The 56893-nt window shown below is 69.3% G+C and carries 53 protein-coding genes, 1 tRNA gene and 2 pseudogenes (1 of these 56 only partly in view); 15 read left to right on the top strand and 41 right to left on the bottom strand.

Annotated elements, in window-relative coordinates:
- The 3 genes from LNW72_RS22005 to nth all read right to left on the bottom strand — a co-directional run.
- On the bottom strand, positions 1–1171 hold the 5' portion of the coding sequence (locus tag LNW72_RS22005) for a MarP family serine protease (RefSeq protein ID WP_250976978.1). Its footprint begins 29 nt before the window's first position; the window shows 1171 of its 1200 coding nt (coding positions 1–1171); it begins with the start codon at positions 1169–1171; the stop codon falls past the left edge of the window.
- A 106-nt stretch (positions 1172–1277) separates the two neighbouring features.
- The gene (locus LNW72_RS22000) at positions 1278–1955 is read right to left on the bottom strand and encodes a CoA pyrophosphatase (protein ID WP_250976977.1); all 678 of its coding nucleotides are present in this window, start codon (positions 1953–1955) and stop codon (positions 1278–1280) included.
- Positions 1952–2785 (bottom strand): endonuclease III, encoded by an 834-nt coding sequence (gene nth, locus LNW72_RS21995; protein WP_250976976.1) that lies wholly within the window; start codon positions 2783–2785, stop codon positions 1952–1954. Before nth ends, LNW72_RS22000 begins: the two co-directional genes overlap by 4 nt.
- Positions 2786–3038: 253 nt before the next feature.
- Between nth and LNW72_RS21990 the strand changes: the two genes are divergently transcribed.
- Entirely contained in the window at positions 3039–3713 is a 675-nt protein-coding gene (locus tag LNW72_RS21990; RefSeq protein ID WP_138357072.1) for a Crp/Fnr family transcriptional regulator, read from the top strand.
- 116 nt (positions 3714–3829) lie between these two features.
- Here LNW72_RS21990 and LNW72_RS21985 read toward each other — a convergent pair whose 3' ends face one another.
- From LNW72_RS21985 to LNW72_RS21910, 16 genes are all read right to left on the bottom strand, one after another.
- A complete protein-coding gene (locus LNW72_RS21985; RefSeq protein WP_138357071.1) occupies positions 3830–4489 on the bottom strand; it encodes a response regulator transcription factor in 660 nt (219 codons plus the stop codon).
- The gene (locus LNW72_RS21980) at positions 4486–5898 is read right to left on the bottom strand and encodes a histidine kinase (protein WP_250976975.1); all 1413 of its coding nucleotides are present in this window, start codon (positions 5896–5898) and stop codon (positions 4486–4488) included. The genes LNW72_RS21985 and LNW72_RS21980 overlap by 4 nt, the downstream gene beginning before the upstream one ends.
- A gap of 121 nt (positions 5899–6019) precedes the next feature.
- Positions 6020–6994 carry an alpha/beta hydrolase gene (locus LNW72_RS21975; RefSeq protein WP_250976974.1) on the bottom strand — a complete coding sequence of 325 codons (975 nt, stop codon included), beginning with the start codon at positions 6992–6994 and terminating at the stop codon, positions 6020–6022.
- Between the two features lie 3 nt (positions 6995–6997).
- Positions 6998–8290 (bottom strand): kynureninase, encoded by a 1293-nt coding sequence (gene kynU / locus LNW72_RS21970; RefSeq protein ID WP_250976973.1) that lies wholly within the window; start codon positions 8288–8290, stop codon positions 6998–7000.
- The gene (locus LNW72_RS21965) at positions 8283–9161 is read right to left on the bottom strand and encodes a tryptophan 2,3-dioxygenase family protein (protein WP_250976972.1); all 879 of its coding nucleotides are present in this window, start codon (positions 9159–9161) and stop codon (positions 8283–8285) included. The genes kynU and LNW72_RS21965 overlap by 8 nt, the downstream gene beginning before the upstream one ends.
- An 82-nt stretch (positions 9162–9243) precedes the next feature.
- On the bottom strand, positions 9244–10050 hold the full coding sequence (locus LNW72_RS21960) for a DUF3152 domain-containing protein (protein WP_250976971.1): 807 nt from the start codon (positions 10048–10050) through the stop codon (positions 9244–9246).
- 405 nt (positions 10051–10455) lie between these two features.
- The gene (locus tag LNW72_RS21955; protein ID WP_250976970.1) at positions 10456–10869 is read right to left on the bottom strand and encodes a DUF3151 domain-containing protein; all 414 of its coding nucleotides are present in this window, start codon (positions 10867–10869) and stop codon (positions 10456–10458) included.
- A 129-nt stretch (positions 10870–10998) separates the two neighbouring features.
- On the bottom strand, positions 10999–12021 hold the full coding sequence (fbaA, locus tag LNW72_RS21950) for a class II fructose-bisphosphate aldolase (RefSeq protein WP_164294589.1): 1023 nt from the start codon (positions 12019–12021) through the stop codon (positions 10999–11001).
- Between the two features lie 205 nt (positions 12022–12226).
- Positions 12227–12766, bottom strand: a complete 540-nt coding sequence (gene pyrE, locus LNW72_RS21945) for an orotate phosphoribosyltransferase (RefSeq protein WP_138357064.1) — start codon at positions 12764–12766, stop codon at positions 12227–12229.
- A 38-nt stretch (positions 12767–12804) separates the two neighbouring features.
- Positions 12805–13602 (bottom strand): aldose 1-epimerase, encoded by a 798-nt coding sequence (locus LNW72_RS21940; RefSeq protein ID WP_250976969.1) that lies wholly within the window; start codon positions 13600–13602, stop codon positions 12805–12807.
- 55 nt (positions 13603–13657) lie between these two features.
- Positions 13658–14458 (bottom strand): carbon monoxide dehydrogenase subunit G, encoded by an 801-nt coding sequence (locus tag LNW72_RS21935; protein ID WP_250976968.1) that lies wholly within the window; start codon positions 14456–14458, stop codon positions 13658–13660.
- Between the two features lie 135 nt (positions 14459–14593).
- Positions 14594–16183, bottom strand: a complete 1590-nt coding sequence (locus LNW72_RS21930; RefSeq protein ID WP_250976967.1) for a polyamine aminopropyltransferase — start codon at positions 16181–16183, stop codon at positions 14594–14596.
- 168 nt (positions 16184–16351) lie between these two features.
- Positions 16352–16873 carry a DUF2617 family protein gene (locus tag LNW72_RS21925; RefSeq protein ID WP_250976966.1) on the bottom strand — a complete coding sequence of 174 codons (522 nt, stop codon included), beginning with the start codon at positions 16871–16873 and terminating at the stop codon, positions 16352–16354.
- 702 nt (positions 16874–17575) lie between these two features.
- The gene (locus LNW72_RS21920) at positions 17576–18742 is read right to left on the bottom strand and encodes an aminotransferase class I/II-fold pyridoxal phosphate-dependent enzyme (RefSeq protein WP_250976965.1); all 1167 of its coding nucleotides are present in this window, start codon (positions 18740–18742) and stop codon (positions 17576–17578) included.
- A 100-nt stretch (positions 18743–18842) separates the two neighbouring features.
- Positions 18843–19559 (bottom strand): GAF and ANTAR domain-containing protein, encoded by a 717-nt coding sequence (locus LNW72_RS21915; RefSeq protein ID WP_250976964.1) that lies wholly within the window; start codon positions 19557–19559, stop codon positions 18843–18845.
- A 150-nt stretch (positions 19560–19709) separates the two neighbouring features.
- A complete protein-coding gene (locus LNW72_RS21910) occupies positions 19710–20483 on the bottom strand; it encodes an ANTAR domain-containing protein (RefSeq protein ID WP_250976963.1) in 774 nt (257 codons plus the stop codon).
- Positions 20484–20753: 270 nt separating this feature from the next.
- Here LNW72_RS21910 and LNW72_RS21905 point away from each other — a divergent pair, with 270 nt between their 5' ends.
- On the top strand, positions 20754–21968 hold the full coding sequence (locus LNW72_RS21905) for a hypothetical protein (RefSeq protein ID WP_250976962.1): 1215 nt from the start codon (positions 20754–20756) through the stop codon (positions 21966–21968).
- 68 nt (positions 21969–22036) lie between these two features.
- Here the strand turns inward: LNW72_RS21905 and LNW72_RS21900 are convergent, their stop codons facing one another.
- Positions 22037–22588, bottom strand: coding sequence for a YbjN domain-containing protein (locus LNW72_RS21900; protein ID WP_138358838.1), 552 nt, complete (start codon positions 22586–22588; stop codon positions 22037–22039).
- Between the two features lie 92 nt (positions 22589–22680).
- Entirely contained in the window at positions 22681–25284 is a 2604-nt protein-coding gene (clpB, locus tag LNW72_RS21895) for an ATP-dependent chaperone ClpB (protein ID WP_250980253.1), read from the bottom strand.
- 81 nt (positions 25285–25365) lie between these two features.
- On the opposite strand from clpB, the gene LNW72_RS21890 reads away from it, so the two are divergent.
- The 4 genes from LNW72_RS21890 (at position 25366) to grpE (LNW72_RS21875) (ending at position 29275) form a co-directional block, all read left to right on the top strand.
- Entirely contained in the window at positions 25366–25770 is a 405-nt protein-coding gene (locus LNW72_RS21890) for a TIGR03618 family F420-dependent PPOX class oxidoreductase (protein ID WP_250976961.1), read from the top strand.
- Between the two features lie 150 nt (positions 25771–25920).
- Entirely contained in the window at positions 25921–27516 is a 1596-nt protein-coding gene (locus LNW72_RS21885) for an Hsp70 family protein (RefSeq protein WP_250976960.1), read from the top strand.
- A gap of 53 nt (positions 27517–27569) precedes the next feature.
- Positions 27570–28745, top strand: coding sequence for a tetratricopeptide repeat protein (locus LNW72_RS21880; protein ID WP_250976959.1), 1176 nt, complete (start codon positions 27570–27572; stop codon positions 28743–28745).
- Complete coding sequence (grpE, locus tag LNW72_RS21875; protein ID WP_250976958.1) at positions 28742–29275, top strand: nucleotide exchange factor GrpE; 534 nt, start codon at positions 28742–28744, stop codon at positions 29273–29275. Before LNW72_RS21880 ends, grpE (LNW72_RS21875) begins: the two co-directional genes overlap by 4 nt.
- A 15-nt stretch (positions 29276–29290) precedes the next feature.
- On the opposite strand, the gene LNW72_RS21870 is transcribed toward grpE (LNW72_RS21875), so the two are convergent.
- Together LNW72_RS21870 and LNW72_RS21865 are read right to left on the bottom strand one after the other, a co-directional pair.
- The gene (locus LNW72_RS21870) at positions 29291–29491 is read right to left on the bottom strand and encodes a DUF397 domain-containing protein (protein WP_250976957.1); all 201 of its coding nucleotides are present in this window, start codon (positions 29489–29491) and stop codon (positions 29291–29293) included.
- An 11-nt stretch (positions 29492–29502) separates the two neighbouring features.
- Entirely contained in the window at positions 29503–30384 is an 882-nt protein-coding gene (locus tag LNW72_RS21865) for a helix-turn-helix transcriptional regulator (RefSeq protein WP_250976956.1), read from the bottom strand.
- A 240-nt stretch (positions 30385–30624) separates the two neighbouring features.
- On the opposite strand from LNW72_RS21865, the gene LNW72_RS21860 reads away from it, so the two are divergent.
- The gene (locus tag LNW72_RS21860; protein ID WP_250976955.1) at positions 30625–31026 is read left to right on the top strand and encodes an ATP-binding protein; all 402 of its coding nucleotides are present in this window, start codon (positions 30625–30627) and stop codon (positions 31024–31026) included.
- Positions 31027–31080: 54 nt separating this feature from the next.
- On the top strand, positions 31081–31929 hold the full coding sequence (locus tag LNW72_RS21855; protein WP_250976954.1) for a hypothetical protein: 849 nt from the start codon (positions 31081–31083) through the stop codon (positions 31927–31929).
- A gap of 42 nt (positions 31930–31971) precedes the next feature.
- On the opposite strand, the gene LNW72_RS21850 is transcribed toward LNW72_RS21855, so the two are convergent.
- The 6 genes from LNW72_RS21850 to LNW72_RS21825 all read right to left on the bottom strand — a co-directional run bounded on the left by LNW72_RS21850 (position 31972) and on the right by LNW72_RS21825 (position 37629).
- Positions 31972–32493, bottom strand: a complete 522-nt coding sequence (locus tag LNW72_RS21850; RefSeq protein WP_250976953.1) for an FBP domain-containing protein — start codon at positions 32491–32493, stop codon at positions 31972–31974.
- Positions 32494–32621: 128 nt separating this feature from the next.
- A complete protein-coding gene (locus LNW72_RS21845; protein ID WP_164294602.1) occupies positions 32622–33074 on the bottom strand; it encodes a heat shock protein transcriptional repressor HspR in 453 nt (150 codons plus the stop codon).
- Between the two features lies 1 nt (position 33075).
- Positions 33076–34275, bottom strand: a complete 1200-nt coding sequence (dnaJ, locus tag LNW72_RS21840; RefSeq protein WP_138358858.1) for a molecular chaperone DnaJ — start codon at positions 34273–34275, stop codon at positions 33076–33078.
- A gap of 30 nt (positions 34276–34305) precedes the next feature.
- Positions 34306–34968, bottom strand: a complete 663-nt coding sequence (gene grpE / locus LNW72_RS21835) for a nucleotide exchange factor GrpE (protein ID WP_138358860.1) — start codon at positions 34966–34968, stop codon at positions 34306–34308.
- Positions 34965–36821 (bottom strand): molecular chaperone DnaK, encoded by a 1857-nt coding sequence (gene dnaK / locus LNW72_RS21830; RefSeq protein ID WP_138358862.1) that lies wholly within the window; start codon positions 36819–36821, stop codon positions 34965–34967. Before dnaK ends, grpE (LNW72_RS21835) begins: the two co-directional genes overlap by 4 nt.
- A 166-nt stretch (positions 36822–36987) precedes the next feature.
- On the bottom strand, positions 36988–37629 hold the full coding sequence (locus LNW72_RS21825; protein WP_250976952.1) for an LCP family protein: 642 nt from the start codon (positions 37627–37629) through the stop codon (positions 36988–36990).
- Between the two features lie 269 nt (positions 37630–37898).
- On the opposite strand from LNW72_RS21825, the gene LNW72_RS21820 reads away from it, so the two are divergent.
- Positions 37899–40163, top strand: coding sequence for a (Fe-S)-binding protein (locus tag LNW72_RS21820; RefSeq protein ID WP_250976951.1), 2265 nt, complete (start codon positions 37899–37901; stop codon positions 40161–40163).
- Positions 40164–40226: 63 nt separating this feature from the next.
- Here the strand turns inward: LNW72_RS21820 and LNW72_RS21815 are convergent, their stop codons facing one another.
- The gene (locus LNW72_RS21815; RefSeq protein WP_250976950.1) at positions 40227–41027 is read right to left on the bottom strand and encodes a thioredoxin domain-containing protein; all 801 of its coding nucleotides are present in this window, start codon (positions 41025–41027) and stop codon (positions 40227–40229) included.
- Positions 41028–41257: 230 nt separating this feature from the next.
- Here LNW72_RS21815 and LNW72_RS21810 point away from each other — a divergent pair, with 230 nt between their 5' ends.
- Entirely contained in the window at positions 41258–42145 is an 888-nt protein-coding gene (locus LNW72_RS21810) for a Yip1 family protein (RefSeq protein ID WP_374117307.1), read from the top strand.
- 56 nt (positions 42146–42201) lie between these two features.
- On the opposite strand, the pseudogene LNW72_RS21805 reads toward LNW72_RS21810, so the two are convergent.
- The 8 genes and pseudogenes from LNW72_RS21805 to LNW72_RS21770 all read right to left on the bottom strand — a co-directional run.
- A pseudogene (locus LNW72_RS21805) lies at positions 42202–42519 on the bottom strand (phosphoribosyltransferase); the annotation flags it as partial.
- Between the two features lie 86 nt (positions 42520–42605).
- Positions 42606–43838 (bottom strand): tyrosine-type recombinase/integrase, encoded by a 1233-nt coding sequence (locus LNW72_RS21800; RefSeq protein ID WP_250976948.1) that lies wholly within the window; start codon positions 43836–43838, stop codon positions 42606–42608.
- 47 nt (positions 43839–43885) lie between these two features.
- The gene (locus LNW72_RS21795; RefSeq protein ID WP_250976947.1) at positions 43886–44041 is read right to left on the bottom strand and encodes a helix-turn-helix domain-containing protein; all 156 of its coding nucleotides are present in this window, start codon (positions 44039–44041) and stop codon (positions 43886–43888) included.
- Between the two features lie 20 nt (positions 44042–44061).
- Positions 44062–45504 carry a replication initiator gene (locus LNW72_RS21790; RefSeq protein WP_250980252.1) on the bottom strand — a complete coding sequence of 481 codons (1443 nt, stop codon included), beginning with the start codon at positions 45502–45504 and terminating at the stop codon, positions 44062–44064.
- Between the two features lie 267 nt (positions 45505–45771).
- A complete protein-coding gene (locus tag LNW72_RS21785; protein ID WP_250976946.1) occupies positions 45772–46464 on the bottom strand; it encodes a DUF2637 domain-containing protein in 693 nt (230 codons plus the stop codon).
- 40 nt (positions 46465–46504) lie between these two features.
- Positions 46505–47905: an FtsK/SpoIIIE domain-containing protein gene (locus LNW72_RS21780; RefSeq protein ID WP_250976945.1), complete on the bottom strand. Its 1401-nt coding sequence runs from the start codon at positions 47903–47905 to the stop codon at positions 46505–46507.
- Positions 47902–48132 (bottom strand): hypothetical protein, encoded by a 231-nt coding sequence (locus LNW72_RS21775; protein ID WP_250976944.1) that lies wholly within the window; start codon positions 48130–48132, stop codon positions 47902–47904. Before LNW72_RS21775 ends, LNW72_RS21780 begins: the two co-directional genes overlap by 4 nt.
- Complete coding sequence (locus tag LNW72_RS21770) at positions 48129–48476, bottom strand: hypothetical protein (protein ID WP_250976943.1); 348 nt, start codon at positions 48474–48476, stop codon at positions 48129–48131. The genes LNW72_RS21775 and LNW72_RS21770 overlap by 4 nt, the downstream gene beginning before the upstream one ends.
- 191 nt (positions 48477–48667) lie before the next feature.
- On the opposite strand from LNW72_RS21770, the gene LNW72_RS21765 reads away from it, so the two are divergent.
- Both LNW72_RS21765 and LNW72_RS21760 read left to right on the top strand, forming a co-directional pair.
- The gene (locus tag LNW72_RS21765; RefSeq protein ID WP_250976942.1) at positions 48668–49198 is read left to right on the top strand and encodes an SCO5717 family growth-regulating ATPase; all 531 of its coding nucleotides are present in this window, start codon (positions 48668–48670) and stop codon (positions 49196–49198) included.
- A 1720-nt stretch (positions 49199–50918) separates the two neighbouring features.
- Positions 50919–51956: a hypothetical protein gene (locus LNW72_RS21760; protein ID WP_250976941.1), complete on the top strand. Its 1038-nt coding sequence runs from the start codon at positions 50919–50921 to the stop codon at positions 51954–51956.
- Between the two features lie 852 nt (positions 51957–52808).
- On the opposite strand, the gene LNW72_RS21755 is transcribed toward LNW72_RS21760, so the two are convergent.
- Positions 52809–53054, bottom strand: a complete 246-nt coding sequence (locus LNW72_RS21755) for a hypothetical protein (RefSeq protein ID WP_250976940.1) — start codon at positions 53052–53054, stop codon at positions 52809–52811.
- 850 nt (positions 53055–53904) lie between these two features.
- Here LNW72_RS21755 and LNW72_RS21750 point away from each other — a divergent pair.
- Both LNW72_RS21750 and LNW72_RS21745 read left to right on the top strand, forming a co-directional pair.
- The gene (locus LNW72_RS21750) at positions 53905–54732 is read left to right on the top strand and encodes a helix-turn-helix transcriptional regulator (RefSeq protein WP_250976939.1); all 828 of its coding nucleotides are present in this window, start codon (positions 53905–53907) and stop codon (positions 54730–54732) included.
- Entirely contained in the window at positions 54729–54938 is a 210-nt protein-coding gene (locus LNW72_RS21745; protein WP_250976938.1) for a DUF397 domain-containing protein, read from the top strand. The genes LNW72_RS21750 and LNW72_RS21745 overlap by 4 nt, the downstream gene beginning before the upstream one ends.
- Before the next feature lie 280 nt (positions 54939–55218).
- Here the strand turns inward: LNW72_RS21745 and LNW72_RS21740 are convergent.
- Together LNW72_RS21740 and dcd are read right to left on the bottom strand one after the other, a co-directional pair.
- A pseudogene (locus LNW72_RS21740) lies at positions 55219–55410 on the bottom strand (phosphoribosyltransferase); the annotation flags it as partial.
- Position 55411: 1 nt separating this feature from the next.
- Positions 55412–55987, bottom strand: a complete 576-nt coding sequence (gene dcd / locus LNW72_RS21735) for a dCTP deaminase (protein ID WP_138351324.1) — start codon at positions 55985–55987, stop codon at positions 55412–55414.
- Between the two features lie 465 nt (positions 55988–56452).
- On the opposite strand from dcd, the gene LNW72_RS21730 reads away from it, so the two are divergent.
- Positions 56453–56526 (top strand) — tRNA-Gly (locus LNW72_RS21730).
- Positions 56527–56893: the final 367 nt, after the last annotated feature.

Genomic DNA, 56893 nt, shown 5'->3' with positions numbered 1-56893 from the left:
GGCGGTCCGCCGTGCGGCCCGCGGTGATGTCGTCGCGGATCTCGTCCGCGGTCAGTGCGTAGCCGGTGTCGGCGTCGTCGAGGGACTTGGCGAAGATGACGCCTGCCACCCTGCCGTCCGGGGTCAGCAGCGGGCCGCCGGAGTTGCCCTGGCGCACCTTCGTGAACAGCGAGTAGACGTCGCGGTGCACGGTGCCCCGGTGGTAGATGTCCGGGCCGTTCGCCTGGATGCGGCCGCGTACCCGGGCCGCACGGACGTCGAAGCCGCCGTTCTCCGGGAAGCCCGCCACGATCGCGTCGTCGCGGCTGTGCGCGTCGCCCGCGGTGAAGTTCAGCACGGGTGCGTTCAGCGACGGCACCTCCAGGACGGCGATGTCGCGCTGCCAGTCGTAGAGGACGACGCGGGCGTCGTAGAGCCGGCCCTCGCCGCCGATCTGCACGGTGGGCTCGCTGACCCCGCCGACGACGTGGGCGTTGGTCATCACCCGGTCCCTGGCGAAGACGAAGCCGGTGCCCTCCAGCACCTTGCCGCAGCTGGGCGCGGTCCCGACGACCTTCACGATGCTCCGGCGGGCGTCGTTGACGACCGCGCTGCTCGCGAGCCTGGGGTCGGGCGCGGGCACTGAGGTGATCGGTTCGCTGCCGAACGGGCTGAAGACCTGCGGGAGGCCGTTCTGCGCGAGTGTGGAGCTGAAGTCGGTGAACCAGTTGTCGGCCTGCTGCGGGACGACCCGGGAGACGCCGAGCAGGACCTTCGAGGAGCGCACCTCGCGGCCTATCGTCGGCAGCGCCGTGGTGGCCAGCGCGGAGCCGATCAGCCAGGCGACGAGCAGCATCGCGGCGACGTTGACCAGCGCGCCGCCGCCCGCGTCCAGCGCACGGGCCGGGGACCACGTGATCTGGGTGCGCAGCTTGTTGCCCAGGTGGGTGGTGAAGGCCTGGCCGACCGAGGCGCAGACGATCACCACGACCACGGCGATCACCACCGCCACGGACCCGGGCGAGGAGTCGTCGGTGACCTTGTCCCAGATCATGGGCAGCAGGTAGACCGCTGCGAGGCCGCCGCCCAGGAACCCGATCACCGACATGACGCCGACGACGAATCCCTGTCGGTAACCGACGACCGCGAACCACGCGGCCGCGAGCAACAGCAACAAGTCCAGCACGTTCATCTAGGTTGACCTCGCGAGGACGGTCCAGCTCGACCGGGGCATCGGCCGGGGTTCCCGGGGCTGCCCCCCAGGAAGACACAGCACGAGCACACGGTCTCATGCCGTTCTATGAGAGCGGCACCGTCCTGCCCCGGTCCCAGGGCTGCTCCCAGCCCGCGAAGTGCAGAATCTTGTCGATCAGACCGGCTGTGAAACCCCAGACCACCGCGCCCTCGACCAGGAACGCCGGGCCGCGGAAGCCACTGGGATGGGTCATCGTCGCCCGATTGGCGGGGTCGGCGAGATCCGCGACGGGGACCCGGAAGACCCGGGCGGTCTCGGCCTGGTCCACCGCGCCGACCGGGCTGGGGGTGCGCCACCAGCCGAGCACCGGTGTGACGACGAACTCACTGACCGGGATGTAGAGCCGCGGCAGCACTCCGAAGATCTGCACGCCCGACGGGTCCAGGCCGGTCTCCTCCTCCGCCTCGCGCAGGGCCGCCCGCAGCGGGCCGTCGCCCTCGGGGTCGCCGTCCTCGGGATCGAGGGCGCCGCCGGGGAACGACGGCTGGCCCGCGTGCGACCGCAGCGATGTCGCGCGCTCCATCAGCAGCAGGTCACGGCCGTGCTCGCCCTCACCGAAGAGGATCAGCACGGCCGACTGCCGGCCCCGGCCGGACGCGGGCGGCAGAAAGCGGCTGAGCTGCTCGGGGAGCACATCGCCGGCCGCGCGGGCGACCGGCTGCAGCCACTGGGGCAGCCCCTGGGTCGAAACGGCCGCCTCGCCGCCACGTGTCGTCGTCATTCGCTCCCCTGCGTCATGGCCGCGGTGGCCGCCGGGGCGCCCAGCGCCGGAGCCGGGTCGCCCGGGTAGTCGGACGGTGGCTGCAGGCGCTGGCCGGGGGCACCGCCCAGCTCGTACTTCAGCAGCTTCTTCGCCTTCTCCGGGTCGGTCTCGCCCTCACCGTACGACGGGCAGAGCGGGGCGATCGGGCAGGCGCCGCAGGCCGGCTTGCGGGAGTGGCAGGTACGGCGGCCGTGGAAGACCACGCGGTGCGAGAGCATCGTCCACTCGCTCTTCGGGAAGAGCGCGCCGACCTCCTGCTCGACCTTCTCCGGGTCCTCGGAGGTGGTCCAGCCGAAGCGGCGGGAGAGCCGGCCGAAGTGGGTGTCGACAGTGATTCCAGGGACGTTGAATGCATTGCCCAGGACGACATTTGCCGTTTTCCGCCCCACGCCCGGCAGCGTGACGAGGTCCTCCAGCCGGCCCGGCACCTCGCCGTCGTACCGGTCGCGCAGTGCCGCCGACAGGCCCAGCAGCGACTTCGCCTTGGCGCGGAAGAAGCCGGTCGGCCGGATCAGCTCCTCCAGCCGCTCCGGCTCGGCCGCCGCCAGGTCCTCCGGGGTCGGATAGGCGGCGAAGAGCGCGGGGGTCGTCTGGTTCACGCGCAGGTCGGTGGTCTGCGCGGACAGGACGGTGGCGACGAGGAGCTGGAACGGGTTCTCGAAGTCGAGTTCCGGATGGGCGTACGGGTAGAGCTCGGCGAGCTCACGGTTGATCCGCCGCGCCCGGCGGACCAGAGCGATGCGGGATTCCGGTTTTCTGGCGGGCTTGAGCGAAGCTTGTTCGCTCACAGCGGAATCAGGGGTCCGGGTCACCCGCTTGGCCGTCCCACCCTGCCGTTTCTTCTGCGAACTCGGCGTATCAGACACCCGGCCAGCCTAAGGCTCGGCACTGACATCCGCCCTTGACCACAAGGAACCGACCCCCAATCGGACCCCCGGGGCACGTGCACGGCGATACATAAGACAGACTTGTGATTGATCGCACTGTTTTGCCTGCGGGCATCACGGGGATCATCCGGCGATGTCGACAAGGAGAGAGCTCGTGGACGACGTTCTGCGGCGCGCGGCGCTTTTTGCGGCGCTCGACGATGAGCAGGCCGCTGAACTGCGCGCCTCGATGACCGAGGTCACGCTCGCGCGTGGCGACGCGCTGTTCCACGAGGGGGACCCCGGGGACCGGCTCTACGTCGTCACCGAGGGCAAGGTGAAGCTGCACCGCACCTCCCCCGACGGCCGCGAGAACATGCTCGCCGTCATCGGCCCCGGCGAGCTGATCGGCGAGCTGTCGCTCTTCGACCCCGGCCCCCGGACCGCCACGGCCACGGCGCTGACGGAGCTCAAGCTCCTGGCCCTGGGCCACGGCGACCTGCAGCCCTGGCTGAACGCCCGGCCCGAGGTCGCGACCGCGCTGCTGCGCGCCGTCGCGCGACGGCTGCGGCGTACCAACGACGTCATGTCGGACCTGGTCTTCTCGGACGTGCCCGGCCGGGTGGCCAAGGCGCTCCTCGACCTGTCGCGCCGGTTCGGCGTGCAGTCCGAAGAGGGCATCCACGTGGTGCACGACCTCACGCAGGAGGAGCTGGCACAGCTCGTCGGCGCCTCGCGCGAGACCGTCAACAAGGCGCTCGCCGACTTCGCCGGCCGTGGCTGGCTCCGCCTGGAGGCGCGCGCGGTGATCCTGCTCGACGTCGAGCGGCTCGCCAAGCGCAGCCGCTGACCGAACCACCTGCCGAAGGCCCCGCCCCGCACCGGGCGGGGCCTTCGGTGTGTCCAGAGGGCGCCTGGAACGCCTTCTGCGGGCCTGTGGCCCCCGGAGGCGTCCGTTCCGGCCGGTCAGCCTCCCGGGGTCACCAGGCGGGCCTCGTAGGCGAAGACCGCCGCCTGGGTGCGGTCCCGGAGCCCGAGCTTGACCAGGACCCGGCTGACGTGGGTCTTGACGGTGGACTCGGCGACGACGAGGTGCGAGGCGATCTCGGCGTTCGACAGGCCCTGGGCGACCAGGACCAGGACCTCCGTCTCGCGGTCGGTCAGATCGCCGACCCGGTCCTGGGCCGGGGGCCTGGGCGTACCGAGCCGGGAGAACTCGGCGATCAGCCGCTTGGTGACGGCCGGGGCGAGCAGCGCCTCACCGGCCGCCACGATCCGTACGGCGTCGCCCAGCTGCCGCGCCGAGGCGTCCTTGAGCAGGAAGCCGCTGGCTCCGGCGCGGAGCGCCTGGTAGACGTACTCGTCCAGGTCGAACGTGGTCAGGACGAGGACCTTGGCGTCGGCGTCGGCCGCGACGATCTCGCGGGTCGCCTCCAGACCGTTGACCTCGGGCATCCGGATGTCCATCAGGACGACGTCGGGACGGAGCGCGGCCACCTGGGCGATGGCCTCCCGGCCGTCCACCGCCTCCCCCACGACCTCGATGTCCTGCTGCGCGTTGAGCAGGACCGAGAAGCCCTCCCGGACCATCATCTGGTCGTCGACGATCAGCACCCGGATCGTCATACGGGGTCCCCGGTGGACTTGACCATGGGCCAGGGCTTCCGTTCCGGCTCCGGCTCCGGTCCGGGTTTCGGAATCGTTCCGGGCTTCGGGTCCGGCTTCGGTTCCGGCTTCGGTTCGGCGGCCACCGGGATGAAGGCCGTCACCTCGTAGCCGCCTTCGGCGGTGGGTTCCGCCGTCATCTCGCCGCCCAGCATCGACACCCGCTCCCGCATGCCCAGCACCCCGTGACCTGCGCCGTGGGACGGCCTGACCTCCCCGGTGGCCGGGCCGTTGACCACGCGCAGGCCGAGGCCGCCGAGGACGTAGCCGATCTCGACACGGGTGGCGGCGCCCGGAGCGTGCCGCAGCGCGTTGCTGAGCCCCTCCTGGACGATCCGGTACGCGGAGAGCTCCACACCCTGCGGCAGCGTCCGGACGGCGCCGGTCACCACCTTGTCGACGTCCGCGCCCGTGTCCCTGACGTTGGCCAGCAGCGAGTCGAGGTTGGCGAGGGTGGGCTGCGGGGCCTCGGGGGCGCCGTCGGCGAACGCCGCATCTCGACCGGGCTCGTCGGCCCGTACGACGCCCAGGACGCGGCGCAGCTCGGTGAGGGCGGCCACCGCGTTCTCCCGGATGATCGCGAAGCTGCGGGTCAGCTCGGCCGGCGGGTCGTCGACGCGGTAGGGCGCGGCCTCGGCCTGGATCGCGATGACGGACATGTGGTGCGCGACGACATCGTGCAGCTCGCGGGCAATCGTCGTGCGCTCCTCCAGGACGGTGCGGCGCGAGCGCTCCACCTCGGTGACCGCGACCTGCTCGACGACCTTCGCCTGCGTCTCCCGCCAGCCCTTGACCAGCACCACGGTGAGCAGGACGAGGAACGACACGAACCCCATGGCGAAGCTGTCCGACATCCGGCCGGGCGTCGTGAACGCGAAGGCCGCGCCGAGCATCACCGTCAGCAGCCACATCTCCGCCGCCACCCGGGGCCGGGTCCGGCCGGCGACGAACGCCATCACCACCAGGTGCGAGACGAATCCGGTGGCCGACCACGGCCATTCCGAGAACAGGCCCGCGGCGCCGCTGAGAAAGCCGGCCCCGAACGACAGCCACCAGCCGCCGACCGGGCGGAACAGCACGGTGACGAGGGGAATCCCGGTGAGGAGCGCGGCGGCCAGTGGCGCTCCGCCCCGCTCACTCTCGAACTCGAAGCCCATCAGCATGAGCAGGCAGGCGAAGACCGCCAGGGAGGCGTGCGGCAGCCAGCGGGCGGAGTCGGGGAGCCGGCGCACGACCGGGCCGGCGGTGGAGCGGGGCGGCAGCGGGCGGAAGGCGAAGGCGTCGGTGACCAGGTCGTCACGCAGCCCCTTCAGGGCGCTCCGGGCTATCCGGAGCTCGGTCCGCAGAGTGGTCTGGTCGGTGTCGGTCACGCTCACACACTAGGCAGCTCACGCGGGCGCGTCGTCCACACCGAAGCCGATCTCCCGGCATCCGTCTCAGGGACTACACGGGTCCGCCGGAAGGCGGCTCGGACGGTCGCCGGTCCGCCCGCTACCAGGCGAGTTGCGCTATCTCCTCGGCGACGACGGCGCAGGCGCCGGCGGCCGGATCGATCAGCGGGAAGTGCCCGATGCCGTCCAGCACGGCCTCGGTGACCTCCTCGCCCGCCAGTGCCGCGGCGGCCGCGAAAGCCCTCGCGACCTGCGGCGGAACCACATTGTCAGTGGTCCCCTGCACGATGGTGGTGGCGATACCGGTGGGCAGCAGCGCGGCGGGATCGGCGTGGGGCAGCCGCGCCGTGACGTGCTCGGGGCCGCCGAGGAACTGCACGACGGCGTCGGAGCAGACCCGCAGCCGGATCGCGGACGCGAAGTCCGCGATCGGCGCGAGGGCGACGACACCGCGCAACGGGGGAGGCGAGGGGCGATGCCAGGGGGAATCGAGCGGAAGGGCGTTGCGGGCGGCGGCCCACAGCGCCAGGTGACCGCCGGCGCTGTGCCCGGTGAGCACGACCCGCCGGGGGTCCACGGTGTCCGCGCCCAGCGCCCGCACCGCGAGCGCGGGCAGGGTGTCGACGGCGGCGGCGATGTCGTCGAGCGTGTCCGGCCAACGGCCCGCGGGCGGGGCGTCCTCGCGCGGGTAGGCGCAGCCGTCGCCGCCGGACGGCGGCTCCTCGCCGCCGCGCCGGTACTCCACCGACGCCACGGCGAAGCCGCGGCCGGCGAGGTAGGCGGCGAACGGCGAGATGTGCCGGCGGTCGTAGGGTGCGCGCCAGGCACCGCCGTGCACCACCACGACCAGCGGCGCGGGCCGTACGGCGGTGCCGGGCGCACTGCGCGGCCGGTAGAAGTCGGCGATCTGGTCGGGCAGTTCACCGTAGGGCGCGGTCACGTCCGGGGGGACGGCCGCGTGCGCGAAGGCCGATGCCTCCTCCGCCTCCGCACGCTTCGCGGCGGCGTCCGCCGGGCCGGGGCCGGCCGGAGCCGGTGCGCGGTGGGCGGCGTGCTCGGGCGTGGAGGCCGGCATCGGTTATCGGTTCCCTTCAACGGCGTCGTGACCGGACGGCGCACCGGCTTCGCGGCCGGCTTCCACGACCTCTGGGCCGGGCTTCGCACCGGTCTCCTCGTCGACCTCGCGAAGCACGTCGGCGAGCACCTGCGCGGCGCGTTCCGCGTCGGCGAACCGCGTGTAGAGCGGGGTGAAGCCGAAGCGCAGGACGTCGGGGCGCCGGTAGTCGCCCACCACGCCGCGTTCGGTCAGCCGGCGCATGACCTCGCCGGCGTCGTCGCAGCGCAGCGCGACCTGGCTCCCGCGGTGTTCGTGCGGGGCCGGGGTGATCGACGTGACCCGGCCGGCCGGCACGTACCGCTCGACGCAGGCGAGGAAGAAGTCGGTCAGGGCCAGGCTCTTGGCCCGTACGTCCGCGATGTCGACGCCGTCCCAGACGTCGAGCGCGGCGTCGAGGGCCAGCAGCGACAGGATGTCGGGCGTGCCGACGCGGCCGCGGACGGCGCCGTCGGCGGGGCGGTAGTCGGAGCTCATGCCGAAGGGATCGGCGTGCGAGTTCCAGCCCGGCAGCGGCGAGTCGAAGCGGGACTGCAGATCACGGCGGACGTACAGGTACGCGGGCGCGCCGGGGCCGCCGTTGAGGTACTTGTACGAGCAGCCGACGGCGAGGTCCACGCCGTGCGCGTCGAGGCCGACCGGCAGCGCGCCCGCGCTGTGGCACAGGTCCCAGACGACCAGGGCGCCCGCCGCGTGGGCGGCGGCCGTCGTACCGGGCAGGTCGTGCAGCCGCCCGGTGCGGTAGTCGACGTGGTTGACGAGCGCGACGGCGGTGCGGTCGCCCATGGCGTCCGCCATCGCCCCGGCAGCGACGGGCCGGACGGTACGGCCGGTCATCCGGGCCGCGGACTCGGCGAGGTAGCCGTCGGTCGGGAAGGTCGCCGCGTCCACGAGGATCTCGGTGCGGTCCTCCCCCGCCATCCGGACGGCCGCCACGACCGCCTTGAAGACGTTGACGCTGGTGGAGTCGCCGGCCACGACCTGGCCGGGGGCCGCGCCGATCAGCGCGCCGATGCGGTCCCCGATCCGCTCGGGTGCGGTCCACCAGCCGCTCTCGTCCCAGGAGCGGATGCGCAGACTGCCCCATTCGCGCTCGATGACGTCCCGCAGCCGGGGCGCGACCGTGGTGGGGAGGGCGCCCAGGGAGTTGCCGTCCAGGTAGACGGTCTCGTCGAGGGTGAACCGGTCGCGGATCTCGGCGAGCCCGTCGGCGGCGTCGAGCCGTCCGGCCTCCTCCCGCGGCGAGGCGTCAGACATGGCTGCGCGCCGTCCACAGCTCGGGGAAGACGTTCTTGGTGGCACGTTTCTCCAGCCAGGCCACGCCCGCTGAGCCGCCGGTGCCCGTCTTGGAGCCCATCGCGCGGCGGGTCGCCACCAGATGGTCGTTGCGCCAGCGCCAGACCAGCTCGGCGACCTCGGTCAGCGCCTCGCCCAGCCGCAGCAGGTCGGCGTCACCGGCGGTGGCCCCCGGAGTGGCCTCGGCGGCTTCCGGAGTGGCCTCGGCGGCGGAGTAGATCCGCTGCCAGGCGCGCTCGACGGCCGGGTCGGGCTCGTAGCGCAGCGAGAGATCGCGTTCGAGGAGTTCGGCGGGGATGTCGTGGCCGCGCCGCTGCAGCAGGCCGAGCACCTCGTCGTACAGGCTCGGCTCGTGCAGGGCCTTCTCCAGCTCGGCGTACACCCGCGGCGAACCGCGGTGCGGGACGAGCATGGACGCCGACTTCTCGCCGAGCAGGAACTCCATCCGCCGGTACATCGCGGACTGGAATCCGGAGCCCTCGCCGAGCGCGCTGCGGTACGCGTTGAACTGCCCAGGGGTGAGGTGCGCGAGCGGCTTCCAGGAGGCGTTGAGCGATTCGAGCTCGTAGGTGCTGCGCTTGAGCGCCGCCATCGCCGTCGGGATGTCGTTCTCGCGGAGCGCCTGCCCCGCGGTGTGCCACTCATGGACGAGGACGGTGAACCACAGCTCCATGACCTGGGTGGTGACCAGGAAGACCATCTCTCCGGGATCGTCGGAGAGGGTGTGCTGAAGGTGGGTGAGGACATCCGCCTGGACGTAGTCCTCGTAAGGGGTGGTGCCCTGGAAGTCGAGGTTCGGGGTCTCCGGACTCTCGGCCGGTGTTTCGGACATTTCCGTTCCCTTCAGGATCTCGGCCCGGGGTCACCGGGCCACGCCGAGATCATCTGTCGAGCGCGGTGATTCGGCAAGGCCTTCAGGTCACGTGCGGGCCGCTGATGTAGCGCCCCTGGCGGTCGTACGGCCAGGCGTTCGGCAGGCAGCCGTCGAGGCCCTTGATCTGCTGCATCATCGCGGGCGCGAGCTTGCCGGGGCCGGGGCAGCCCTCGTGGCCGTGGCCGAGGCTGTGCCCGACCTCATGGTTGATGATCAGGGCGCGGTAGTCGGAGATGGGGCCGGTGAACGTCGGCGAGCCCAGGATCCACCGCCGGAGGTTCACCACCACACCGCCGGGGACCTCGCAGTTCAGCTCGTTCCCGGTGTCCTGGTGGATGGCGGCCAGGCAGAGCGCGTCGGCGGTGTCGGGCGTGGCTATCCGGATGACCAGGTCCGCGCTGCCGGACGACACCTGGCGGAAGCCGTGCTTGCCGTCACGGGTCCAGCTGCGGGGGTCGGCGAGGATCGCCGCCACCTCGTCCACCGCCTGGTCGGCGGAGACCAGGATGCCGTCCTCCACCTGGACCCGGTAGGTGCGGATGACGCCCTTGCCGACCGTGGAGCCGTCGCCCTTGCCCTTGCCCGCCTTGAAGGTGCCGGGCCCCGACTTCGGTACCGGGGTCGACTTGCCGGCGCCCTTCGTCACGCTTGCCGACGCGGAGGCCTTGGGGCTCTTGGGGGCCGCGCTCGGCGGCACGTCCTTCGACGCGGCGGCGGTCGGGGAGGACGCGGCGGCCGGCGCGGTCGGCGCCGACGCGTCCGCGACGTCGTCCGAACCACCGCTCCACCACGCGGCGACACCGCCGACCAGTACGGCCAGCACGGTGAGGGTCAGCAGCAGCCGCACGCGCCGTTGGGCACGCCGACGCCGGCGCGCGGCCTGGCTCCGGCTCCCCCGACGGCTGGGGCCTCGCTGTCGGTCGCCGCCGGCCACCGGTGCGTGATGGGTCAAAGCTCCCCCTGAAGGCGCCACCGGGGTGGCGGCCTCCCCGGCCGCCGACTGCTCCCACGGTGCTCACAGACAATGACGCTCACAATCACACATGGGTTCGGTCCAATGCCAAACCGCATGAATTTTTGTCAGCTTCTGCTGCAGTTCGGGGGCAATCGGCGGCCGGACGGGAGAGGGCCGGATCAGCCCAAGAGGTGGGTGACGTAGGCGAGTTCCCTCACGCGTCACACCACTCGTCCCGCCCGGGGCCCGGTCCGGGGTCCCGTCGCGGCTCTCGTCGCAGGTCCCGTCGCCGGTTCCTCAGCCGAGGGTGTCCGCCGCGGTCGGCGAGCTGTCGCGGAGGAAGGACGAGCAGCGCTCGTACTCCTCCTGCTCGCCGATCGACTGCGCGGCGCGGGCGAGGGCGTGCAGCGCGCGCAGGAAGCCGCGGTTCGGCTCGTGTTCGAACGGCACCGGGCCGTGGCCCTTCCAGCCGGCGCGGCGCAGCGCGTCGAGGCCGCGGTGGTAGCCGGTGCGCGCGTAGGCGTACGACTCGACGACCCGGCCCCCTTCGAAGGCGTCGTCGGCGAGCTGGGCCCAGGCCAGAGAGGAGGCGGGGTACTTGGCGGCCACCTCGGAGGGCGCCGCCCCGGAGGCGAGCAGCTCGCGCGGCTCCGGGTCGTCGGGCAGATGGGTCGGGGGCGGACCCCCGAGAAGGTCTTTGTGAATGGCCATGCGTTCCAGTCTGCCCTGTCCGGGACAGCACGCAGCCCCCTGGGCCGGAACGGCGGACCCAGGGGGCTGCGTGTGGAGCATTACCGCACGGTCGTGCCGTGGAGCGGCACTGCGCGGTGGCGCCGCGAATTACTTGATCTTGTTGCCCGCGGAGCGCAGGTTCTCGGCGGCGACGACGACGCGCGCGGCCATGCCGGCCTCGGCGGACTTGCCCCAGACGCGGGGGTCGTAGACCTTCTTGTTGCCGACCTCGCCGTCGACCTTCAGCACACCGTCGTAGTTGCGGAACATGTGGTCCGCGACCGGCCGGGTGAAGGCGTACTGCAGGTCGGTGTCGATGTTCATCTTGACGACGCCGTTCTCCAGGGCCTCGTTGATCTCCTCGATCGTCGAGCCGGAACCGCCGTGGAAGACGAAGTCGAAGGCGTTGGCCTTGCCGTGCTTCTCGGCGACCGCGACCTGGAGCTCCTTGAGGATCTCCGGGCGCAGGACGACGTTGCCCGGCTTGTAGACGCCGTGCACGTTTCCGAAGGACGCGGCCAGCAGGTAGCGGCCCTTCTCGCCCAGGCCCAGGGCCTCGACGGTACGGAACGCGTCGTCCGGGGTGGTGTAGAGGGAGTCGTTGATCTCGTGCGAGACACCGTCCTCCTCGCCACCGGTCGGGGTGATCTCCACCTCGAGGATGATGTTGGCCTTGACGGCCTGGGCGAGCAGCTCCTGCGCGATGGCGAGGTTGTCGTTGAGGTTCTCCGCCGAGCCGTCCCACATGTGGGACTGGAAGAGCGGCAGGCGGCCCGCGGCGACACGGTCCTGCGAGATCTTGAGCAGCGGACGGACGTACGCGTCCAGCTTGTCCTTGGGGCAGTGGTCGGTGTGCAGCGCGACGGTGACCGGGTACTTCTCGGCCACGATGTGCGCGAACTCCGCCAGCGCGACCGCGCCGGTGACCATGTCCTTGCTGTACTGACCGCCCAGGAACTCCGCGCCACCGGTGGAGATCTGGATGATGCCGTCGCTCTCCGCCTCGGCCAGGCCGCGCAGCGCGGCGTGCAGCGTCTGCGACGAGGTCACGTTGATGGCCGGGTAGGCGAACTTGCCTGCCTTCGCCCGGTCGAGCATCTCGTTGTAGACCTCGGGGGTTGCGATGGGCATTTGTCCGCTCCTCGTGATGTGCGGGTCCTGATACTGCGGTACGACGTCTTTGTCGGCACCATCCTCCCAGAGACCCGCTCGAACACCACCTCGGTGCACACCTCGCATGCGAAGGCCCCCTGGCGGTTCCACGTGGAACATCCAGAGGGCCGGTAGATCCGCAGGTCAGAAGCTCTTTCCCGTGCTTCCCCGGCGCAGCCGGGACTCAGCCGAGGTCGAGGTCGGCCAGCGAGTAGGCGGCGAGATACGGCAGCCCGGCCGCCTCGATCGCCGGGGCGGCGCCGCGCTCCACGATGACGGCGACGGCCACGACCTCGCCGCCGGCCTCGCGCACCGCTTCGACGGCGGTCAGCGGCGAGCCGCCGGTGGTCGAGGTGTCCTCGACGACCAGGACGCGACGGCCCTTGACCTCGGTGCCCTCGATCCGGCGCTGCATGCCGTGGGCCTTGGTCGCCTTGCGGACGACGAAGGCGTCGAGCCGGCGGCCGCGGGCGGCGGCGGCGTGCAGCATCGAGCCGGCCACCGGGTCGGCGCCGAGGGTCAGTCCGCCGACGGCGTCGAAGTCGAGGTCCTTGGTCAGGTCCAGCATCACCTGGCCGGTCAGCGGCGCCGCCTCGCCGTCCAGGGTGATCCGGCGGAGGTCGACGTAGAAGTCGGCCTCCAGCCCGGAGGAGAGGGTCACCTTGCCGTGGACCACGGCCTTGTCCTTGATCTGCTGCAGCAGGGCCTCGCGCACGTCACTCATGGCGTCGAGATTAGCCGCCGCGATCGGCTCGGGCGGAATCAGCCCAGCCGCTCCCAGGACCAGACCGTCGTGATCTCCAGCGGATCGATCGGCGTGACGAGGCGCGGCAGCGTGTTGAGGCCGTTCGGCGGCCCGGACTGCGGCTCGACGCACACGGCCTCGGGCTGCTCGTCGTAGACCACGACCCATTCGGCCGGGCTGGTCACCCGGACCCGCAGCTCGCCGGGCCAGGTCAGCGACACGTCCACACCGTCCGGCATGCCGAAGCAGTCGTCCCACGGTCCGGGCTTCGGCTCGGTCCGCTTGCCCGTCGGCAGGTGGTCGTCGCCGCGCTCCTCCTGCCACGCCGGGCTGAAGTCCACCTCGGCGTCACGGCCGCCCTGCCCGAGGTTCCGCAGGAACCAGGGGTGCCAACCGGCCTGCGCCGGGAACGAGTCGGCGGACGCCTCCACCGACAGGGTCATCCGCAGCTCGTTCTCGCCCAGTTCGAAGGTCTGCGTGACGCGGCCCGGATACGGCCACGGGTCGGCCAGGTCGAAGTAGTACGACGCCGCCGAGTCCGTACCGTCGGGACCGTCGTGCCACGCGGTGTGCCGGCCCGTGCCGTGGATCGCGTGCGGGGGCGCGTCCACCGGCAGCTGGTGGACGATCCCGCCGTTGCGGAACCGGCCGTTCTCGGTCCTGCCGCACCACGGCACCATGATGAACGCGCCGTACCGGTCGCCCTGGCGCAGCAGTTCGGTCCCGCCGACCGTCAGCGAGGCGATACGGCAGCCGTCCTGCGGCACCACGGTCAGTTCGGCGTCGCCCGCCGTCAGTTTCTTCCCAGTCGTCACCGTATGAGCGTAGGGCCTGTCCCTCGATCATGTGTGCCCCGGCGGCCGCCGGGGCCTACCGCCGGCGGCGCAGCACCCGGCCCACCACGACCGCGGAGGCCACCAGGACCGCGGCGGCGGGTGCGGCCCAGCGGAGGGTGGCGGTGGTGGAGGTGGTCGCCGCGGAGGGCGCGGGGGCGTAACGGCCGCGGGGCGGGGCGTGGTCGACCTCCTCCGCGCTGCGGCCGATCATCGTGCGGCGGGCGTGGGCGGCCTCGGCCGGGGGTTCGAGGTCGTCGAGCTCGGCCGCGGTCTCCGGGACCTCGACCTCCACCTCGACCTCGTTCAGGTCCATCTCGACCAGCGCGATCTCCTCGGCCGGGTCCGGTTCCCCGCCCTCGTCGGCCCCGTCGAGGCCGTCGACGACATCGGGTTCCTCGGGCAGTCCGGGGAGCCCGGCCGTCAGTTCCGCGGTGAAGCGGTCGAGCAGCCGGCGGGCCGCGGTCTCGCGGGCGGGGCCGTCGAACGTACCGAGCCGCCCGTCGGCGGTCGCGGTGCCGGTGAAGGACAGCATCGTGCCGGGAACGGCCTGGTCGGCCTCCTCGACGAGCACTCCGAGCGAGAACTTCACGCTGCCGGTGCCGCGGGCCTCCGCGCCCTCGCCCTCGACGGAGAACCCGCCGGCGCGCTCGGTGACGCGGAGCGAGCCGCGGTAGGTGATCGTCGAACCGCCGGCCCGCACGCGCAGCCGGCCGGTGAGAACGTCCCCGCCGGGGTCGGGCTGCCAGCCGGGCAGGCTCGCGGCGACGCGGGCCGGATCGGCGAGTGCCTGCCGAATGGTTTCCGCCAGGACCGGAACGAACACCTCATGCTCCATGCGGGGAGCCTACCGACCGTCGGCCGCCCAGGTCACCGGGTCGCACCGGCCGGACCGGGCGCGGGCCCGAGCCACGCCTCCGGGCCGGACCGGAACCGGCCCCGGCAGCAGGCGCGGAACCGTGCCCCCACCCCCTCACCCCCCCACCCGCGGCCGCATCAGCGTGGAAGGCGCGAGTCCGCTCTCGCGGGAGGCCCAGGCGGCCTCGCGCAGCGACCGCAGGGCCGCCGGGGTCAGTGAGCGCAGCGGTGGCGCGTCCGGGGCGAGGCGCAGCTCCGGCTGGACGCGCGAGGCCAGCACGAAGCCCCAGTCGGTGGGACCGTCACCCGTCCTGCCGGACCAGCGGTCGGGCCCCGACGGGGGCCCGCAGTCCCGCCCGCCGGTCAGATACGGCACGGTGAGCAGCCCGGTGGCCCGCAGCGTCGCGTCGATCGTCCAGTAGGTGTGCCGGGCCGCGCTCGGCGAGCCGGCGTGGACGGCGAGCCGGCCGTCCCGGGCCAGCGCGCGGCCCGCCAGTCCGTAGAACTCCTCGGAGTACAGCTTCGCGCTGCGCGAGATCCCGGGGTCGGGCAGATCGGCGAGGATCACGTCGTACGGCCCCGGGCGGCCGGCCCGGAGCCAGTCGAAGGCGTCGGCGGTGACGGTGTGGACCCGCGGATCGGCGTAGGCGTGCCGGTTGAGGGCGACGAGGTCGGCGTCCGTGCGGGCGAGCCGGACGAGCTCGCCGTCCAGGTCCACGACGGTCACCGACGTGACGTCCGGGTACCGGAGCACCTCGCGCAGGGCGAGGCCGTCGCCGCCGCCGAGGATGAGGACGTGCGAGTGCCGGCCGGCCATCGCCGGGTGCACCAGCGCCTCGTGGTACCGGAACTCGTCGGCTCCGCAGACCCGCAGCCGCCCGTCGAAGAACAGCTGGACGGGGGCGCCGGAGCCCCCGGTGAGGACTATCTCCTGCACATCGGTCTGTTCGGCGACGCGCACATCGCCGCCGTACACCGCGCGCCGCGCGGCCTGTTCGAACGGGCCGGCCGTGAGGGCGGCGCCGCCGAGCACCGCCAGCACGCCGAGGTTGGCGACGAGCAGCCAGTTGCGGGCACTCGGGGTGAGGTCGTTGCGGAACAGCCACAGCACCATCGCGGCGCCGGCGACCGCGTTCACCGCGCCGGTGACCAGCGCGCCGGTGAGCTGGCCGAACGCCGGCAGCAGCAGGAACGGGAAGGCGAGTCCGCCGGCCAGCGCGCCGACGTAGTCCGCGGCGAAGAGATCGGCGACGGCGCCGCTCGCGTCCTGCCGGCGGATCCGCTGGATGAGCGTCATGAGCAGCGGGATCTCGGCGCCGATCAGCACGCCGATGGCGAACGCGCAGCCGATCATCGCCGGACGCGCCATGCCGAACCAGGCGAAGCACGCGTACAGCGCCATCACCGAGAGGCCGCCGACCAGCGCGAGCGCCGCCTCCACACCCGCGAACCCGACGGCCGCGACGCACCGTATCCGCTTGGCGAGCAGGGAGCCGACGCCCATGGCGAAGACCATCACCGAGAGGATGACGGAGGCCTGGGTGACGGAGTCACCGACCAGGTACGAGGCGAGCGCGACGAGTTCGAGCTCGTAGATCAGGCCGCAGGCGGCGCAGACGAAGACGGCGGCGAGGACCAGTGCACGGGCCGGGCCGACCGGTACGGGGAGCCGCACGGCGGACCGGCGGCTTGACTGGTCGATCATGAATGAACGCTATGTCAGGCTTGCGGTCGCATTTGTCACCCACAGGGGTGCATTTTGAGGGCACTTGACGTCACTTGAGGGCGCGATGAGTACCACCACGGCTCGCAAAAGTGCGCTCCGAGCGCTCGCGCCGCAGCGCACTCCGCCCACGGCCCGCCCGCCGTACCGCTACGGAAGGGCACTGACGCGCGACCTGGTCGCCACCAACCGCCCTTCCTGGGGATAGGCGTGCCAGGTGCGCCAGCGGACGCTGCCCTCGCTGTGCTGGACGAGCATCGCGGTGAACGCGTGCGGATCCCCGGGAAACGTTCCCGCGAGACCGTGCGGATGATCCGCGACCAGCGCGAGCAGTTCCTGCGCCCGGCCCGCGAAGGAGCCGCGCGACAACGTCTCGACGCGCGCCGCGAATTCGTAGTCCCATGTGCCGATCCGTTTGGCGACGCCAAAAGGGAGCGGAGTCTGACTTCCCGGGATGCAGGCGACGGTTTCCGAACAACCGCCGGCCTCGGATTCGATGAGTACCTGGTGGGAGGCACCGAGCAGGCGCATCTGCACCTGCACGGGGGGCTGGTCCGCGCCGCTGAGCTGGAGGTCGAGCACGGCGAGCGCGGGCAGCGCTTCCCTGCCCAGGCACCAGGCCAGGTCTCCGGCACGGGTATCGGTGTAAGCGGTCTGGAGAGTGGTGAGCATGGGTCGGCTCCGCAAGCACGCAATGGATGATGGGCCGACCCGCACCTGTTGGTGGATCTGGCGGGAACGTACGTCGGCTCGCGCCCACGTGGGGTCCGGTAGATACGGAATCATGAAACGCCGGGTGCCTTCAGCCTTTTTACCCATCTTCACGCGCTTTACATCCCCAGGAGCGCATATCGGTTCAGGTGTTCACCACAACTGCGCCCGGCGGGTGACAGTTCCACCGGGCGCATATGCGAATGGGCATGGGCCACATGCAATTCCACCGATCAACTGCTGCCGCAGCCGCCGCCTCCTCCGCAGGAGGAACCCCCGCCACACGACGAACCGCCGCCACAGGAATGCCCGCCGCCACAGGAGTGGTGACCGCCTCCGCCGTGGTGGCCGCCCCCGGAGCCGCCCCCGTCCGAGCCGCTGAAGGCCCACCAGCTGCCGCCTCCCGCCGTGGCGCTCGCGCTGCCCGCGCCCGCCCGGCCCCGTCCGCGGCCCCGTCCCTTGCACAGGTTCACCGATCGGCTCCGGCGCTGCAGTTGCACCGCTATGGCGATGATGACCACTACCGCGACCAGACCAATGAGGAATGCACGCATCTTCCCCGCCCCCGTCTTCCTGAGCTGTGATTGTGTTCGTGCGACGGTGATGCCCCCGCCGAATCGGCTCGAAAGCAGAGTTGAGGAAGTCCAGAGGTTCGAAAACTTCTCAGCGGGCCCGCACCAGCTGGTCGACGGCGGTACGTACCGATTCCTCGCGCTTGCAGAAGGAAAATCGGACCAGCCAGGAAGGGGCGTCCTGCCCCTGGTAGAAGGCCGACGTCGGAATGGCGACGACGCCCGCCCGCTCCGGCAGTTCCCGGCAGAACGTGACGCCGTCCGTGTAGCCCCAGGGCCGTACGTCCGCCTGCAGGAAGTACCCGGCCTCCGCGCGGTACGGGCGCAGCCCGGCCCGCTTCAGGCCGTCGCTCAGCAGATCGCGGTTGGTGCGCAGGGTGCCGCGCAGCTCCGCCGCCCACTCCTCGACGGAGCCGAGCATCCGGGCCAGCGCCTCCTGGTACGGGGTGCCGGAGGCGTAGGTGAGGAACTGCTTGACGGAGCCGGCGGCGGCGACGAGCGGCGCGGGTCCGCAGATCCAGCCGATCTTCCAGCCGGTGACGTTGAAGGTCTTGCCCGCCGAGGAGATGATCAGCGTCCGCTCCCGCATGCCGGGCAGCGCCGCGATCGTCCGGTGCGGGGTCTCGTCGTAGACCAGGTGCTCGTACACCTCGTCGGTTACCACGATGAGCGAGTGTTCCCGGCAGACGTCGGCGATCGCGTCGAGTTCCGCGGCCGTGAACACCTTGCCCATCGGGTTGTGCGGGGTGTTGAGCACCAGGACGCGGGTTCTGGGCGTCACGGCGGCGCGCAGCGCGTCGGCGTTCATCACGAAGCCGTCGCCGTCGGCCTCCAGCGGGACGCCGACCAGCGTGGCGCCGCTGAGCCGGGCGGCGGCGGGATAGGCGTCGTAGCAGGGGTCGAAGGCCAGGACCTCGTCCCCGGGGTCGCAGAACGCGAGCAGCGCCGCCGCGATGGCCTCGGTGGCGCCGGTGGTGACCAGCACCTCGCCGTCCGGCCGGTAGTCGAGCCCGTAGCGCCGCAGCTGGTGTTCGGCGACGGCGGTGCGGAGCGCGGGGAAGCCGGTGGCGGGCGGGTACTGGTTGTTGCCCGCGAGCACGGCCTCGGCCACGTCCTTGAGCAGCGTCGCGGGACTGGCCAGCTCCGGCACCCCCTGCCCCAGATTGACGGCCCCGGTCCTTCTGGCCAGCTCCGTCATCTCGGTGAAGATCGACGTTCCGACGCCCCGCACCCGCGCGGCCGGACTCCACTCACCCATGCGTTCCCCATTTCCCTGAGCCAGTTCGCTGGGCCCACCACAGGAGGCTCACGATATGCGGCGGGGGACGGTGGCAGGGGGAGACGGGGTGCGCTGGGGGCTACTCGACCCGGTCCGGCTGGAATCCGCCGTTGACGATGTCGTGAGCGACATCGCTGAGCAGCCGGCGCTGGGTGCGGGCATGGCGGCGCATCGCGTTGAAGGCCTCGTCCACGGTGGTCCCCCAGCGGGCGGCCAGCACGCCCTTGGCCTGTTCGATCGCTATGCGGCTGTGCAGCGCGGTGTGCAGCTGGGCGGTGAGCGCGGCGTGCCGGTGCAGCGTCTGCTGGTGCAGGATGCCGATCGTGGCGGCGTCGGCAAGGGCCTGCGCCAGCCGGACGTCGGCGCTGTCCAGCGGTGTCGCGCCGGCGCGCAGCAGGAGCAGCGAGCCGATCACCTCGCGCCGCAGCCGCAGCGGCAGCGCGCAGACCACGCCGTATCCCGCGCGGCGGGCCTGGCCGGCGAAGCCCGGCCACTGCGGCGTCGAGCGGGAGACGTCGAACGGCCCGACCGGTGATCCGGTGCGGTAGCAGTCCAGCGCGGGGCCCTCGCGCTGGTTCAGCGCCAGCAGATCGGAGAGGTCGGCGCGGTCGTCGGAGGCGGCGGCCGGCTGCAGATCGGCGCCGGGCAGCGCGAGCATGATCGCGGCGGCCGACACCTCCAGCAGCTCCACGCACCGGGTGGACAGCTGATGGAGGAACTCGATGATGTCGAAGTCGTCGATCAGCGTGTCCGCCAACCCGACGAAGGTGTCGGCCAGCCGTTGTTCGCGATCCATGACCGCCTGCCTTTCTGCCGCCGAACGTGGTTCCGAAGCCGTACCGTGCGCCGTCCCGTCCCGCCCAGTCGCGCTCCGCCCCATCCCCGCTCCGCCTCGTCCCCGTTCCGCCCCGGCCCGCTCCGTCCTGTCGCCTTCCCGCCCGGTCCTTCACGATGCCGGGTCGCGCGGCAACCGCAGGCGGTCGCCGATGATGTCCCGGGCGACATCGAGGATGGGGCGGTCCGACGCGTACGCGTGCCCGCGCAGCCGCACCAACGCCTCCGGCAGCGGCACGTCCAGCAGGACGCTGCTGATCCCGGCCGCCTGGTGCACCTCCGCTCGGTGCAGGTCCCCGAACCCGGTCAGGAACCCGCTCCCGAGACCGCCGCCGGTGTTCCCGCCGTTCCCGTCCACGCCGCCCGGGTACCCGGTACCGGCGGTGAGGGCGGCGGGGCCCGTCTCGCGCGGCCCCAGCGCCAGCAGGTAGACGGCCATGGCGTCGGCGATGGTCAGCGCGTCCGCGACGGCCTGCTCGCCCAGCGGTCCCGGCCGCCGCCGGTGGCCCGTCATCCCGCCGCAGCAGATCGCGCCGAGCCGCAGCGGGAAGGCGAAGACCGCCAGCACCCCGGAGTCGACCGCGGCGGGGACGAAGGCGGGCCAGCGCTCCCCGAACGCGCGCTCCAGATCGGACTCCAGGTTCAGCGACCCGTCCCGGGCGGCCTCCACGCTGGGGCCCTCGCCGAGCGTGAACTGCAGATCGTCCAGCCGTGCGCTCCGCTCGTCACTGAACCACAGCAGCTCCGTGCCGTCCGAGGCCACCGAGATCGCGATCCCGTCGACCCCGAGCACCTCGGCGCAGAGCCTGGTCCAGTCACGTGGCGGTCCCTGACCACCACTCAGGACCAGGAACCGGATCAGTTCAGTGACTTTGGAATCCACCATCCGAGCTTCCCGCGAGGAGCCGACGCCCTGCTACCGCGCCCAACGATGTTTTCCCGGCGCCTTATTGCGACACCGTTCGAATCCAGAATGCCCCTGCCCCCCGGGCCGGGCAAGGGCGTCCGCCAAGCGGGTGGAATGCGACTCGGCGTGCGCCGGGGAGCACGTTCCGCTCAGGACGATCACCGCATAGTCGTACCGTCAGACCCGCCACTCCGAGCGGAGCCGGGCGGACCCGACGGCGCCCCGACCGGGCCCGAAAGGAGCGGTACGGTGCACACGGCCGAGCCGGTCTCGTCCAGCCCCCGGACCAACGGGTCGCACCCCGCACCCGACGCGCCGCCCGGCCGGGCCCTCGCCTGGCGCGGCTCGCTGCGCCGGGCCGCCCCCGCCCTGGTCCTCTTCGCCGCCACCCGGCTGGCCGGCGCCGTGCTGGTGACGGCGTGGGCGGTGCACGCCGGACTGCATCCGCGCAGTCTCTTCGGGCAGAGCTGGGACGCGCGCTGGTACGAGCGGATCGCCGAATGGGGCTACGGGACGTTCTTCCCGTCCGCCACCACGCAGGGGATGAGCTTCAGCGACCTGGCGTTCTTCCCGCTCTACCCGGCGCTGATCAGGGCCGGCTCCGCCGTCCTGCCCATCGGCCGGGTCAACACCGGGCTGCTGATCTCCTGGGGCGCGGCCGCCCTGGCCGCCTGGGGGATCTACGCGATCGGCGAGCGGCTGTACGGCCGGCGGGCCGGGATCGCCCTCGTGCTGCTGTGGGGGCTGCTGCCGCACTCCGTCGTGCTGACGATGGCGTACACCGAGCCGCTGCTGACCGCCTGCGCCGCCTGGGCGCTCCACGCACTGCTCACCCGGCGCTGGCTCGCCGCGGGGGTGCTGGCGCTGCTCGCCGGGCTGGCCCGCCCGAACGGCGTCGCGGTGGTGGCGGCCGTCGGCGTGACCGTCGCCGCCGACGCCTGGCGGCGCCGCCGCGAGGGGCTGCCGCAGGAGCGGGCGGCCTGGGCGGCCGCGCTGATCGCGCCGCTGGGCTGGTGCGGGTACATCGGCTGGGTGGGCCTGCAGACGGGCCGGCCGCTGGGGTACTTCGACGTGCAGCGCGGCTGGGGCTCGGAGTTCGACTTCGGCCGCAATTCCGTGGAGTACGTCCGGCATCTGATCCTCGACCGCGACCAGCTCATGAGCTACATGGTCGTCGCCATCGCCGCCGCCGCGCTGGTGCTGCTCGCGCTGGCGCTGCTGGACCGGATCCCGCTGCCGCTCGCGGTCTACGCGGGGGTGCTGGTGCTCATCGCGCTGGGCGGCTCGCACTACTTCGGATCCAAGCCGCGCTTCCTGCTGCCGGCCTTCCCGCTGCTGATCCCGGCCGCCCTGGCACTGGCGAAAGCCCGGCCGCGCACCGCCGCCGTAGCGGTGGCCGCGCTGGCCGGGCTCTCGTTCTTCTACGGGACGTACCTGCTGACGGTCGTCTCCGCGCCGGTCTGATCCGGCGTTTTCGATCCGGCGTCCTGCAACCCAAGATCCACAATCCAAGATCCAAGATCCGGGCTGCGTCAGGCGTCGTCGCCGTTGGTGCCTTCGTCGCCCTTGGCGCCGCCGTCGGCGTCCACGTCCTTCTCGAGTCCGAGGGTCTCCACGACCCACTTGTCGAACTCGATCGAGGCGCGTACCCAGCTGACCGTGCTGGAGACGAAGTGCTCCAGGTTGACGCCCAGGCCGATCAGCATCTGCGCCTCGCCGATCAGACGGACGGAGCCGTCGTCGTGCGTGTGCGTGTAGACCTTCGGCCACAGGGTGCGGCGGTTCCAGTCGTCGATGACCTCGTGCAGCTGCGGCTTGTCATCGACGGTGTACGGCCGGTCGTAAAAGGTCCGGACCGCGAAGATCTGCTGGTCCTCCTCGCCGCGGAACATGAAGTACGCGCGGAATTCCTCCCACGGCGCCGCGAGGTCACCCTCGTCGTCGACGACGAACTTCAGCTCCATCTGTTCGAGCAGCTGCTTGACCAGGTCCTGGTCGGGGATGACCGCGCTGGCGGCGGGGCCGTTCTGCTCGGGGTCCGGCTGGCCCCCGAAATTAGGAATCGAGGACGGATCGATGCTCACCGTGAGTTCCCTTCGTACGGATTCCTTCCATCCTCCCCCATGCGCCGAGGGGTCTGGCAACCCCCGGCGGATCCACGCCGGGGGCGGCCTGGTCAGACCGTCTTGGACAGGGACGGCGCGGGGCCGACGATCAGGCCCTCGCCCGCCCGGTCGACCCGGACGGTGTCGCCGTCGACGACCTCGCCGGACAGGATCGCGCGGGCCAGCGGGTCACCGATCGCGGTCTGCACCAGACGGCGCAGCGGCCGCGCGCCGTACGCCGGGTCGTTGCCCTCGTCGGCGAGCCAGTCCAGGGCGGCGTCGGTGACCTCCAGGACCAGCCGGCGGTCCCGCAGCCGGTCGGCGAGCCGGTCCGTCTGCAGCCGGGCGATGTGCCGCAGCTCCTCCTTGTTCAGCGCGCTGAACACCACGATGTCGTCGAGCCGGTTCAGGAACTCCGGCTTGAAGGACATCCGCACCGTCTCCAGGACGCTCTGCTTCTTCTCCGCGTCGCCGAGCACCGGGTCGACCAGGTACTGGCTGCCCAGGTTCGACGTCAGGATCAGGATCGCGTTGCGGAAGTCGACCGTGCGGCCCTGGCCGTCGGTGAGCCGGCCGTCGTCGAGCACCTGGAGCAGCACGTCGAAGACGTCGTGGTGCGCCTTCTCGACCTCGTCGAGCAGCACCACGCTGTACGGGCGCCGCCGGACGGCCTCGGTGAGCTGGCCGCCCTCCTCGTAGCCGACGTACCCGGGCGGGGCGCCGACGAGCCGGGCGACGGAGTGCTTCTCGCCGTACTCGCTCATGTCGATGCGGACCATGGCGCGCTCGTCGTCGAAGAGGAAGTCCGCCAGCGCCTTGGCCAGCTCGGTCTTGCCGACGCCGGTGGGGCCGAGGAACAGGAACGATCCGGTCGGCCGGTCGGGGTCGGAGATGCCGGAGCGCGAGCGGCGCACCGCGTCGGAGACGGAGCGGACGGCCTCGGTCTGGCCGATGAGCCGGCGGCCCAGCTCGTCCTCCATGCGCAGCAGCTTCTGGGTCTCGCCCTCCAGCAGCCGGCCGGCCGGGATGCCGGTCCAGGCGCCGACGACGTCGGCGATGTCGTCAGGACCGACCTCGTCCTTGACCATGGTGTCCTTGGCGGCGGCCGCCTCGGCCTCGGTGGCCTCGGCCAGCTCGGCCTCCAGCCGCGGCTTCTCGCCGTAGAGCAGCTTGGACGCGGCCTCGAAGTCACCGTCGCGCTGGGCGCGCTCGATGTCGGTGTTCACCTCGTCCAGGCTCTCCTTGATGGCGCCGACGCGGTTCAGGCCCTCCTTCTCCTTCTCCCAGCGGGCGGTCAGGCCGCGCAGCTCCTCCTCCTTGTCGGCGAGGTCCTTGCGCAGCTTCTCCAGCCGCTGGACGGAGGCGGGGTCCGTCTCGTTCTTGAGCGCCATCTCCTCCATGCGCAGCCGGTCGACGGCGCGCTGCAGCTCGTCGATCTCGACGGGCGAGGAGTCGATCTCCATCCGGAGCCGGGAGGCTGCCTCGTCCACCAGGTCGATGGCCTTGTCCGGCAGGAACCGGGAGGTGATGTAGCGGTTCGACAGGGTGGCGGCGGCCACCAGCGCCGAGTCCGCGATCTGCACCTTGTGGTGCGCCTCGTAGCGGCCCTTGAGCCCGCGCAGGATCGCGATGGTGTCCTCGACGGACGGCTCGGCCACCATCACCTGCTGGAAGCGGCGCTCCAGCGCCGGGTCCTTCTCGATGCGCTCGCGGTACTCGTCGAGCGTGGTGGCGCCGACCATCCGCAGCTCGCCGCGGGCCAGCATCGGCTTGAGCATGTTGCCCGCGTCCATGGCGGAGTCGCCGCCGGCGCCCGCGCCGACGACCGTGTGCAGCTCGTCGATGAAGGTGATGACCCGGCCGTCGCTCTCCTTGATCTCGGAGAGCACCGCCTTGAGCCGCTCCTCGAACTCGCCGCGGTACTTGGCGCCCGCGACCATCGCGCCGAGGTCGAGCGAGACCAGCCGCTTGTTGCGCAGCGACTCGGGCACGTCGCCCTTGACGATGCGCTGGGCGAGGCCCTCGACGACGGCGGTCTTGCCGACGCCGGGCTCGCCGATCAGCACCGGGTTGTTCTTGGTGCGGCGGGACAGCACCTGGACGACCCGGCGGATCTCCTGGTCCCGGCCGATCACCGGGTCGAGCTTGCCCTCGCGGGCGGCGGCGGTGAAGTCCGTGCCGTACTTCTCGAGCGCCTTGTAGGTGCCCTCGGGATCCTGGCTGGTCACGCGCTGTCCTCCCCGGGCGGCCTCGAAGGCGTCCAGCAGCTTCTTGGCCGTGGCACCCCGCTGGACGAGCAGCTCGCCGGCCTGGCCGCCCTTGACGGCGATGCCGATGAGCAGGTGCTCGGTCGAGATGTAGTCGTCCCCGAGGTCCTTCGCGCGCTGCGACGCGTCCGCGACGACGGCCAGCAGGTCACGGTTGGCCTGCGGGGGCGCGACCGTGGCGCCCTGGACCACGGGCAGCGCGGCGATCAGCCGCCCGGTGCCCGCGCGCAGCTCCGCGGCGTCGGCGCCGACCGCCGCCAGCAGGTCCACGATGTTCTCGTTGTCGGCTGCACCCAACAGGGCGAGCAGCAGATGTGCGGGGGTGAGGTCCGGGTTCCCGGCGGACACCGCGTGTGCGTTGGCGGTGTTCAGCGCTTCCCGGCTCTTGTTGGTCAGCTCCGCTTCCACGGCCACCTGCAACCTCCTGTCTGATCACTCATTCAAGTTGAGTCTATGCCACTCAACCCTGGAACGGTAGCGTGCATTCCCATGGCCCGAGACCTACGCAACCCCGAATCCGCGTACCTGTCCTTCTGGCGCGAATATCACCTGTGCACCCTCACGACACCACGGCCCGACGGCAGCCCGCATGTCGTCGCGGTCGGCGTGACGTACGACCCGGAGGCCGGCCTCGCCCGGGTGATCACCAACAAGGCGAGCCGCAAGGTCGCGAACGTCCTGGCCGCGGGACCCGACGGCGCCCGGGTGGCCGCGTGCCAGGTCGACAAGGGCCGCTGGGCCACCCTGGAGGGTGTCGCGACGGTCAGCACCGATCCGGAACGCATCGCCGACGCCGTCCGCCGTTACGGTGAGCGCTACGCGCGGACGCCCGCCTTCAACCCCGACCGCGTCGTCATCGAGATCGCGCTGACCCGCGCGATGGGCAGCGCCTGACCCCACCCGCCCCAGGTCCGTCCGCTCTGATCCCACCAGCACCACCAGCCCCTCCCGTCAAGCCCCGATCTCCCAAGGGCCTGGCGGCACTTGTACGTGACACGGCATCATGTCCGGTGCGGTGGAACGGCCGACAACGGGGAGAGTGCTGTGGCGCGTGTCTTGGGGATCGATCTCGGAACGACCTATTCCGCGATGGCGGTGGCCGACGCGTCGGGCGCGGCCACCATCGTCAGGAACCGTGAGGGGGAGAACATCACCCCGTCCGTGGTGATGTTCCAGGGCGACACGGTCGTCGTCGGATCCCAGGCCAAACGCTCCGCGATGACCGCGCCCGACCACGTCATCCAGTTCGCGAAGCGCTACATGGGCGAGCCGAACGCCATCTACACCTCCGAGTCCGGTGTCGCCTACCGGCCCGAGGAGATCTCCGCCCTCGTGCTGAAGCGGCTGCGCGAGGACGCGGAGATGATGCTGGGCGAGGCCGTCGACCAGGTCGTCATCACCGTCCCCGCCTACTTCGACGACGCCAGGCGGCGCGCCACCCAGGACGCCGGCCAGATCGCCGGCTTCGAGGTGCTGCGCATCGTCAACGAGCCCACCGCCGCCGCGCTCGCCTACGGGCTCGACCGCGCGGACGACGGCGAGGAGATCGGCACCGTCCTGGTCTACGACCTCGGCGGCGGCACCTTCGACGTGACCGTGATGCGCGTCGTGGACGGCGACTACGACGTCATCGCCACCGACGGCGACCGCAACCTGGGCGGCTTCGACTGGGACGGCGTCCTCATGGAGCACCTCAACGGGGCGTTCACCGCCGCCGGAGGGCGCGACCTCACCGACGACGGCGCGCTGCTCGCCGAGCTCCGCGACAAGGCCGAGATCGCCAAGCGCACCCTGTCCAACGCCCCGCAGGCCGTCGTCATGCTCTCCGCCGACGGCCGGCACGAGCAGATCCGCATCACCCGTGAGAAGTACGAGGAGCTCAGCGCCGACCTGCTGGACCGCACCCGCATCATCACCGAGGGCGTCCTCACCGACGCCTCGCTCACCTGGGCCGGTATCGACCGGGTGCTGCTCGTCGGCGGTTCGACGCGGATGCCGATGGTCGCGGACCTGGTCAAGCGGCTCTCCGGCAAGGACCCCGAGCGCGGTATCAACCAGGACGAGGTCGTCGCCCTCGGGGCGGCCCTGGTCGGCCTCGACGCCCAGGTGCGCGGCGAGCAGGCCAAGGAGAAGAAGAAGTACATCGGCAGCGGTGCCGTCGTGGAGACGTCGCCCGGCGACGGGCTCGCCCGGCTCACCAAGGGCAAGATCAAGTCCATCAAGGACGTCACCTCGCAGTCCCTCGGCATGGTGGCCACCCACGACCACGACCACTCGCTGCAGTACAACTCGATCATCGTGCCCCGCAACACCTCGGTCCCGACCCGCCGCAGCGACACCTTCCACACGCTCGCCAACCAGCAGACGAAGCTGCGCGTCGCCGTGACCGAGGGCGACGGCGAGGACCTGGACTACGTCAAGGTCGTCGGCGAGAGCACCCTGCAGATCCCGCCGTACCCGGTGGGCGCCCCGTTCGAGGTCTTCTACTCCTACGACGTCGACGGGATCATCCACGTCGAGGTCAAGGACGGCACCAGCGGCAAGTGGCTCGGCGAGTTCGAGGTCGAGCGGCTGGACAACCTCACCTCCCAGGAACTCGACGCGCTCAGCGACCGGGTCGCGCGGATCTCCGCGCTCTGAACTCCGCACACGTCTGATCCTTCGCGCCGCCCTCTGACCGGAGTCTCAACCCCATGACCAGCACCGGCGAATTCCGGGACCACTACGCCGAGTTCGAGCTCGACCCCGCCGACAGCGCCGAGGAGCTCGGCAAGAAGCTCGACGTCCAGCAGCGCGCCTGGGCGGGCAAGGCCAGCCGCGCGCCCAGCGCGGACAAGCGCCGCGAAGCCGAGGACCGGGTCGCCCAGATCACCGAGGCCCGCAAGGAACTCCTCGACCCGGCCCGCCGCACCGCGTACGACACCCGGCGCACCCAGCGGCTGCGCGCGCCGGAGCCGAAGGCGAAGCCGCCGCAGCGCGCCGGCGGCAAGTCCCTCCCCGGCCAGCAGGGCGGGGACGCCCCGCGGACCCGCGACTGGCTGGAGGCGGCCCGCGCGGAGGTCCGGCGCGGCAACCCCACCGCCGCCCTCTACGAGGCCCAGCAGGCCGTCCACTTCGACGACACCAACGCCGACGCCTGGCAGCTGCTCGGGGCGCTGCACCTGGACGCCGGGGACACCGCCGCCGCCATCCAGGAGTTCCGCCGCTCCATCACCCTCGCGCCGCGCAACGCGTACAGCCACTTCCTCATGGGCAGAGCGAGTCGCGCGGTCAACGACCTCCCGACCGCGATCACCTGGCACCTGAAGGCCTGCGCGCTGGAGCAGGACAACACCGAATACCGCATCTATCTCGGTGACGCCCTGTACGCCGCCGGCCGGTACGACGAGGCCCTGCAGCACTACGAGCGCTCGCTGACCGACCAGCCGGAGCACGTGGGGCTGCGCAACCAGATCAGCTCCATCTGGTCGCTCCGCGCCGAGGGCGCCAAGACCTACCACCCCTTCACCCGGCAACGACTGATCACCTCGGCCGAGGCCGCCCGCCGCATCGACGGCATCGTGGACCAGGCGCTCGCCGTCCAGCCCACCGACCAGGAACTCGTGCAGAAGCTCCACACCGACCAGGCCGCCGCGCGCTACGCGACGGGAAAGACCTGGCGTGGGCGCAAGAGCATGTTCGGCATCGTGCTGATCTTCGTCATCATCGTCTACGCGCTGCCCGGCGGCGGCGTCGCGGGCTGGATCGGCAACGTGCTGCTGCTCGCGACGCTCGTGCTCCTGGTCCGCCTCGGCTGGAAGCCCCGCTGGTGGCACGCCCGCAAATCGCTGCCCCCGAACGCCGTACAGCCGGACTGGAGCCAATCGTGAGCATTCCGCCGCCGCCACCGCACCCGGAGGCGCCCGCCGCACCGCCCGCGCCCGCTTCCCCGGGCCCCGACGTGCTCAACGTCGTCGCCGACGCGGTCGACGGGCTGCGCGACGAAGTCGCCGCGCTCGGCGACCAGTTCCGCCGCCGGCTGCTCAACGACCGCGAGACCCGCCGCTCCGTCGAGGAGCTCCACCAGGAGCTCGACCACACCCGCAAGCTCGCCGAGGGCCGCACGGTCCAGCCGCTCCTGTACGACCTGGTCCTGCTGCTCGACCGCGTCGAGCGCGAGACCGACCCCTTCGCCGACTCCGTCCGCGCCGAGCTCTCCACGGTCCTGGAGAAGTACGGCATGACGCGGATGCCGATCGAAGCGGGCGTCTTCAACCCCGCCACCCAGGAGGCCGTGGGCACCGTGCCCGCCCTCAGCCCCGACCTCGTCGGCCACGTCGCCCGCATCGTCCGCCACGGCTACGCGATGGGACCCCGCCTGATCCGCGCCCAACAGGTGCTGGTCCACGCGGCCGAGTAGTCCGTTCCTTGCGCGTCAGCGCGCGAGGTGGTCGAAGGCGCCGGCCTTCGTGGCGCGGAGTAGCGCGCGGAGCGCGGCGGGGGTGGTGGTTATGACGACCTGTGGGTCGTCGCTCTCCCGGAGATGGACGAGGCCGGCTGCGCCGGTGGCTATCTCGACGCATTCGCCCTGTTCACCGGTGCTGAACGTGGACTTCCGCCATTCGAGCTGGGACATGGGATCCCCCTTCACAGGTTGTACATGACGTGCTGGATGAGGCTGAGGGAGTCCCGTCCCTCATGGGCCTCAGGCGCCGCCTCCGGGTCCACGGGAGGCAGTGCCAGCTCCGCCAGCCTTTCGAACATCTTCGCGTATTCGCCGAGTTGGCCGCCATCCCCCACGAACGCGGCGCTCTGCGGCTGCTCCACATACACCGTGCTCAGCTCAGGTGTGGAGCCCTCGAAGAGGAGGAAGGGGCGGCAGAACGCAGAGTACGCGCCCTGTTCGAACGGGAAGATCTGGAGCGTGACGTTCGGGAGCCTGGCGATCTCGATGAGGCGCAGCAACTGCTTGCGCATGATGCGCCGGTTGCCGACCTCGACCCGGAGCGCTGCCTCGTAGAGCACCGCGTGGTACGCGCACGGTCGCTCACCGGTGAGCACCTGCTGTCGTGCCAGCCTGAACTGCACGTACCGCTCGCGCCGTTCGGTATCCCGGCCGACGGCGGCGATCACCTCACGGGCGTAGTCCTCCGTCTGCAGCATCCCCGGGATGAACAACGGCTCGTGCACGCGGACGCCCGCCGACCGGGACTCCAGCTCCGCCAGATCGAGTGGGTTGCGCCCCATCACGTCCCGGTACTCGTCCCACCAGCCCTTGCCCCGTTCCTGAGCCATCTCCATCAGCCCGTCGAACAGCGGCCCCGGCGGGCACCCGTACTCGCGCAGCAGCATGTAGAGGCGGTTCCGCGACACGTCCACCCGCCCCGCCTCGATGTTGCTGATCCGGGTGCGATCGGCTTCGAGCAGCGCCCCGGCCTGGTCTCCGGACAGCCCGGCGCCGTTCCGCAGTTTGCGGAGTTCGGCGCCGAGCCTGCGATGCCGTTCGCTGGGCGCACTTCTGGGTGGCATGTGGGACCTCCTTGTCCCGGAGTCTGCCGCGATCAACTCCCTTGGTCCACATAGTTGTTCACCCGTCACCCGTGCGGGTGGGGATATCCGGAAACGGTTGCAACTACAGAAGACCGTTCCCTAGCGTCGTAGGCAGCCATCCACCGCGCTGGAAGCGGAAGAGCACCGGAACCGACGGAGTCGGTACCGGCACTGCCACTGCGAAACAGCGCCCCGCCTCCCACGGAAGCGCGAACCCCCATGACGAATGGAACCGACTTCTCGCTCGTCTTCCCGCCCGACCCCGTATGGGTCCGCTCCGCCCGCGAGGGCGTCCGTACGCTGCTCGCCGCCGCGGGCAATCCCGCCCTCTCCGATGTGGCGTTACTGCTCACTTCCGAAGTGGTCACCAACGCCGTGCTCGCCTGTCGGCGAGCCGGCACTCAGGCGCGTCTGACCCTCTTCGCCGAGTGCGCGACGCCCGGTGCGTTGCGGGTGCTGGTCACCGATGACGCGCCGGGGCTGCCGCAGCCGCACGACCGGCCCGGGGGCGAGGCGGAGCACGGGCGCGGGCTGCCGCTGCTGAGTGCGTGTGCGACGGCGTGGGGGGTGTGTCGGCACGGGCCGGGGCCCGGGAAGGGCGTCTGGTTCGAACTGGGTTGACCGGCAGGCACGAAGGCCCAGCCGCTGCCACCCGGTGGGCCTACCGTGTGCCGTATGGGGGAGCAGAAGCCAGTGGGGACCGGCGTCGTGGTCGTGGACGGCCGGAACCGGGTGTGGGTCGAGAAGGGCGCGGTGCACTGGCGGCGCGGCCGTACCACCACCGTCGTTCCGGGAGCACGGGTACGGGAGGTCCGCCGCCACGAAAAGGGGTTGAGCCTGCTGCTGTCCGATGCGAAGGGGCCGACCCCCCTGACACTGCGGCACAGGAATCCAGAAGTACTGGCCGCTCTCGCCGCGGACATCGACGCCATCGTCGAGGACGAAACCGAACGGCAGCCGGAGGTCCGCGAGGACACCACGCCGTCCCGGCTGCGGCGGGCGGTCCACGCAGCCGGCAGTCGGATCGCACACGTGGTGCGGCACGGTCCGCCGTGGCAGCGGTGCGCGCTGGCCTACGTCGTGCTCGGGGCACCGATCATGCTGCTGATCCCGGTCGGGCCTCGCACTTCGGGACTCGAGGCATGGGCCATGTCGCTGCCCGGGCTCGCACTTCTGGGCTTCTGGGCGGACCTGTCCGAGTTCCGCACCCACCTGATCGTCGGGTGGCGTGGCGTAACGGCCCGTGCGGAGTCCACCCGCAGTGACACCGCCGAGGACGACGCCCCCGACTACACGCATCGCTTTCGGACTCTCGACGGTGACGCACGCGAGCATCAGTCGAACACCGCTGCCCGGAGAGGCGAGATCCGCTACGACCCCCGCGATCCCCGTCGCGTGGTCGTTCCGACCCGGATCAAATGGCTGTCGGAAATCGCGCTGGGGTTCTTCCTCGCCGGCGCCTGGGGTGTCCTGCTCGTCACACCACTCATCGTGTGGCTGCTCACGCTCCCCAGCAGGCTGTGACCGCCGCCACCGCCGCCACTTCCCGCTGCGGTGACCGCCCGGCTAGAGCGTGGCGCCGGCATCCGTGTCGGCGGTGACCTTGGCCAGGAACACGTCCACGTTCCGCACCGTCCGGGCGATCTGCTCGTCCAGGGTGAGGGTCTCTTCGAACCGCTGGGCCGTCGCGACCTTCTTCTTTCCCCGCACATACAGCGAACAGGCCAGATCGGCGCAGATGTACGTGCCGATCGTGTTGCCGTTCCGGCCCGCGGGGCCGGCCTTCGGGGCGACGAGTAGGTCGACGCCGCCACTCGCGTGGTTGGTGACGCACAGCGAGCAGAGGCTGGTGCGCAGCATGTTGCGACGCGCTCCGCCCGAGCTGCGCAGTGCGATACCGGTGAGCCCGTTCTCCCCTGGCGCCACCAGGTAGCCGCGGTCCGGGGCTCCGGGGTCGCGCCAGCCGAGGAAGTCGAGATCCGCCCAGGGCAGGTCGGCGAAGTCCCGGGGCAGGTTGAGGCGGCGTGCTTCTCCCTTGGAACAGTTCACGAAGGAGGCACGGATCTGCTGTTCGACGAGCGGTTCCATAGTGGTTCGACGCTAACAGCCGGGTCCGGACATGTCGTCCGGATATTCGGGGGCCCGGCCCCGGCCCGTGACACGGCGAAGCCCGGCACCCTCAGGAGGGTGCCGGGCTTCGTCGTACACAAGAGCGACTAATCGTTCCGCTTGGGACGCCAGACGACCAGCGCGGTCGTCTGCTTCTCCTGGTACGGGACGAGGTCGCGGCGGTAGGAGGCATGCACGGCGGCCTCACGCTGCTGGATGGCGGCCGACATGCCTTCGGCGGCCGCCGCGAGCTCGGCGATGCGCGCCTGGAGCGCGGTCACCTGGTTCTCCAGCTCGATGATGCGCTTGATGCCGGCGAGGTTGATGCCCTCGTCCTGCGACAGCCGCTGCACCTCGCGGAGCAGCTCGATGTCGCGGGCCGAGTAACGGCGGCCACGGCCGGCGGTGCGGTCCGGGGAGACCAGGCCGAGCCGGTCGTACTGGCGCAACGTCTGCGGGTGCAGCCCGGAGAGCTGGGCCGCCACCGAGATGACGTAGACCGGCGACTCCTCGGTCAGCTGGTACGGGTGACGCATCCGACCGCCCCGCATGCCGTCCATGTCATGCTCCCTTCGCGGCCTTGAAGAGTTCCGCCCGCGGGTCGAACTCCGCCGTGGCCTCCCGGTAGGACTCCAGCGCGTCGAGCGCCTTGCCCTCGGTCTTCTCCGGTACCGCGACCTCCACGGTGACCAGCAGGTCACCACGGCTGCCGTCCTTGCGGAGCGCGCCCTTGCCGCGGGCCCGCAGAGTACGCCCGTTGGGCGTGCCCGGGGGCAGCTTCAGGGTGACCGGCGGACCGCCGAGCGTCGGTACCTTGATCTCGCCGCCGAGCGTGGCCTCCGGGTAGGAGACCGGCACGGTGACGGTGAGGTTGTCGTCCTTGCGCCCGAACACGGGGTGCTTGGCGACATGGACGACGACGTACAGATCGCCGGCCGGGCCGCCGCGCTCGCCCGGTGCGCCCTTGCCGCGCAGCCGGATCCGCTGGTTGTCGGTGACACCCGCGGGGATCCTGACCTGCATGGTGCGGGAGCTGCGGGCGCGCCCGCTGCCCTTGCAGACGTCGCAGGGGTCCTGGGCGATGAGGCCGCGGCCCTTGCAGTCCACACACGGGTCGGTGAGCGAGAAGCCGCCACCGCCGCCGCGCGACACCTGGCCGGTGCCGACGCAGGTCGGGCAGACCCGGGGGGTGCCGTTCTTGTCGCCGGTGCCGGAGCAGACCTTGCAGGGGGCCTGGCTGGACATCCGGAGCGGGACCGTGGCCCCGTCCACCGCCTCGGTGAAGCTGAGCGTCACCTCGGACTCGATGTCCTGGCCGCGGCGCGGCTGGACGCGGGTGCCGGTGCCGCCGGCGCCCCGGTTGAACAGGCCGCCGAAGACATCGCCGAGACCGCCGCCGAACCCGCCGGCCTGGCCGGTCTGCGTGCCGCCGCCCTGAGCTCCTCCGAAGAGGTCGCCCAGGTCGAAGCCGAAGCCGCCCTGGCCGCCGGCACCGCCGGGACCGCTGCGCAGTCCGCCGTTGCCGAACAGCGCGCGGCCGTCGTCGTACTCCTTGCGGCGCTTGGCGTCGGACAGGACGTCGTTGGCCTCGGAGATCTCCTTGAAGCGCTCCTCGGCCTTGGCGTCGCCCTTGTTGGCGTCCGGGTGGAACTCGCGGGCGAGTTTCCGGTACGCCTTCTTGATCTCCGCCTCGGTCGCGTCCTTCGGGACGCCGAGAACCTTGTAGAGGTCCTTCTCGTACAAGTCCCTGCTGATGCTCATCCTCGCCGTCCCTCCTTCCCGTGTGTCGCGTCAGCCCTCGTCCGGGCCACCGCTCTCCTCGTCAGCCTCGTCCTCACCCTTGCCCGCCGCGCCCGGCTGGGGCTCGGCGACGGCGACGCGGGCCGGGCGGATGGTCCGCTCACCGATCCGGTACCCGGGCTGCAGGATCTGCACGCAGGTGGTCTGCGTGACATCCGGCGAGTAGCTGTGCATGAGGGCCTCGTGCACCAGCGGGTCGAAGGGCTCGCCCTCCTTGCCGAACTGCTGCAGACCCAGCTTGGCCACCACGGTCTCCAACGACTCGCCGACGGACTTGAAACCGCCGACCAGCTCGCCATGATCCCGCGCGCGGCCGATGTCGTCGAGTACCGGGAGCAGTTCGGTCAGCAGGTTCGCGACCGCGACCTCCTTGACCGCGATGCGGTCCCGGTCCACCCGGCGCCGGTAGTTCTGGTACTCGGCCTGGAGCCGCTGGAGGTCCGCGGTGCGCTCGGTGAGCGCGCTGCGGGACTGGTCCAGCTGGGCCTTCAGGGCTGTGATCTGATTCGCGTCCCCGGCCGGGGCCGCCGGCTCCGCCTCATCGGCGGAACCGGCGGCCTTCGCCGCTTCGTTGTCGGGCGTCGCGCTCTCGGACTCCGCGGCATCGGAGGGGACGTCGGGCTCCTTGTCGAAGCCCTTCGACTCCTCCGTCACGCGGCACCGTCCTTCGGCTTGTCCTCGTCCACGATCTCGGCGTCGACGACATCGTCGTCGGCCTGGGCCTGGCCGGCACCCGCGGCGTCCTCGGGACCGGCGGCGCCGGCACCCTCGGCCTGGGCGTTGGCGTAGAGCGCCGTGCCGAGCTTCTGGCTGGTGGCGGCGACCTTCTCGGTGGCCTCGCGGATCGCGGCGACGTCCTCGCCCTTGAGCTTCTCCTTGAGGTCCGCGACGGTCGTCTCGACCTCTTCCTTCACGTCCGCCGGGAGCTTGTCCGTGTTGTCGGCGATGAACTTCTCCGTCTGGTAGACGAGCTGTTCTGCCTGGTTACGGGTCTCGGCGGCCTCGCGGCGCTTGTGGTCCTCTTCGGCGTACTGCTCGGACTCGCGCATCATGCGGTCGATGTCGTCCTTCGGCAGCGCGGAGCCACCGGTGACGGTCATGCGCTGCTCCTTGCCGGTGCCGAGGTCCTTGGCGCCGACGTGCATGATGCCGTTCGCGTCGATGTCGAAGGTGACCTCGATCTGCGGCATCCCGCGCGGGGCCGGCGGCAGACCGGTCAGCTCGAACATCCCGAGCTTCTTGTTGTACGCCGCGATCTCGCGCTCGCCCTGGTAGACCTGGATCTGGACGGACGGCTGGTTGTCCTCGGCCGTCGTGAAGATCTCGGAGCGCTTGGTCGGGATCGTGGTGTTGCGCTCGATGAGCTTGGTCATGATCCCTCCCTTGGTCTCGATGCCGAGGGACAGCGGGGTGACGTCGAGCAGCAGGACGTCCTTGACCTCGCCCTTCAGGACACCGGCCTGCAGTGCGGCGCCGATGGCGACGACCTCGTCCGGGTTCACACCCTTGTTGGCGTCCTGACCGCCGGTCAGCTCCTTGACGAGCTCGGCGACGGCGGGCATACGGGTCGAGCCGCCGACCAGAACCACGTGGTCGATCTCGGACAGCTGGATGCCGGCGTCCTTGATGACGTTGTTGAACGGGTTCTTGCAGCGGTCCAGGAGGTCCGCGGTGAGCTGCTGGAACTGGGCGCGGGTGAGCTTCTCGTCCAGGTGCAGCGGGCCCTCGGCGGAGGCCGTGATGTAGGGCAGGTTGATCGAGGTCTCGGTGGACGAGGACAGCTCGATCTTCGCCTTCTCAGCGGCCTCACGGAGGCGCTGGAGGGCCATCTTGTCCTTGGACAGGTCCACGCCGTGACCGTTGGCGAACTGCTTCACCAGGTAGTCGACGACCCGCTGGTCCCAGTCGTCACCACCGAGGTGGTTGTCACCGTTGGTGGCCTTCACCTCGACGACGCCGTCGCCGATCTCGAGCAGCGAGACGTCGAAGGTGCCGCCACCGAGGTCGAAGACCAGGATGGTCTGGTCGTCCTTGTCGAGGCCGTAGGCCAGAGCGGCGGCCGTCGGCTCGTTGACGATGCGCAGGACGTTGAGGCCCGCGATCTCGCCGGCTTCCTTGGTCGCCTGGCGCTCGGAGTCGTTGAAGTACGCCGGGACGGTGATGACCGCGTCCTGGACCTTCTCGCCCAGGTAGGCCTCGGCGTCACGCTTCAGCTTCTGCAGGATGAAGGCACTCATCTGCTGCGGGTTGAAGTCCTTGCCGTCGACGTTGATCTTCCAGTCGGTGCCCATGTGGCGCTTGACCGACCGGACGGTCCTGTCGACGTTCGTGACTGCCTGGCGCTTGGCGACCTCTCCGACGAGCACCTCGCCGTTCTTGGCGAAGGCGACGACGGACGGCGTGGTCCTGGCGCCTTCGGCGTTGGTGATGACGGTGGGCTCGCCGCCTTCGAGAACGCTGACGACGGAATTAGTCGTGCCCAGGTCGATGCCGACCGCACGTGCCATGGTAAATCCTCCAGCTGACCGACTTGAGTGGAACTGGCTCAAGGGTGCATCAGAGACGGAAACCTGTCAACAGAGCTGAGTGGAGGGGGCTCAACTCTTCGACTGTTCGATCGCTCACAGCTTCGGTCGCAAGGCTGTGACCTGGTCCTTTGCTGCGCCTCCGGCCTCAGAATCGATCTTCCCGCAACGCCCGGAAGAGCGCACCCGCGGCCGGCCCGTGCGGCACGGTCACCGACCGGAGCCGGTGTCCTGGCCGGCCGCGGACACCGTCCACGAGCGGGGAGAACGGGGAGAGCGGGTACAGCTCGGCGAGCGGGTAGAGCTCGGGGATCGAGTCCAGTCCCGCGTCGGCGGTGACGGTCGTGGTCGCGAAGGTCCGCAGCTGCCCCCCGGCGCCCCCGCCCCCCTTGAGGTCGATCACCACGTGGTGATCGACCCGGATGCCGGTGAGCGCCTCGAAGGCCCGGATCGTGCAGCCGGTGCAGCCGGGGGTCCGCGCCATCAGGTCTCCGGGCACGGTGACGGCGGCCGCCGTCCGCCTGGCGTCGGCGGACACATGGAGCAGGGTCACCGACGCCGACCGCGTACCCAGCACCAGGACGTTGCGCGCCTTGGGAACGAGCACCGGCGGACGTTCCTCCGGGTGCTCCGCGAGCACCCGGGCGGCGACCTCGTCGGTGCGGATGTTGCCGTTGAGCCTGCGGTAGGCCATCCAGCCGAGCGCCGCCGACACCCCCAGCAGCAGGGCCATCCCCAGACCCAGGAACCGCAGCATCCTGCGGGTCCCCGGCGTCGCCACGGAACGCATCACCCATCACCCAGTCGTCGCGGGACGGTTGTCGCCCTACTCCATAGCCGTATTGCTGGGCTTTTGTGCGTCTATAGTCATATTTCCCACGAACGGATCACCGACGGATGCGGGCCGGCCGCCCGTGCGCGGAGTCCGATCGGTCACACAGCGACACAGATCACCGGCTGGGCGGCTGTATGAGGCCGGGTATCCCGGGTAATCTCAGCGGGAGACCGGATAAGTTACCGCTTAGTAATCCCCGCTCGCGCAGGCCCGAGGAGCCCTCCATGCAACTCGCCGCGATCATTGTGTCGCTGGTCCTCACCGCGGTCGGCGTTGCGCTCATCAGCCGCGCCGTCGCGCAGATCTACCGGTTCATCAAGCTCGGCCAGCCCACCCCTGAGGGCTCCCGCACGGGCGACCCGGTGCAGCGCTCCAAGACCCTGGGCGTGGAGTTCGTCGGCCACACCCGCATGAACAAGTGGGGCGTCGTCGGCGTCGCCCACTGGTTCGTCGCCGTCGGCTTCCTGACCCTCGGGCTGACGATCCTCACCGCGTACGGCCAGCTCTTCAAGGCCGACTGGACGCTGCCGGTGCTGGGCGGCTTCCTGCCGTACGAGATGTACACCGAGTTCATCGCGCTCGCGACGACCGTCGGCATCCTGGTCCTGATGGCGATCCGGCTGCTGAACCTGCCCTCGCGGGCCGGCCGCAAGTCGCGCTTCGCCGGCTCGACGTCCTGGCAGGCGTACTTCGTCGAGTACGTCATCCTCGTCATCGGCCTCGCGATCCTTACGCTGCGCGGGCTGGAGGGCGCACTGCACGGCGTGGACCACTACGAGGCCGCGTACTTCGCCTCGTACCCGATCGTCGCGGCCTTCAAGGGGCTCAGCACCGGGGCACTGCAGAACGCGGTCTACCTCACGGCGATGATCAAGCTCGGTGTGACGATGACCTGGGCGATCACCGTCGGCCTCAACACCGACATGAGCGTCGCCTGGCACCGCTTCCTGGCCTTCCCCAACATCTGGTTCAAGCGCGAGGAGTCCGGCGCGGTCGCGCTCGGCGCGCTGCAGCCGATGGCTTCCGGCGGCGTGCCGATCGACTTCGAGGACCCGGGCGAGGACGACCAGTTCGGCGTCTCCCAGATCGAGCACTTCTCCTGGAAGGGCCTGCTCGACTTCTCCACCTGCACCGAGTGCGGCCGCTGCCAGTCGCAGTGCCCCGCCTGGAACACCGGCAAGCCGCTCTCCCCCAAGCTCCTGATCATGTCGCTGCGCGACCACGCGCACGCCAAGGCGCCGTACCTGCTCGCGGGTGGCGGCAAGGACGCCGAGGGCAACGAGAAGGCCACGCCCGAGCAGCTGGCGAACGTACCCGCCGCCGCCCTGGCGGAGGCCGAGCGTCCGCTCATCGGCACCGCCGAGGAGAACGGCGTCATCGACCCGGACGTCCTGTGGTCCTGCACCACGTGCGGCGCCTGTGTCGAGCAGTGCCCGGTCGACATCGAGCACATCGACCACATCGTCGACATGCGGCGCTACCAGGTGATGATCGAGTCCGCGTTCCCGAGCGAGGCCGGGACGATGCTCAAGAACCTGGAGAAGAAGGGCAACCCCTGGGGCCTGGCGAAGAAGCAGCGCCTGGCCTGGGTCAAGGAGGTCGACTTCGAGGTCCCGGTCGTGGGCCAGGACATCGAGGACCTCTCCGAGACCGAGTACCTGTACTGGGTCGGCTGCGCGGGCTCCCTGGAGGACCGCGCGAAGAAGACCACCAAGGCCTTCGCCGAGCTCCTGCACATCGCCGGGGTCTCCTTCGCCATCATGGGCGGCGAGGAGAACTGCACGGGCGACTCCGCCCGCCGCCTGGGCAACGAGTTCCTCTTCCAGCAGCTCGGCCAGCAGAACGTCGAGATGCTGAACATGGCCTTCGGTGAGGACGCCGAAGAAGGCATCGTCGTCGAGAAGACCAAGAAGAAGATCGTCGCGACCTGCCCGCACTGCTTCAACACCATCGCGAACGAGTACCCGCAGCTCGGCGGCGAGTACGAGGTCATCCACCACACGCAGCTGCTGCAGCACCTGGTGGACGAGGGCAAGCTCGTCCCGGTCACCCCGGTCGAGGGCCTGATCACGTACCACGACCCCTGCTACCTGGGCCGGCACAACAAGGTCTACACACCGCCGCGCGACATCATCAAGGCGGTGCCCGGTCTCCGCAACGAGGAGATGCACCGGCACAAGGAGCGCGGCTTCTGCTGCGGCGCCGGCGGCGCGCGCATGTGGATGGAGGAGCGCATCGGCAAGCGCATCAACAACGAGCGCGTGGACGAGGCGCTGTCCCTCAACCCGGACATCGTCTCCACCGCCTGCCCGTTCTGCCTGGTGATGCTCTCCGACTCCATCAACGGCAAGAAGAACGACGGGAAGGCGAAGGAGAACCTCCAGGTCGTGGACGTCTCGCAGCTGCTGCTGCAGTCGGTCAAGACGCCTGTGGTGCCTGACGTCGAGGGCCCGGTGGAGGAGCCCGCGGAGGCGGCAAGCAACTCCTGACCTGACACGGAGCGGGGACGGCACGCCCTGAAGGGCGTGCCGTCCCCGCTCCGTTTTCCCGTCCTAGCCGATGCCGAGGTCCTTGAGCGCCTTGGTGAACGCGGCCGCGTCGTAGACGGCCTTCTCCGGCGTGACCTTCTTGCCGTTCACCAGGACCGTCGGGGTGCCCTTGGAGCCGGAGGCCTCGAAGGCCTTCTCGGACGTCGCCACCCAGTCCTTGTGGGTCTGGTCCTTGACCGCCTTCTGGAAGGCCGTGGTATTCAGGCCCTTCACGGTGTCGGCGATCTTGAGCAGGAAGGCGTCGGTGAAGCCGTCGGCGGGCTCCTCGGGCTGGTTCTCGAAGACCGCCGAGTGGAACTCGGGGAACTTCCCCGCGTCGACGGCCGCGCGCATCGCGTTGGCCGCCTTCACCGAGCTGCTGCCGCCGAAGTTCGAGTCGAGGAAGGACGCGATCGTGTACTCGACCTTGACCTTGCCGTCCTTCACCAGCTTCGCGAGCGCCGAGCCGCCGCCCTGCTCGAAGTGCATGCAGTACGGGCAGCGCGGGTCCTCGTAGACCTTCACCGTGTTCGGCGCCTTCGGGTCGCCGACGACGATCGCCGTACCGTCCGCGGCCATCCGGGCGGGGAGTTGCGAGAGCGTGGCCGCGTCGACGGCGCCCTTGGCACCGCCGTCGGCCCCGGCGCCGGCCTGCGCCCCGGACTTCGCCCCGGACTTCGCGGACGGGGCGGAATCGGAGCCGGATCCCTTCGCCGACCCGGACCCCGACGATGACCCGCAGCCGGCCGCCGTCATCGCGAGCACCGCGGCGGCGACGGCCGCGATTCCGGCGGTTCTGACGTTACGGGCGGTACGTACGGCCATGGAACGGCTCCTTCTGATGTGACTGCTGCGTCCCGGAAATCCCGAGATGTCCCCCCCATCTAACGACGCTGAGTTCCCACCAGCCCCACCAGCCCCCGCATAAGTCACATGAATCAGGGCCAAAGGTCCCCCAAAGGCCGTGTCGTCACGTGTCACAGGTTGGCAGCAAAGGCCCCCGTGGAACCGGCCTCCGGGCCCGGCGCCCAGCGGGAACCGGTACGTTCGATGACGTGGCTGGATTCAGGAATCGACGCGGACGGGACCACGGCGGGCAGCAGGCGCCCCAGCACGGTGGCCCTCAGAACTACGGACAACCGCAGGGTTATCCGCAGGGCTACGGAGGCGGGCAGGGCGGCACCCCGTCGGGTGAGCCCGAATACTTCGGCGAGCCCGCTCCGGGCCCGGCGCCGGCCCCGGCGTACAACGACAACCCGGGCCACACCCGCGCCTTCACCCTCCCCGGCTCCCCCGACCAGTTCGCGCCGTACGAGCCGTACGCCGGCCCGGACCAGGGCGGCCCCGGCAACGACAACATCTCCACGTACCGCGCGGGGCAGACCACCGCGCCGCCCTCCGGGCCCCGGCTGCACTGGAAGCAGCTGATCAGCGGTATCGCGCTGCGCCCCGGCCACACCTTCTGGCAGATGCGGGACCACGCGGTCTGGGGCCCGGCCCTGACCGTCACGTTCCTCTACGGCCTGCTGGCGGTCTTCGGCTTCGACGCGGCCCGTGAGGACGTCCTCAACGCGACCGTGTCGTCGAGCGTCCCGTGGGTGATCAGCACCGCGGTCGCCGTCACGCTCAGCGGCCTGATGCTGGGCACCGTGACGCACGCGCTGGCCCGCCAGCTCGGCGGCGACGGCTCCTGGGCCCCCACCATCGGCCTGGCGATGCTCGTCACCTCGCTCACCGACGCGCCCCGCCTGCTCTTCGCGATGTTCCTCGGCAGCGCCAACGGACTCGTCCAGATCATCGGCTGGGTCACCTGGCTGGCCTGCGCGGCCCTGCTCACCTCCATGGTGAGCAAGTCCCACGACCTGCCCTGGCCCAAGGCGCTGGGCGCCGCCTCGATCCAACTGATCGCGCTGCTGGTCCTCTTCAAGCTCCCGGTGATCTAGCAGTAAGGGGCGCTTCCCGAGGGAAGCGCCCCTTACGTTTGCCCATTGCGGATCGCTCAGGCGTCCCGAACCTGCCCGGCCCGCTTCACCACGGGCTCGTCGACGGACCACGGGAAGTTGATCCAGTCGTCGGTGCGCTTCCACACGTACTCGCACTTCACGAGCGACTGCGTCTTCTCGTAGATCACCGCACTGCGGACCTCGGCGACATGCCCGACGCAGAAGTCGTGCACCAGCTTCAGCGTCTTGCCGGTGTCGGCGACGTCGTCGGCGATCAGCACGCGCTTGTTGCTGAAGTCGATGGCGTCGGGCACCGGGGCGAGCATCACGGGCATCTCCAGCGTGGTGCCCACACCGGTGTAGAACTCGACGTTAAACACCAGAGGGGCAGCCACCAGGCATAACGCCCGTTGACTGCCCTTCGGCTCAGCACCAGCTCAGCACCGCATTTCGCTAGCGGTCACTCAGCACGGTGGACGCGGCGCTCCCCCTCCAAAGCATCCGAAAGGTTCTGCGCCAGCGCAAGTGCGATCGCCCCCTTGGCCCGCTTGTCCGCGCCCTTGAGCAGGTGGAAGTAAATCTTCTCCGTGACCTTGCTACTGGAGTGTCCGACCCAGACCGCAACTTCCGGTAGAGGCACCCCGGCAGCGATGGCCGTTGAGACGAAGAAGTGCCGCAGAGACTTGGGGGTCAGCTTTCGGTCCTCCAGTCCGGCAAGATCGACAGCCTGTCGCCAGCGGCTAGAGAAGGTCGTACGAGAGGGATGGCGGTCTGTGTACATCTCCGACTCATAGAGCCACCCTTCATCGCCCCACGTTCCGAAGGTCTGGACGTGAGTGGACCATGCCTCAGCCGTGATGTCCGCGACAGGAGCTGTCCGGCCGTGACGCGACCACTTGACCTCATCTTTGATCCCTGTGCCACGACCGGCACCATCGTTCGCGGTGAACGAAGTGAGCTGAGCGTTAACGACGTACAGACCCGCAGCCTGGTCCCACTTGGCCGTTGAGACACCCAGCGCCTCACCGGGGCGCATTCCCGTGCCTGCCATACCCCAGATTGCAGAGCGGAAGCACGGCCGAATGTTGTCGTGGATGGCCTCAACTTCCCACGTCTCCGGCACTTCCGACGGATCGATTGCGCGATAGACGTCTACAGTCTTGCGCTTGCGGGGGTCAGCCTTCTTGCACGGATTCTTGGCGATTATTTCAGCCTCCCATGCGTATTTGAAGACTGACGCGAGAATATTACGCCGTACGGCAATCCCATAGGGCTTATATTCACGCTCCTTCTGTGAGGTCTCCCAGCGGGAAATGTCGCCCGCACTCACAGAGCCGATGGCACGGCCACCAAAGGACTTCTCAAAGTGGTTGCGGTACACACTCCAGTACTGGATTCGTGAGGATTTCGCCAATTCCCCATCATCCAAACCCGCATTGATCCACTCGTTCCATACGTCCGCGAACGTCCGCTTGGACCTCTCGGGGTCGATATAGGAACCTGTGTCCTTTTGGCGCTCAACCTTCCGTTCCCACTTCTCAGCGAGCTTCTTGCCCGCAGCCCCTTTCTCAAAAGTGTGCTCCTTCTGACGGCCCGAACGGCCCCCAGGCTCACGCCACCTGACCATCCACGGATGATCGCAGCCGTCCCAATCCGTGATTGAACAACCGCAACGCTTGATGATCGATCCCATTTCCTCACCCTTCGTTTAGATCTATCGCGGTGATCGACGATTTCCAACTACGCGGACTTGAGTTCCAGCCAGTTCTCCAAGTCCCGCTCACGAAATCGAAGATGCTTGCCGACCCGGTAGCCCTTCAGGCCCCATACACGCCAATTGCTATAGAGAGTGCTGAGAGAGACCGCAAGAAAATCGGCCGTCTGAGAAGGGGTCAACAACTGATTCGATCCGCCCCTCAACTGGAATCACCTCCACGTACGGTTTCTTCGGAATGGAGTTGGGTGGCGAGGGCGTGTTGTTGGCGCGTGGTTTCGGCGAGGAGCGCTTCCCCTGGGCTGTATCCGTTGCCGAGGTAGGCCCAGGACGATTCGGTGATGAGGGTGGTGTGTTCTTGTTCTTCCTCGGGTAGGCCGGCACGGATGCGTTCGTGGGCGCGTTCGGTGCGCCAGGCCCGGCGGGTGTTCCGGAGTTCGCCGAGGGTGGTGGAGTAGCGGCGGGATTTGCTGGAGAAGTGACCCCGAAAGCCGAGCATGTGAGCCCAGTGACGAAGCTTGAGGTGGGCCAGGTCGGGGATTCCGCCGAGGTCCCATGCGGTGCGGATCATTTGGCGGACGTGGCGTTGCACCACGAGGTGGACGAGAGGTTGGCCTTGCCCGGTGCCGTCGCAGGGCAGGCACTCGGTGCGGTGTCCATCGGTGGTGCGGAAGCCGCGCCCTTTGCAGTTGGGGCAGGTGACGGAGCGGTCGAGGGTCCCCGCGGATTCGGCGCCCTTGGTGGCGTACTTCGCGACGTAGGCCGCCACCTTGTGATCGGAGAGCTTGGTGGGTGACCTACTCAGAGACCGTGCGTCGATCTGACGCCCCCAGCGAAAGACGCGGGAGCCGATCGCGTCGTTGTCGTCCAGGCGCACGGACACGGCCTTCGCAGCGGCCCGGATCGCCTTGATCAGAACGAGGGTCGTGGCCTTCTCCGGGGGCTCTTGGTCGCTTCCCTCGGGTCCGTCGAAGCGGATGATCGCGTGGTAATGGACCAGGCCGCGCTTTTGGTACTCGGCGACCTTGGCGAAGGAGATCCGCAGAACCTTGTTCAGGGCGCGCACGGTCAGTTTCAGAGCGGCGGCGACGGTGCGGCGCAGGTAGACGGTGAAGCGCTGCCACAGGGCGGGGGCGTGCGCGTTCCACAGCACGGCCCCGCTGTAGTCGTAGCGGGTGGGGTTGATCGGAGTACCGAGGGACGGATCGTCGGGGGTGTGGCGGTGGCCGCACTTGCAGGTAAGGCGAGTACCGGTGGCGTTCTTCGCCCGGTTGTGGACCGCGCCGAAGGACGGGGCGGTGAAGGTGGCGAACACGCGCGGGTGCCCGGAGACGGATTCCGGGATGCCCTTGCCGCCGGAGAGCCCGGCTTTGATCAGTTGGTAGGTGTCGGCGGCGTAGACGCGGGAGCAGGCCGGGCAGCGCGAGCCACGCCGGTTGCCGCACGGCAACAGGAGCCTGCCCGTGGGGTGATCCTCGGTGTTGAACACGTGCAGGGCTTCACCGGTGGTCGCGTTGAGGGTGGCGGAGTATCCGGTGAGCTGAACGGGATGGGTGCAGCCGCCGAGGCGGTCAATCTGCTCCTGGACCCGGTCGAAGTCGGGAAGTTGGGCCAGGGCGAGCAGGTCACGCGTGGCGGTGCTCATGACCGGCGGGGCCGGGGTCGGTTCGGGCAGGGCCGGGGGCGGGGTGCTGAGGGTGGCGAGCTGGGCAGGTGGGCACCACCGGGCGAGCAGTTCGTGTGCGGCCCGGCTGATCTGTTCCGGGGCCGGGGCAGGAGTAGTCATGGCGGTGGTGTCCTTCCTTGTGGGTAGGGGTGACCCGGCCAGGAACCGTGCGTGTGGGCATGGCGGTTCCTGGCCGCAGCCACGGGGGTTTGTGCGGGGTGGTGGGTTAGGCCGGCGGCCGGATGCTCAGGCGGTGAGGTGCGCGTGCACGGCACCGGCCAACTGAGGTGCGACGCCGAGGCGGCTCGCCAGTTCCGGGGCGGTGATGTGGTGCCCGTGCCGTTGCTGATGGTCGGCGGCGATCCGGCGCCCAGCCTCCAGCAGCGGAGCGGGGACCGGCCGGGAGACCGCAGCCGAAGCGGGAGCCGGGTCGACCGAGCCGGGCACCAGGGCCGGAGTCGTAGCGGCCGGGACCGAGCCGGAGGCCGTAGCCGGTTGCGGCGTGGTCGCGGGAGCGGTCGAGGGGTCCGGGATGGTGGTGTGGAAGTGGGCCAGGAGCAGGGGCCCGACCTTGCCCCAGCCGAGGAGCAGCAGGGGTGCGACGGTGTCGAGGGCGGCGCGGCCGTAGTGCCGGGCAACCAGGGGTTCGGCGATGTTCAGGGCCAGGGTCAGGAGCCCGCACACGTGCATCAGGCGCTGTGCCGGGGCGAGTTCGACCGGGGCAATGCCGTGCAAGGCCAGGTGGCGCAAGGCGACCAGGAGGCCGACCACGGACAGATCCACCATGGGGGCGATCAGCGGTGCGACGGGGTGTGGGACGCCCAGGCGAAGCGCCAGGGACCAGACGTTGCCGAAGGAGAAGGTGAAGGCCAGGGCCGCGATGACCGCCATCACGGCGGTGACGATGCGTTGAGTGTTCCGGTCCGCAGTGGCGGTCATCGCGCGGTGTCCTCCTTTCGCTCTGGGGTGTGGGGCGGGGTCAGCGGCCCGCACGAGGGCGGGGGAGGTTCTTGAACATCACCGGGGGTGCGGTCAGGGCCTTGCGGAGCAGGTCCGTGGGGTCGGCGGTCAGGTGGGCGGTGTCGGCGGCGATCTGCGCGGCGTAGTACGGGTCCACCTCCGGCATCCGGACCCGGATGAAGCCCTCTTGCCCCTGGGTGACCATCGCGGCGACCCCGACGTATCCGGGGTCCTGCAACAGCACCGGGTTGGCGTCCGGCCAGTTGCGGATGTCCTCCCCCAGCGCGGCCACGGAGGCTTCCGCCGTCTTCTGCGCGAAGGACAGCCCGACCGGGCACACGTCCCGGATGAACGTCGGGATCGCATCACCGGTCGCCTTCTGCGTGGCGAGGATGACCACCATCCCAATCGAGCGGCCCTTCTTGACGAGGTCTTCCACCAGCCGGGCGTTCTCCGCAGCCAGCGCCGCAAGCGCCTTGGTCTTGGGGTCGCTGCCCTTGTGCTCACGGAAGTACGTGTGCGCTTCATCGATGATCACGACGACCAGCGGCCATTCCGGCGACGGGCCAACGCGCCACATGTTCGCCACCCCCAGCACCCGCCGGATGGTGGACGAGCGCTCACGCCGCAGCGCGACGAGCCGTTGCAGGAGCTTGTTGGCTTCCTCCAGGTCGTCACCGGCGAAGGCGAAGAGACGTTTCACCATGTCGGCGTAGTCGCCCTCATCGGCCGAGGACACCTTCCCGTCCAGGACAACGATCTGCACCGCACCGGACGGCGCCAGACGGCACACGATGGCGTTGATCAGGGACGTTTTCCCGTACCCGGGCAGGCCGGCCACCGTGATGCCGGGGATGTTGGACACCCGCAGCGTGACCAGCTCGGCGTACTCATCCACCCCGAGATCCCACATGCTCACATCCGCCAGCGGCAGCCCGGAGGGAACGAACGTGGTGGGCACGATCAGCGGGTCCGTGCGCACCGCCCGCATGATGACCTTCCCGGGGCCGTTCTGCCGTACCGACAGCCGGGTGCATCCCCAGTCGTCCGCCAGGTAGGCGGCCTTGTTCTTGAAGTCCTCCAGGCCCACGTTCGGCAGGCAGTTCGCATGCACGATGACCCCGAACCGGTCCGGGACCGTCGAGATCTTGGGAGTCTTCTCCCGGGGCTTGGGTACCTGCCCGTCCTTGGCCGTCATCGAGGCCACGATTGTGGGCTTCTTGTCCACGACCGACAGGCCCAACATCAACGCCAGACGCACCCAGCGACGTCGTATGCGGGCTGCCTGGCGGATGCTGGCCCGCATCTCGGTATCGGCCCGCAGGTAGCGAACGGCGATCCGGATGCCCAGCACCACAAGCACCACCAGGCCCAGCGCCACGAGCAACGGCGCATAGTGCGTGATCGTTTCGGGGGTCATACCGGCCTCCTTTCGTTGTGGGTGTCGAACAGGAACTCGACCAGGGCCAATTCGAAATCGCCCCAGTCCGTCAGGTTGTCCAGCGGCGGATAGCCATGGGCCACGAGCAGCGCGCCCATCGACTTCACGAACTGCTCGGTGAACCGGTCATCGCCGGGCACGTGATCCAGCGGGTAGGCGCGTGGCGGCCCCCACAGGACGGGGGTGTCTTCCGGGGCGGCGGTCACTTGACCAGCTCCAGGCCCTCAGCGCGGTAGGACAGACCGACGTTCACCGCGTCGCCCATGCCCTTCATCCCCCACGGGGAGGCGACCAGGCCCACCGGCCGCACCACCGCACCCGGGGCGAGCTTGTCCGGGATCTGCGACGCCGGAACGGTGATCTTCAGGATCTGCGCACGCCCCTCGAACATCTCCACCAGGTTCACCACCGACAGCGCCTCACCGCTATTGCGGTCGAACGCCCGCTCCGGCGGCATGTCCTTCGCGGTGTCCTTCAGCTTGTCCACCGCCGTCACCGCCACCATGAACATCGATCCGGCGGTGTCGACCTTCGCGAATGCACGTGCCATGACTTGCTCCTTCGTTGAGCCGAACCCCGACGGGCCCGGCGTGAGATCAACAGTGCCCGAACGCTCTGGAGGAGTCAAGTGCGATCTAGGTAATCTCATGCGTTCGGAACGATCTAGAGATGTTTCCCACCACAGGAGCCCGCTGGACGCGCAGGTGTTCAGGTCGCTCTAGATCGGACTATCCTCGGTGTATGACGCTGCCTGCCAACGGCCCGCGGCCGCCGTACCAACTGGCCGCAGACAAGATCCGTGAGGACATCCGGACCGGAACACTGCGCCCTGGCGACCGCCTTCCGTCAGCACGCGAGCTGAAGGACGAACTCGGCATCGCCAATGCCACCGTGCACGCGGCCCTACGGGTCCTGAAGGACGAGGGCTTGGTCTACTCCGTCCAAGGCCGAGGCACCTACATCGCAGAGTCGAACTACAAGCCCGACTACACCGGCGAGTTCACGTTCGACTACACCCCGCCCGCTTGGTACACGCAGAGCACCGGCGAACCCCAAGCGACCGGCGAAAGCGACGAGGAAGCCACGGAACCGGATCAGCCGGCCCCGGCCCCCGGAGGCGATCAGGCATCCGCGATGACGGAATTCCTGATCGGCCTCCGAGACCAGATGCGCGCCATGAGCGCTCAGGTCACCGGGCTCAAGCAGCAGGTGACCGAACTTGAGTCGAAGGTCCAGCACCTAGAGCACCAATCCGCACCTGAACACCCGTAAGGCGCTCGCGCACCTCGTCCAGGTCGGCCACCATCCGGGACCCGAGTTCGGCAATCTCCCGCATCAGCCGCAGATCCTGTTCCGTCATCACCATTCCCCCGCTTCGCTCCGAACCCGTTCCGTCACTGCCCTCACGCATCGCCAGCCCCCGTACCGCCGCCGGTCGCCCCGGCAGGATCACGGACTGTAGAGCGGAATTCCGGTCGCGCCAAACGACCTTGATCAACTTCGCGTGAGCGCGTTCCGGACCCCCGTACGCAGTGGGACGCAGGCGGACGCAGCCGTACGCAGGCGGACACAACAGCCGCTCCCACGCCGTTCGTTCGCGTGATGGACATCACATTCCCCTCCCCGTTGGATAGGCGCTTCGCGGCTCCTTCGACGACGACGGCAAGAGCCGCGCTTCGCTGTCCGCACGAGCAGCCTGCGTCGGCGACATCACTGAAAACGTCACTGAAAAGCGCTCCCCACATCACAGTTCGGCATCTCCGTTCAGTGATGTTGCGGGTGCCGCTCCGCAGCCGTGGATTACCCAGGAAACGCCGCACTCCGGCCACCCTTCGCGCCGCTTGCTCGGTCCAACGCACCCGCTAGCAAACCCGGACCAGTGACACGGCCGAACCCGCGCCCTGTTGGCAGCCTGGCACCAGAGCAAGGCCGCCGACGGCCCACGCCCGCGCCAAGGCCGATTCCTCCCGCCAGGCGGTCAAGGACTTCACATCCGAGCCCGCCACACGGGCCGGCCACGCTCCCGCCCAACACCCGTCGTCTCACGCCATCACCTCTCGTCGACCGACCCGCGCACTGAAACCGGCGCCTTGGTTCAGCACCGCTTCTTTGTTCCTCACCCTGAGGAAGTGGCGAAAAAGGCCCCGATGTGACAGCGCGGCTCACACGACCTGATATGACCTGCATCACAAGCACGTCACTTCCTTCCATCGACCGCCCCACGAACCGCCTTCCACGGGGTCGGCAATAGAGGTGCCGAGAGCGGCGCTTGCGTGACTCCCTCACCGCCCGAAGAGCTGTGACGCCCGTCACATACATGCGGATCCGCCTTCCTCCAGAGCCGCACTGCGCGGCCGAAGGGCCATCCACCCAGGGAAAGCGGACACCTCTCCCCTGTGGACAACTTTTCGCGCCGAAGGGACCGGTTCGCAGGCAGCACAGGCCAGGCACACCAGTGACGTGGGCAAACGGGCGCCAAGGGGAAACTCTGGACGTGTTCATGAACGGATCTTGCAAGGAAACGCCTGTGGATAAGTTTCAAGAACCCAAGTCTGAATCTAGTGCGAACAACTCGATATGCCATAAAACCCCCCAAAGAGCAACAGCTCCGGCGCGCAACTCGTCCCGAGCCCCTGCGCACTTCGAGCGAGTGATTCTCAACGTCACGGGCCGCCGAAAATCCGAACGCACATGCTCAACTCCACTTAATTGCAGCGGAGTTGAGCCGCAGTCTTACTCATCGCACTCACTGGACCGATCACCACGGAACCAAGTACAGAATCACGATTCGGCCATTCAATCCCGGTTGCACAAGTTCACGCCGCCAAATGTCAAGGCGTATATCTCATAAGGCGAAAGGTAGTTCGAGTGCAGATGGACCGAAATTTTTAATCCGCCAGCTCGGAGACATCCCTCCAGCTCACGCGGGGTCTCGCTCTAAAGTATCTAAAAAAAGCCGCCGGAATTTGATCTATCATTTTCTATCACTTTAGTGCATCTTTCAATCATCAACGTTGTTGAACACAACTACGGTGCATACTTCCATCAAGGCGAGACCGGATGCGAAATCCGGGCCTCACCAGAGTGCCATTTCGCCAGAACCAAAAACTGGACGAATTCATGGCAGGAGTTGTCATTTTCGCGTCTAGACCCTGGGGGAAAATTGCGCTTCATCCGTAGCGGTGCCATGTTGGTGTCGACCGCGATAGTGACCACGGCAGTCATGCTGGCGGCACCAAGCATGGCTACCGCCGACGCAGGTGACGCCGTCTCCTCCTCGGAGGTGGCTACCGCTCTAAACAGCACCGATGCCAGAAATGGCAGTCTCGTTGCCGAACCAGTCAAGTCGACCACGGACGCTGACTCGGCCGCCGTCGTCAAGCAGGGCGGCGTGACCATGGAGGTTCCCAAGAACCCCGAAGACGGCGTTTTCCTCAAGTCCGAGGGGGCGCCTCCGGTCACTATCGACCTGCCGAACGCCAACGAAGCCAAGGATGCTACGCGGCTGAGCGACGGCACGGTGATTTACCCGGGAACCAATGGCAGCGCTAGCGCTGTCATCCCGACCACCACGGGAATCCAGATGCTCACCACCATCGCCAGCTCAGACGCTCCTACGCGTTTCGCCTACAAGGTGGCGGTGCCGGCGGGCGGCAGGGTGGAACTGGCTGAGGACGGTAGCGCTACGATCCTCGATGGCGAAGGCGCCATTGTCGTAGCGGCTGCGACCCCCTGGGCGAAGGATGCCAACGGGGTTGCTGTTCCGACTCGTTTCGAGACGGACGGCACGACGCTCACTCAGGTGGTGGACCACGCCAGCGGGCGTTTTGCCTACCCGGTGGTCGCTGATCCCAACTGGTTCAGCCAGACCATCAACATGATCATGGGGTGTTTCGGTCTCAAGGACCTGGCGCGCATGGGTCTCGCGAAGGTGATGGTAGTACTCGGTAAGCGAATGATCGTACGTCTCATCCCGTATGTGGGCTGGGTTTCGTGCGGCATCGGCGCCTACGCGGGCTGGAACGGATAGCTTCATCGCTAGCGCCCCGTTGCACGCTCATCTGTGTGCAGCGGGGCGCTGCGGCGCTGCGCGATCGCAGTGATCAGCCAACTGGACGCACCAGCCGCCTCCGACAGAACCAGCCACAGCCGGTCAGCAGCAGAGCTGTTAAGAGTTTCTTTACTGGATCAAGGCGGCCCGCTGACGCGGGCCGCGCGCGCTGGCGGCCCGTGGCCGCCACCGCTCCTGTCTCCGCCCCGCTCCGGCGGCCCCGGGCCGCTCAGCGCGCAAGGCCAGAAGAAGCGGACACCAGGAGCAGGAAGCAACTCCGACAGCCCCACAGCAGCCCAACCAGGCCACACCCACGACTCGCAGCAGACACAGCCGGACACCCATACGACCAGCACAGCCCACGACAACGCTACCCATGAAGCCGCGGGAAGCCTGCCCAGCACAACCACCACCAGGACCAACCCCACCCAGCACCGGAGACCACGGCCACGGCCGACACCACAACGCGCCGTCACGCACAGGCGCATGGAGTGGCTGAGCACGGTGGGAGTGCGGCGAGCCTCCCGCGCCAAGTCGGCCGGCAGACCCGCCATCGTGGCTGGCTTTCCGTGGCTCAAGCCCAACCGGCCAGGGACCAGCCCCGGCAGCGCAAAGCCCCGACCATGCACCACGGGGAGTGCGCATGGCCGGGGCCGTCTTGGCGAAGGTGCGTCAGAGCAGTTGTCGGCTACCGAGCATGAGCGGAACGACCGGCAGCCCCACGGAACCAGGGACGTACTGCGAGCCAACGTTCACGGAGTTCCCGCATCCGTAGCAGCGCATCCACTCCCCCTCCTTCACCATGGTCGCTGAACAGTTGTTGCAGATCATCTACTGCCCCCTTGGGGAGACCTTCTTGATTCGGGGATGGTGACCCCACTCCCGATACTTCGCATCAAGCCACTGCTGTGCAGCCTGCTTGTTCGCGAACACGAGGGGTTCCTCAGACTTCCCCTCGGTGACCATGGTGTACGGCCCTTCGCGGTCACAGACATGCCAGCGGTCATTGGGTCCGTCGAGCCACGGGATGTAGCGGCTGTCCTCGTCCCAGAGGGGGTCGTACGGCAGACGTGCCATGACTCGAACTCTCTTCCTGTGACAGTCGGGTTACCGACAGTGTTCTACTCCTGTCGGTCCGCCGGAAGCCAAACCAGCGAAATCACCTCCCCACGACAGGCGGTGAGCGTCCGCCGATGTGTTCGAACTGCTCACGCGGAGCCAGGTTCCGAGGAAGCACCTTCACCGCGGGCCTCCTCCCCCTCCTGCCCCGGCCCACCTGCAACCGGTGGTTGGCGAGGCTTCTCCTTTGGCCGGCACTCTCGCTGTCGGGAGAAGTCTCCGAACGTGGGTTGCGGTGATCCGAACACGACCGTTCTCCTCTACAGATGCCGGGGACTAGCGAGCACAAGACCGATGACCAGACCGCAGGATCCCGCGACGAGAACGATGAAGAGCGGGCCGGTCCAGGCCGCTAAGCGCCTCACTCCGCACCGCCCGCAGGACTGTCGGGCTGACGGACCACCGGGACCGCCCTACGACGGAGCTGATCGAACCGGTAGGCCAAGAGCACATCAAGCAGGCGGTCAGCCCCTGCTTTGGAGACAGTCCCAAGACAGACATACGCGTCTCCTCGGAGGTTGCTCCGACCCCTGATACCCCGCACGTCATCGTGGCTCAGACCTAAGGAGTCCAGAACCTCCCGCAAGGTGGATGCCGACGAATCCGCCCCACGCTGAGCGGAGACAACGTCCCCCTCCGCGATCCGCCGCCGATCATCTTCGGCAGCCTGCAATCTCGCGTCCATCGAACTACCTCGCCTCGCTGCCCACGTTGCTGTGTGTACTCCCACCCTTGCTCTCCGGTGCGTACGCTCAACAGGGTGGAACCCTGGACAGTTCGAACTGTCCAAAGAGCGAGGGGAGTTCCAATGAGTGTCGAGAACGAGCAAACCGACCCGGCCGACCCTGCCGCGTCCCCCTTGAAGCTGTTCGGCAGCGAGGTACAGCTAGAGCGTGAGCGGCTGGACATGAAGCGTGCGGCGTTAGGCAAAGAGGCGAACTGCGGTTACTCCCTGGTGGCCAAGATCGAGAACGGCGAACGCGTCCCCTCGCTGGAGTTCGCACAGGCGTGCGACCGGGTGTTCCCGAACTCAAACGGTCGCTTCGTTCGACTGTGGCCGCTCGTGATGAGGTTCGGCTTCCCGCCCTGGTTCCGCCGCTACGTGGAACTTGAGGAGAAGGCCACATCTGTTCGCATGTTCCATCCCCAACTACTTCCAGGGCTTGTGCAGACCGAGGACTACGCACGAGCGGTACTGCGAACCGGTCGGCCGACCAACCTTGACGACCTGGTGACCTCGCGCATCGAGCGCCAACGCATCCTCGAACGTGACGTACCAACGCGACTGTGGTTGGTCCTCAACGAAGCGGTACTACGGAACGTCGTTGCCGACGGCGGCGTCATGCGTGCCCAACTCGCTCACCTGCGTGTCCTTGCCGACGATCCGACGCACCGAGTGCAGATCATCCGGGACACGGGCAAGCACCACGGTTGGGCAAGCCCGTTCGGCGTGCTGTCGTTCAAAGAAGGCGGTGACGTCGTGCACGTAGATGGCTTCCCCAAGGGCTATCTACTGGCAGAAACTGACGACGTGACGGCGGCAAACGATGCCTATGATCTGCTCAAGGCCATGGCCGCACCGCCGGACGAGTCGCCAGACATCATCGACTCCATTTCGAAGGACTGCTACTCATGAACCACACCATCCCCAGCGAGAGCTGGCGGAGCTCCACCTACAGCCAGAACAACGGCGGCGAGTGCATTGAGGTTGCCGACGGCATCCCGGGTGTCGTTCCCGTCCGTGACTCCAAAGACCCCCACGGTCCGGCGCTCAGCTTCTCCCCCGATGCGTGGCGCTCGTTCGTCGCGGGCGTCCAGGGCGGCGAGTTTCCGGCCGTCTGACTCACGCCGCGCCGCGAACCTTTGGGCCCCGTCTCTCGTCCGCCCCGAGAGACGGGGCTTAACTGTTCCCCTAGCCACATGGTGGGGGTCATCGCGCGTGGGCAAGGTTTCCCCGTCAGCCTGCTCCGGCCGGGCAGCAGGAGTCAGCACGGCCTCAGCACAGGGTCGGTGATCAGCCGCAAACGACGGCAACGAACAGGATGATCCAGATCGAGTAAGACGTACGCTGAGCAGGGCATTTGCCATGCTCAGCGGCCCGCTGCTATGCAGCCAGCGACATATACTCGACGTTCACCAGGTGGATGTTCTTGCAGTCCAGCGCGTAGGCCAGACCGCCCGCCACGAAGACCCCGCCGCGCGCGATCGACAGCACGACGTCGGGCTCGTACCCGTCGTCCGCGATCGTCTGCGCCAGCTCGCGCACGGCACGCCCGAAGCCCTCGTACGTCAGGTTCTCCCGCACGGCCGCCATGTCAGACCTGCGTCCGGTGGAAGTTCATGAACGACCGCGAGGCCGTCGGCCCGCGCTGTCCCTGGTAGCGCGATCCGTACCGCTCCGAGCCGTACGGGTGCTCGGCCGGCGAGGTCAGCCGGAAGAGGCACAGCTGACCGATCTTCATCCCCGGCCACAGCTTGATGGGCAGCGTCGCCAGATTCGACAGCTCCAGCGTCACGTGCCCGGAGAACCCGGGGTCGATGAAGCCGGCCGTCGAGTGCGTGACCAGCCCCAGCCGGCCCAGCGAGCTCTTCCCCTCCAGGCGCGACGCGAGGTCGTCGGGGAGCGAGATGACCTCATAGGTCGACGCGAGCACGAACTCACCCGGATGAAGGATGAACGGCTCGTCGCCCTCCGGCTCGACCAGCCGGGTCAGATCGCTCTGCTCCACCGCCGGGTCGATATGCGGGTACCGGTGGTTCTCGAACACGCGGAAGAGCCGGTCCAGCCGCACATCGATACTCGACGGCTGCACCATCGACTCGTCGAAGGGGTCGACCCGCACCCGTCCGCTGTCGATCTCGGCCCTGATGTCCTTGTCTGAGAGAAGCACGTCCCGAAGGTTACGCGGACGACGCGGCCCCGGCCCAATCCTGACCGGAGCCGCGCGGCATCACTTGCGCTACTTTCCGTTCTCCACCGGCACCGCATGCCGCAACCGCGCACAGCGCGGACACCTCAACAACCGCCCGGGGCCCAGCCGGCCGACACCCAGATTCTGCATCGGGAACGACGCGGTGCTGAACACGTGCCCCTCGGCACAACGAACGACGGTGCGATCCATCGCTTCCCTTCCCCAACTTCCGTGGACGACAAAAGCCACATTAGGGGATGAGGCAGGCCATCTTCCACACGCCGCTCCGACCCCCAAACTACGCCCCAACCCCCGCCCCCCGCAGCCACATCCCCAGCCCCCACGCCGCCCCCCGACAACACGAAGGCCCCAGGCGAAAACGCGCCCAGGGCCGACCATGCGGTACAGTATGCGACGGTGCCACGCCCCAAACCGGCGTGCCGCGCGAGTGTAGTTTAATGGTAGAACATGAGCTTCCCAAGCTCAGAGCGCGGGTTCGATTCCCGTCACTCGCTCCACACAAAGCCCCAGGCCAGCGGCCCGGGGCTTCTTTGTTGTCTAGACCACTAAGGGCTTGCCGTGCCCTCCGTGTGCCCTAACTCTGAAGATCGGCTTCTCCCGGATGATCTTGTTGATGTCCGAGCTTGGCGCCATGGAGTTCTCCCGTATCTCAGGCCGACTGCTTCCTGCTTCGAGGCAGTCACAGAGCTAACGCATAGCACTGACAGTGCAGTTCCGTCCTGCAACCCTTCGTGTGACGCGATGTCCGGAGGCTTCGCCCGTGTGGGAGGAGCACGGGAAGCTGACCGAAGGGGCGCGCGATGGCGGGCGATCACTCACTGATGTCAGCGAACCAGCTGACCGCCTGAAACACAGTGCAGGGCA

The organism is Streptomyces sp. RKAG293 (assembly GCF_023701745.1).
In the GTDB taxonomy this organism is placed as follows: domain Bacteria; phylum Actinomycetota; class Actinomycetes; order Streptomycetales; family Streptomycetaceae; genus Actinacidiphila.
The sequence above is the reverse complement of the archived record's forward strand: the minus strand, read 5'-3'. Positions and strand labels throughout refer to the sequence as shown.

Coding starts and splice junctions, on each gene's coding strand:
- LNW72_RS22000 (WP_250976977.1), bottom strand. CDS start 1,955: ATGACGACGACACGTGGCGGCGAGGCGGCCGTTTCGACCCAGGGGCTG.
- LNW72_RS21985 (WP_138357071.1), bottom strand. CDS start 4,489: ATGACGATCCGGGTGCTGATCGTCGACGACCAGATGATGGTCCGGGAG.
- LNW72_RS21975 (WP_250976974.1), bottom strand. CDS start 6,994: ATGCCGGCCTCCACGCCCGAGCACGCCGCCCACCGCGCACCGGCTCCG.
- kynU (WP_250976973.1), bottom strand. CDS start 8,290: ATGTCTGACGCCTCGCCGCGGGAGGAGGCCGGACGGCTCGACGCCGCC.
- LNW72_RS21965 (WP_250976972.1), bottom strand. CDS start 9,161: ATGTCCGAAACACCGGCCGAGAGTCCGGAGACCCCGAACCTCGACTTC.
- LNW72_RS21955 (WP_250976970.1), bottom strand. CDS start 10,869: ATGGCCATTCACAAAGACCTTCTCGGGGGTCCGCCCCCGACCCATCTG.
- fbaA (WP_164294589.1), bottom strand. CDS start 12,021: ATGCCCATCGCAACCCCCGAGGTCTACAACGAGATGCTCGACCGGGCG.
- pyrE (WP_138357064.1), bottom strand. CDS start 12,766: ATGAGTGACGTGCGCGAGGCCCTGCTGCAGCAGATCAAGGACAAGGCC.
- LNW72_RS21935 (WP_250976968.1), bottom strand. CDS start 14,458: ATGGAGCATGAGGTGTTCGTTCCGGTCCTGGCGGAAACCATTCGGCAG.
- LNW72_RS21930 (WP_250976967.1), bottom strand. CDS start 16,183: ATGATCGACCAGTCAAGCCGCCGGTCCGCCGTGCGGCTCCCCGTACCG.
- LNW72_RS21925 (WP_250976966.1), bottom strand. CDS start 16,873: ATGCTCACCACTCTCCAGACCGCTTACACCGATACCCGTGCCGGAGAC.
- LNW72_RS21920 (WP_250976965.1), bottom strand. CDS start 18,742: ATGGGTGAGTGGAGTCCGGCCGCGCGGGTGCGGGGCGTCGGAACGTCG.
- LNW72_RS21915 (WP_250976964.1), bottom strand. CDS start 19,559: ATGGATCGCGAACAACGGCTGGCCGACACCTTCGTCGGGTTGGCGGAC.
- LNW72_RS21910 (WP_250976963.1), bottom strand. CDS start 20,483: ATGGTGGATTCCAAAGTCACTGAACTGATCCGGTTCCTGGTCCTGAGT.
- LNW72_RS21890 (WP_250976961.1), top strand. CDS start 25,366: ATGGCCCGAGACCTACGCAACCCCGAATCCGCGTACCTGTCCTTCTGG.
- LNW72_RS21880 (WP_250976959.1), top strand. CDS start 27,570: ATGACCAGCACCGGCGAATTCCGGGACCACTACGCCGAGTTCGAGCTC.
- LNW72_RS21870 (WP_250976957.1), bottom strand. CDS start 29,491: ATGTCCCAGCTCGAATGGCGGAAGTCCACGTTCAGCACCGGTGAACAG.
- LNW72_RS21865 (WP_250976956.1), bottom strand. CDS start 30,384: ATGCCACCCAGAAGTGCGCCCAGCGAACGGCATCGCAGGCTCGGCGCC.
- LNW72_RS21860 (WP_250976955.1), top strand. CDS start 30,625: ATGACGAATGGAACCGACTTCTCGCTCGTCTTCCCGCCCGACCCCGTA.
- LNW72_RS21855 (WP_250976954.1), top strand. CDS start 31,081: ATGGGGGAGCAGAAGCCAGTGGGGACCGGCGTCGTGGTCGTGGACGGC.
- LNW72_RS21850 (WP_250976953.1), bottom strand. CDS start 32,493: ATGGAACCGCTCGTCGAACAGCAGATCCGTGCCTCCTTCGTGAACTGT.
- LNW72_RS21845 (WP_164294602.1), bottom strand. CDS start 33,074: ATGGACGGCATGCGGGGCGGTCGGATGCGTCACCCGTACCAGCTGACC.
- dnaJ (WP_138358858.1), bottom strand. CDS start 34,275: ATGAGCATCAGCAGGGACTTGTACGAGAAGGACCTCTACAAGGTTCTC.
- dnaK (WP_138358862.1), bottom strand. CDS start 36,821: ATGGCACGTGCGGTCGGCATCGACCTGGGCACGACTAATTCCGTCGTC.
- LNW72_RS21825 (WP_250976952.1), bottom strand. CDS start 37,629: ATGCGTTCCGTGGCGACGCCGGGGACCCGCAGGATGCTGCGGTTCCTG.
- LNW72_RS21820 (WP_250976951.1), top strand. CDS start 37,899: ATGCAACTCGCCGCGATCATTGTGTCGCTGGTCCTCACCGCGGTCGGC.
- LNW72_RS21815 (WP_250976950.1), bottom strand. CDS start 41,027: ATGGCCGTACGTACCGCCCGTAACGTCAGAACCGCCGGAATCGCGGCC.
- LNW72_RS21800 (WP_250976948.1), bottom strand. CDS start 43,838: ATGGGATCGATCATCAAGCGTTGCGGTTGTTCAATCACGGATTGGGAC.
- LNW72_RS21790 (WP_250980252.1), bottom strand. CDS start 45,504: ATGAGCACCGCCACGCGTGACCTGCTCGCCCTGGCCCAACTTCCCGAC.
- LNW72_RS21785 (WP_250976946.1), bottom strand. CDS start 46,464: ATGACCGCCACTGCGGACCGGAACACTCAACGCATCGTCACCGCCGTG.
- LNW72_RS21780 (WP_250976945.1), bottom strand. CDS start 47,905: ATGACCCCCGAAACGATCACGCACTATGCGCCGTTGCTCGTGGCGCTG.
- LNW72_RS21770 (WP_250976943.1), bottom strand. CDS start 48,476: ATGGCACGTGCATTCGCGAAGGTCGACACCGCCGGATCGATGTTCATG.
- LNW72_RS21765 (WP_250976942.1), top strand. CDS start 48,668: ATGACGCTGCCTGCCAACGGCCCGCGGCCGCCGTACCAACTGGCCGCA.
- LNW72_RS21755 (WP_250976940.1), bottom strand. CDS start 53,054: ATGGCACGTCTGCCGTACGACCCCCTCTGGGACGAGGACAGCCGCTAC.
- LNW72_RS21750 (WP_250976939.1), top strand. CDS start 53,905: ATGAGTGTCGAGAACGAGCAAACCGACCCGGCCGACCCTGCCGCGTCC.
- LNW72_RS21745 (WP_250976938.1), top strand. CDS start 54,729: ATGAACCACACCATCCCCAGCGAGAGCTGGCGGAGCTCCACCTACAGC.